This window comes from Streptomyces sp. GQFP, assembly GCF_021545335.1.
Taxonomy (GTDB): Bacteria; Actinomycetota; Actinomycetes; order Streptomycetales; family Streptomycetaceae; genus Streptomyces.
The window spans coordinates 6,745,981-6,802,454 of record NZ_CP089312.1 but is presented as its reverse complement, the minus strand read 5'-3'; the positions used below and the strand labels follow the sequence as shown (position 1 = coordinate 6,802,454).

Annotated in this window: 51 protein-coding genes and 1 pseudogene (2 of these 52 only partly in view); 28 read left to right on the top strand and 24 right to left on the bottom strand. The window is 70.0% G+C overall.

Annotated features, from left to right (window positions below):
- Positions 1-146, top strand: the end of a protein-coding gene (locus LUX31_RS30660) for a hypothetical protein (protein WP_235478549.1). 433 nt of this gene lie to the left of the window's left edge; only the last 146 of its 579 coding nucleotides appear in the window; the start codon falls outside the window, past its left edge; its stop codon occupies positions 144-146.
- Between the two features lie 333 nt (positions 147-479).
- Here the strand turns inward: LUX31_RS30660 and LUX31_RS30655 are convergent, their stop codons facing one another.
- Entirely contained in the window at positions 480-731 is a 252-nt protein-coding gene (locus LUX31_RS30655; protein WP_235478548.1) for a chaplin, read from the bottom strand.
- Between the two features lie 294 nt (positions 732-1,025).
- Positions 1,026-1,439, bottom strand: coding sequence for a rodlin (locus tag LUX31_RS30650; RefSeq protein ID WP_235478547.1), 414 nt, complete (start codon positions 1,437-1,439; stop codon positions 1,026-1,028).
- A 191-nt stretch (positions 1,440-1,630) separates the two neighbouring features.
- Here LUX31_RS30650 and LUX31_RS30645 point away from each other — a divergent pair, with 191 nt between their 5' ends.
- From LUX31_RS30645 to LUX31_RS30635, 3 genes are all read left to right on the top strand, one after another.
- Entirely contained in the window at positions 1,631-2,041 is a 411-nt protein-coding gene (locus LUX31_RS30645; RefSeq protein WP_235478546.1) for a rodlin, read from the top strand.
- A gap of 170 nt (positions 2,042-2,211) precedes the next feature.
- Complete coding sequence (locus tag LUX31_RS30640; protein ID WP_235478545.1) at positions 2,212-3,246, top strand: LCP family protein; 1,035 nt, start codon at positions 2,212-2,214, stop codon at positions 3,244-3,246.
- Between the two features lie 178 nt (positions 3,247-3,424).
- Positions 3,425-3,832 (top strand): rodlin, encoded by a 408-nt coding sequence (locus LUX31_RS30635; RefSeq protein ID WP_235478544.1) that lies wholly within the window; start codon positions 3,425-3,427, stop codon positions 3,830-3,832.
- 79 nt (positions 3,833-3,911) lie between these two features.
- Here LUX31_RS30635 and LUX31_RS30630 read toward each other — a convergent pair whose 3' ends face one another.
- Complete coding sequence (locus LUX31_RS30630) at positions 3,912-5,852, bottom strand: AMP-dependent synthetase/ligase (RefSeq protein ID WP_235478543.1); 1,941 nt, start codon at positions 5,850-5,852, stop codon at positions 3,912-3,914.
- Between the two features lie 289 nt (positions 5,853-6,141).
- Between LUX31_RS30630 and LUX31_RS38000 the strand changes: the two are divergent.
- Positions 6,142-6,222 (top strand): annotated as a pseudogene (locus LUX31_RS38000) (chorismate mutase); the annotation flags it as partial.
- Positions 6,223-6,323: 101 nt separating this feature from the next.
- Here LUX31_RS38000 and LUX31_RS30625 read toward each other — a convergent pair.
- The 3 genes from LUX31_RS30625 to LUX31_RS30615 form a co-directional block, all read right to left on the bottom strand.
- A complete protein-coding gene (locus LUX31_RS30625; protein ID WP_235478542.1) occupies positions 6,324-7,928 on the bottom strand; it encodes a vWA domain-containing protein in 1,605 nt (534 codons plus the stop codon).
- A 157-nt stretch (positions 7,929-8,085) separates the two neighbouring features.
- Positions 8,086-9,000: an ABC transporter permease gene (locus tag LUX31_RS30620; protein WP_235478541.1), complete on the bottom strand. Its 915-nt coding sequence runs from the start codon at positions 8,998-9,000 to the stop codon at positions 8,086-8,088.
- The gene (locus LUX31_RS30615; protein WP_235478540.1) at positions 8,997-11,654 is read right to left on the bottom strand and encodes an alpha/beta fold hydrolase; all 2,658 of its coding nucleotides are present in this window, start codon (positions 11,652-11,654) and stop codon (positions 8,997-8,999) included. Before LUX31_RS30615 ends, LUX31_RS30620 begins: the two co-directional genes overlap by 4 nt.
- A 117-nt stretch (positions 11,655-11,771) precedes the next feature.
- On the opposite strand from LUX31_RS30615, the gene LUX31_RS30610 reads away from it, so the two are divergent.
- On the top strand, positions 11,772-12,206 hold the full coding sequence (locus LUX31_RS30610; RefSeq protein WP_235478539.1) for a GNAT family N-acetyltransferase: 435 nt from the start codon (positions 11,772-11,774) through the stop codon (positions 12,204-12,206).
- 64 nt (positions 12,207-12,270) lie between these two features.
- Here LUX31_RS30610 and mmsA read toward each other — a convergent pair whose 3' ends face one another.
- The 5 genes from mmsA to iolC form a co-directional block, all read right to left on the bottom strand.
- On the bottom strand, positions 12,271-13,773 hold the full coding sequence (gene mmsA / locus LUX31_RS30605; RefSeq protein ID WP_235478538.1) for a CoA-acylating methylmalonate-semialdehyde dehydrogenase: 1,503 nt from the start codon (positions 13,771-13,773) through the stop codon (positions 12,271-12,273).
- Positions 13,774-13,787: 14 nt separating this feature from the next.
- On the bottom strand, positions 13,788-15,680 hold the full coding sequence (gene iolD, locus LUX31_RS30600) for a 3D-(3,5/4)-trihydroxycyclohexane-1,2-dione acylhydrolase (decyclizing) (protein WP_235478537.1): 1,893 nt from the start codon (positions 15,678-15,680) through the stop codon (positions 13,788-13,790).
- A complete protein-coding gene (gene iolB, locus LUX31_RS30595) occupies positions 15,677-16,513 on the bottom strand; it encodes a 5-deoxy-glucuronate isomerase (RefSeq protein WP_235478536.1) in 837 nt (278 codons plus the stop codon). Before iolB ends, iolD begins: the two co-directional genes overlap by 4 nt.
- Before the next feature lie 8 nt (positions 16,514-16,521).
- Positions 16,522-17,391: a Cgl0159 family (beta/alpha)8-fold protein gene (locus tag LUX31_RS30590; RefSeq protein ID WP_235480115.1), complete on the bottom strand. Its 870-nt coding sequence runs from the start codon at positions 17,389-17,391 to the stop codon at positions 16,522-16,524.
- Positions 17,392-17,468: 77 nt separating this feature from the next.
- Positions 17,469-18,419 carry a 5-dehydro-2-deoxygluconokinase gene (gene iolC / locus LUX31_RS30585; RefSeq protein ID WP_235478535.1) on the bottom strand — a complete coding sequence of 317 codons (951 nt, stop codon included), beginning with the start codon at positions 18,417-18,419 and terminating at the stop codon, positions 17,469-17,471.
- A 169-nt stretch (positions 18,420-18,588) separates the two neighbouring features.
- On the opposite strand from iolC, the gene LUX31_RS30580 reads away from it, so the two are divergent.
- A complete protein-coding gene (locus LUX31_RS30580) occupies positions 18,589-19,527 on the top strand; it encodes a sugar phosphate isomerase/epimerase family protein (RefSeq protein ID WP_235478534.1) in 939 nt (312 codons plus the stop codon).
- 343 nt (positions 19,528-19,870) lie between these two features.
- Positions 19,871-20,071 (top strand): helix-turn-helix transcriptional regulator, encoded by a 201-nt coding sequence (locus LUX31_RS30575; RefSeq protein ID WP_019056510.1) that lies wholly within the window; start codon positions 19,871-19,873, stop codon positions 20,069-20,071.
- A 152-nt stretch (positions 20,072-20,223) separates the two neighbouring features.
- On the opposite strand, the gene LUX31_RS30570 is transcribed toward LUX31_RS30575, so the two are convergent.
- Positions 20,224-21,267 (bottom strand): zinc-dependent alcohol dehydrogenase family protein, encoded by a 1,044-nt coding sequence (locus LUX31_RS30570; protein ID WP_235478533.1) that lies wholly within the window; start codon positions 21,265-21,267, stop codon positions 20,224-20,226.
- A 171-nt stretch (positions 21,268-21,438) separates the two neighbouring features.
- Between LUX31_RS30570 and LUX31_RS30565 the strand changes: the two genes are divergently transcribed.
- Together LUX31_RS30565 and LUX31_RS30560 are read left to right on the top strand one after the other, a co-directional pair.
- Entirely contained in the window at positions 21,439-21,678 is a 240-nt protein-coding gene (locus LUX31_RS30565; RefSeq protein ID WP_235478532.1) for a heavy-metal-associated domain-containing protein, read from the top strand.
- Positions 21,679-21,705: 27 nt separating this feature from the next.
- A complete protein-coding gene (locus LUX31_RS30560) occupies positions 21,706-24,000 on the top strand; it encodes a heavy metal translocating P-type ATPase (protein ID WP_235478531.1) in 2,295 nt (764 codons plus the stop codon).
- Positions 24,001-24,695: 695 nt separating this feature from the next.
- Here LUX31_RS30560 and LUX31_RS30555 read toward each other — a convergent pair.
- The 3 genes from LUX31_RS30555 to LUX31_RS30545 form a co-directional block, all read right to left on the bottom strand.
- A complete protein-coding gene (locus LUX31_RS30555; RefSeq protein WP_235478530.1) occupies positions 24,696-25,994 on the bottom strand; it encodes a citrate synthase in 1,299 nt (432 codons plus the stop codon).
- Between the two features lie 242 nt (positions 25,995-26,236).
- The gene (gene recD2, locus LUX31_RS30550; RefSeq protein ID WP_235478529.1) at positions 26,237-28,510 is read right to left on the bottom strand and encodes an SF1B family DNA helicase RecD2; all 2,274 of its coding nucleotides are present in this window, start codon (positions 28,508-28,510) and stop codon (positions 26,237-26,239) included.
- Between the two features lie 67 nt (positions 28,511-28,577).
- On the bottom strand, positions 28,578-28,943 hold the full coding sequence (locus LUX31_RS30545; RefSeq protein ID WP_235478528.1) for a hypothetical protein: 366 nt from the start codon (positions 28,941-28,943) through the stop codon (positions 28,578-28,580).
- Positions 28,944-29,193: 250 nt separating this feature from the next.
- Here LUX31_RS30545 and LUX31_RS30540 point away from each other — a divergent pair, with 250 nt between their 5' ends.
- The 5 genes from LUX31_RS30540 (at position 29,194) to rbsD (ending at position 35,084) form a co-directional block, all read left to right on the top strand.
- Positions 29,194-30,243, top strand: coding sequence for a LacI family DNA-binding transcriptional regulator (locus LUX31_RS30540; protein ID WP_235478527.1), 1,050 nt, complete (start codon positions 29,194-29,196; stop codon positions 30,241-30,243).
- Positions 30,240-31,766, top strand: a complete 1,527-nt coding sequence (locus LUX31_RS30535; RefSeq protein ID WP_235478526.1) for a sugar ABC transporter ATP-binding protein — start codon at positions 30,240-30,242, stop codon at positions 31,764-31,766. The genes LUX31_RS30540 and LUX31_RS30535 overlap by 4 nt, the downstream gene beginning before the upstream one ends.
- Positions 31,756-33,717 (top strand): ABC transporter permease/substrate-binding protein, encoded by a 1,962-nt coding sequence (locus LUX31_RS30530; protein ID WP_235478525.1) that lies wholly within the window; start codon positions 31,756-31,758, stop codon positions 33,715-33,717. Before LUX31_RS30535 ends, LUX31_RS30530 begins: the two co-directional genes overlap by 11 nt.
- A gap of 66 nt (positions 33,718-33,783) precedes the next feature.
- On the top strand, positions 33,784-34,692 hold the full coding sequence (locus LUX31_RS30525) for a ribokinase (RefSeq protein ID WP_235478524.1): 909 nt from the start codon (positions 33,784-33,786) through the stop codon (positions 34,690-34,692).
- Positions 34,689-35,084 carry a D-ribose pyranase gene (rbsD, locus tag LUX31_RS30520; RefSeq protein ID WP_235478523.1) on the top strand — a complete coding sequence of 132 codons (396 nt, stop codon included), beginning with the start codon at positions 34,689-34,691 and terminating at the stop codon, positions 35,082-35,084. Before LUX31_RS30525 ends, rbsD begins: the two co-directional genes overlap by 4 nt.
- Positions 35,085-35,105: 21 nt before the next feature.
- On the opposite strand, the gene LUX31_RS30515 is transcribed toward rbsD, so the two are convergent.
- The 3 genes from LUX31_RS30515 to LUX31_RS30505 form a co-directional block, all read right to left on the bottom strand.
- The gene (locus tag LUX31_RS30515; protein ID WP_235478522.1) at positions 35,106-35,753 is read right to left on the bottom strand and encodes a dihydrofolate reductase family protein; all 648 of its coding nucleotides are present in this window, start codon (positions 35,751-35,753) and stop codon (positions 35,106-35,108) included.
- A gap of 279 nt (positions 35,754-36,032) precedes the next feature.
- Complete coding sequence (locus LUX31_RS30510; RefSeq protein ID WP_235478521.1) at positions 36,033-36,803, bottom strand: HNH endonuclease; 771 nt, start codon at positions 36,801-36,803, stop codon at positions 36,033-36,035.
- A complete protein-coding gene (locus LUX31_RS30505; protein ID WP_235480114.1) occupies positions 36,800-38,203 on the bottom strand; it encodes an AAA family ATPase in 1,404 nt (467 codons plus the stop codon). Before LUX31_RS30505 ends, LUX31_RS30510 begins: the two co-directional genes overlap by 4 nt.
- Positions 38,204-38,336: 133 nt before the next feature.
- Here LUX31_RS30505 and LUX31_RS30500 point away from each other — a divergent pair, with 133 nt between their 5' ends.
- From LUX31_RS30500 to LUX31_RS30465, 8 genes are all read left to right on the top strand, one after another.
- Positions 38,337-38,813, top strand: coding sequence for a hypothetical protein (locus tag LUX31_RS30500; RefSeq protein ID WP_235478520.1), 477 nt, complete (start codon positions 38,337-38,339; stop codon positions 38,811-38,813).
- Positions 38,797-39,768, top strand: coding sequence for a bifunctional lysylphosphatidylglycerol flippase/synthetase MprF (locus tag LUX31_RS30495; RefSeq protein WP_235478519.1), 972 nt, complete (start codon positions 38,797-38,799; stop codon positions 39,766-39,768). Before LUX31_RS30500 ends, LUX31_RS30495 begins: the two co-directional genes overlap by 17 nt.
- A gap of 49 nt (positions 39,769-39,817) precedes the next feature.
- The gene (locus LUX31_RS30490) at positions 39,818-40,297 is read left to right on the top strand and encodes an SRPBCC family protein (protein WP_235478518.1); all 480 of its coding nucleotides are present in this window, start codon (positions 39,818-39,820) and stop codon (positions 40,295-40,297) included.
- Positions 40,290-40,829, top strand: coding sequence for a flavin reductase family protein (locus LUX31_RS30485; protein WP_235478517.1), 540 nt, complete (start codon positions 40,290-40,292; stop codon positions 40,827-40,829). Before LUX31_RS30490 ends, LUX31_RS30485 begins: the two co-directional genes overlap by 8 nt.
- The gene (locus LUX31_RS30480) at positions 40,822-42,180 is read left to right on the top strand and encodes an NAD(P)/FAD-dependent oxidoreductase (protein WP_235478516.1); all 1,359 of its coding nucleotides are present in this window, start codon (positions 40,822-40,824) and stop codon (positions 42,178-42,180) included. Before LUX31_RS30485 ends, LUX31_RS30480 begins: the two co-directional genes overlap by 8 nt.
- Before the next feature lie 97 nt (positions 42,181-42,277).
- Positions 42,278-42,964 (top strand): class I SAM-dependent methyltransferase, encoded by a 687-nt coding sequence (locus LUX31_RS30475; RefSeq protein ID WP_235478515.1) that lies wholly within the window; start codon positions 42,278-42,280, stop codon positions 42,962-42,964.
- Between the two features lie 20 nt (positions 42,965-42,984).
- Complete coding sequence (locus tag LUX31_RS30470; protein WP_235478514.1) at positions 42,985-44,400, top strand: cytochrome P450; 1,416 nt, start codon at positions 42,985-42,987, stop codon at positions 44,398-44,400.
- 46 nt (positions 44,401-44,446) lie between these two features.
- Positions 44,447-45,463, top strand: coding sequence for a hypothetical protein (locus tag LUX31_RS30465; RefSeq protein ID WP_235478513.1), 1,017 nt, complete (start codon positions 44,447-44,449; stop codon positions 45,461-45,463).
- Positions 45,464-45,536: 73 nt separating this feature from the next.
- Here LUX31_RS30465 and LUX31_RS30460 read toward each other — a convergent pair whose 3' ends face one another.
- The 3 genes from LUX31_RS30460 to LUX31_RS30450 are packed head-to-tail and all read right to left on the bottom strand — an operon-like array spanning position 45,537 to position 48,690.
- The gene (locus LUX31_RS30460) at positions 45,537-46,334 is read right to left on the bottom strand and encodes a sugar phosphate isomerase/epimerase family protein (RefSeq protein ID WP_235480113.1); all 798 of its coding nucleotides are present in this window, start codon (positions 46,332-46,334) and stop codon (positions 45,537-45,539) included.
- Between the two features lie 44 nt (positions 46,335-46,378).
- Positions 46,379-47,536 carry a dihydrodipicolinate synthase family protein gene (locus tag LUX31_RS30455; RefSeq protein WP_235478512.1) on the bottom strand — a complete coding sequence of 386 codons (1,158 nt, stop codon included), beginning with the start codon at positions 47,534-47,536 and terminating at the stop codon, positions 46,379-46,381.
- A complete protein-coding gene (locus LUX31_RS30450) occupies positions 47,533-48,690 on the bottom strand; it encodes a Gfo/Idh/MocA family protein (RefSeq protein ID WP_235478511.1) in 1,158 nt (385 codons plus the stop codon). The genes LUX31_RS30455 and LUX31_RS30450 overlap by 4 nt, the downstream gene beginning before the upstream one ends.
- 394 nt (positions 48,691-49,084) lie before the next feature.
- Between LUX31_RS30450 and LUX31_RS30445 the strand changes: the two genes are divergently transcribed.
- Complete coding sequence (locus tag LUX31_RS30445; RefSeq protein ID WP_235478510.1) at positions 49,085-50,131, top strand: LacI family DNA-binding transcriptional regulator; 1,047 nt, start codon at positions 49,085-49,087, stop codon at positions 50,129-50,131.
- Between the two features lie 83 nt (positions 50,132-50,214).
- Here the strand turns inward: LUX31_RS30445 and LUX31_RS30440 are convergent, their stop codons facing one another.
- Positions 50,215-50,865 (bottom strand): hypothetical protein, encoded by a 651-nt coding sequence (locus tag LUX31_RS30440; protein ID WP_235478509.1) that lies wholly within the window; start codon positions 50,863-50,865, stop codon positions 50,215-50,217.
- 199 nt (positions 50,866-51,064) lie between these two features.
- Here LUX31_RS30440 and LUX31_RS30435 point away from each other — a divergent pair, with 199 nt between their 5' ends.
- A complete protein-coding gene (locus LUX31_RS30435; RefSeq protein ID WP_235478508.1) occupies positions 51,065-51,460 on the top strand; it encodes a nuclear transport factor 2 family protein in 396 nt (131 codons plus the stop codon).
- Between the two features lie 93 nt (positions 51,461-51,553).
- Here the strand turns inward: LUX31_RS30435 and LUX31_RS30430 are convergent, their stop codons facing one another.
- A complete protein-coding gene (locus LUX31_RS30430; RefSeq protein ID WP_235478507.1) occupies positions 51,554-52,981 on the bottom strand; it encodes an alkaline phosphatase family protein in 1,428 nt (475 codons plus the stop codon).
- A gap of 273 nt (positions 52,982-53,254) precedes the next feature.
- On the opposite strand from LUX31_RS30430, the gene LUX31_RS30425 reads away from it, so the two are divergent.
- The gene (locus LUX31_RS30425; RefSeq protein WP_235478506.1) at positions 53,255-54,187 is read left to right on the top strand and encodes a bifunctional helix-turn-helix transcriptional regulator/GNAT family N-acetyltransferase; all 933 of its coding nucleotides are present in this window, start codon (positions 53,255-53,257) and stop codon (positions 54,185-54,187) included.
- Between the two features lie 16 nt (positions 54,188-54,203).
- Complete coding sequence (locus LUX31_RS30420) at positions 54,204-55,004, top strand: sugar phosphate isomerase/epimerase family protein (protein ID WP_235478505.1); 801 nt, start codon at positions 54,204-54,206, stop codon at positions 55,002-55,004.
- Between the two features lie 4 nt (positions 55,005-55,008).
- On the opposite strand, the gene LUX31_RS30415 is transcribed toward LUX31_RS30420, so the two are convergent.
- A complete protein-coding gene (locus tag LUX31_RS30415) occupies positions 55,009-55,569 on the bottom strand; it encodes an RBBP9/YdeN family alpha/beta hydrolase (RefSeq protein ID WP_235478504.1) in 561 nt (186 codons plus the stop codon).
- Between the two features lie 51 nt (positions 55,570-55,620).
- On the opposite strand from LUX31_RS30415, the gene LUX31_RS30410 reads away from it, so the two are divergent.
- Positions 55,621-56,474, top strand: the 5' portion of a protein-coding gene (locus LUX31_RS30410; RefSeq protein ID WP_235478503.1) for a LysR family transcriptional regulator. Its footprint extends 94 nt past the window's final position; only the first 854 of its 948 coding nucleotides appear in the window; its start codon is at positions 55,621-55,623; its stop codon lies off the right edge, out of view.

Below are 56,474 nucleotides of genomic sequence, written 5' to 3'. Positions count from 1 at the left end.
GCTTCGTCGGAGGCTTCGTCGGAGGCTTCGTCGGAGGCTTCGTCGGAGGCTTCGTCGGAGGCTTCGTCGGAGGCTTCGTCGGAGGCTTCGTCGGAGGCTTCGTCGGAGGCTTCGTCGGAGGCTTCGTCGGAGGGGTGTCGCCGTAGCCGCCTGGGGTGTTCGGCTCCTCGTGGCCGTTGTCGTCCTCTTGGCCGTAGCCGTTGCTGCTGCCGTTGCCCTTCGCGGGGTCGTCGTACGGGGCTCCGTGCGCTGCCGGGGGGTTGGTGCACGAGGTGCCGCAGGTGTTCACGTCGGCGAGGGCCGGAATGCCGTACAGGGTCAAGAGGCTCGTCGCGGCGGCCGCCACGACCATCCCCCTGCTCAGAGTCGGTCGCATTCTGATTATCTTTCTAATGGGAGAGGTGAGAAAAAGCCGGCCTTGGCACCGAGAGGCAATCCAAGACCGGCCCAGACACCGCCGAACGGCAGGTGCGACGACCTCAGTTGTTGACGCAGGTGTTGCCGAACGCCGGGTTCAGCAGCGCGATGATGTTGATCGAGTTGCCGCACACGTTGATCGGAACGTGGACGGGAACCTGGATCACGTTGCCGGAGAGCACCCCCGGGGAGTGGGCGGCGAAGCCCTCGGCCTCGGCGTCCGCGAACGCCGGGGAGGCCATTCCGAGCGCCATGATCGCGCCGGCGATGACAGCAACGCTCTTCTTCATGAAGTTTCCCTTCTCTGCGGTCATGCCCTTATGTCGGCCGAAACCGAGCGAGCACACATGAACGGCTCGCACCATGACCGGCAGTTGTAAAACGAGAGATAGACAGCCGAAGAAACTACGGAACGTGATCCGGCGGGTAATTCACTCGAACGCCCCGAAGCAGCGGAAAACACGGTCCACACGAAAGGCTGAAGAAATTCGGGACTCGGGGAGACGCGGAAAACGCGGGCAGCCCCCGCACACGGTGCGGGGGCTGCTCGGGTCGCTTCCGCGGCCGACCGGACGACCGTTGACGACCGGTCAGCCGAGGGCGACAGATCAGCTGTTGGCGATGCCGTTGCCGGACAGGACCGGGATGTCGCTGAGGACGTGCGACAGCGGCTCGTCACCCTTGGCCTGCGTCGAGTTCTCGGCGCACTGCTGGTTCTGCGGGGCCGACAGGATCGGGATGTCCTGGACGGCGACCGGGACGAGAATGCCCACGAGGGAGCCCACGTTGCCCTTGACGGGCAGACCGACGCAGAGCTTGTTGAGGGAACCCTGCGCGAGGCTCATCTGGGGGCTCATGTCGCCCTTGGTCAGGGAGTTGCCGAACTTCGAGACCGCCCCGTTCCCGCTGACGGACGTGGTGCCGCCGTCGTCCGCTGTGGCAAGCGCCTGGGGGGCGGTCGCCGCCGAGACTCCGACGACGGATGCGGCTACCGCCGCCGCGGCCATTGCCTTCTTCAGCATTTCGCTTTCCTTTCCTGGCAGAGACACACGTTCCTGCTCCCGCTTCAACCGGATGGGCGGGGATTGGTTTCGCCGCTTCACCCGGTTGGCCGTTATGGGCCATCCGAGTGAATGGCAGCAACCATGCGCGTCGAAGGGCAGTTGATCAGAACGGCTCCGGTGGACGGGGTTTCTTCAGAAGGGACTTGCAAGTGATCAAGAAGGTTATGGCTGCTGCGGCGATCGCCGCTTCCGTCGTCGGTGCCTCCGCTGCGGTGGCGACCCCGGCGATGGCGATCGCGAACGACGGTGGCACGACGTCCACCAGCGGCAACGGCGCCATCCAGAAGTACGGCAACTCCGCCACGTACGGCAACATGAGCCCCCAGATGGCGCTCATCCAGGGCTCCCTCAACAAGCCCTGCATCGGTCTGCCCGCCAAGGTCAACGCCGGTTCCCTCATCGGCCTGGTGCCGATCGCCGTCCAGGACATCAACGTTCTGTCGGCCCCGCAGAACCAGCAGTGTGTCGAGAACTCGACGCAGGCCAAGGGCGACGAGCCCCTGTCGCACATCCTCAGCGACATCCCGGTCCTGTCCGGCAACGGCGTGGGCAACAAGTGACCGGCAACACCAGTACCACCGGCGACAACTGAGCCGGACGTACGTCCGGGCTCTCTTCGAGCCTCCACCAGCGGGCCGCCGAATTCTCGGCGGCCCGCTGGCCTACGTTGCGTCAGGTGACGACGAGACACCCTTTGTTCCGGTTTTCCCGTCCTGCCCAGCCATCCCGGTTGTCCCGGCTGTGCGGTGTCGCGGTGCTGTGCGCGGCGACCGCCATCGGCTGCGGTACGCCCGAGCAGCCGCCGCTGACCCCCGTGGGCGGTGCCGCCCCGGCCAAGGGCACCGACATCCTGCTGCTGGGTACGGACGGCCGCAGCACCATCACCGAGAAGGAGCGCCGCAAGTTCCACGCGGGCGGCGTCCCCTGTAACTGCGCGGACGTGATGATGCTCATCCATGTGTCCGCGGGGCGCGACCGCGTCAGCGTGATCGGTCTGCCGCGCGACTCCTTCGCCACGATTCCCGCGTACCGGGCCACGCCGTCCGGACGGCAGCGCCCCGCGCATCCCGCGAAGCTCAACGGCGCGTACGCGGAGGGTGGTGCGAGCCTCGTCGAGCGTACGGTGGAGGCGGCGACCGGGGTGAGTGTCGAGCAGTATCTGCAGCTCGACTTCCGGCGGTTCATCGACGCCGTCGACCAGGTCGGCGGGGTCGAGGTGTGCACCGCGCGGCGGCTCAAGGACCCCAAGACCAAGCTGAATCTGGCGCCGGGACGGCATCTGCTCAAGGGCGGGCAGTCCTTGCAGTACGTCCGCTCGCGGAAGGTCGACCGGAGTGCCGACCTGGGACGGATCCAGCGCCAGCAGCGGTTCCTGGTCGCGGCGCTGGAGCAGCTGACCGCCCGGAAGGTGCTCACCGACCCCGTCCTCATGGGCCGGGTCGCCCGGACGCTGCTCGGTCCGGCCAAGGTCGAACAGGGCTTCGGGAAGGACGGCGTGAAGGCGCTGGTCACGCTCGCGTCGACGCTGAGCAAGGTGCCTGCCACGCGGACGGAGTTCGCCACCGTGCCGGTCGCCGGGTTCAACCCGCCGAGGGACGGCATCGGTTCGACGCTGCGCTGGCACGACGCGAAGGCGAAGGCGATGTTCACCAAGGTGCGCGAGGACCGGCCGCTGATCGCGGCGGGCACGGATCCCCGGCCCGCCGATCCGCCGGTGTTCGGGAAGGACGTGCCGGTGCGCGGGCACCGGCTGGCGTGCCCCTGAGCAGGTCCGGTCGTTCTCGTTCCCGTCGGGAGGGAGGCGGCCCCCGTTCCCCCGGACGGCCGCTCGTACACCTCGCACGCTGGGCCAATCGGGGCATTCACCGCAACCCCGGCCGGGGTTCGGCCGTTGACGATCACGCAGCTCCTCACCGGAGTCCGCTTTTCGAAAGGGAATGAACATGAAGAAGCTGTGGGCAACCGCGGCCCTCGCCGCCTCCGTCGCCGGTATCTCGGCCACGGCAGCGCCCCAGGCCCTGGCGATCGCCGATGACGGTGGCACCAAGTCCATCAGCGGCAACGGCGCCGAGCAGGAGTTCGGCAACTCGGCCACGTTCGGTGACATGAGCCCGCAGCTCTCGCTGGTCCAGGGTTCGCTGAACAAGCCTTGCATCGGCCTCCCGGCCAAGCTCAACGTCGGTTCCGTCCTCGGCGTGGTTCCGATCGCCGTCCAGGACATCCCGATCCTGTCGGCTCCGCAGAACCAGCAGTGTGTCGAGAACTCGACGCAGGCCAAGGGCGACGAGCCGCTGTCGCACATCCTCAGCGACATCCCCGTGCTGTCCGGCAACGGCGCCGGCAACCACTGAGCCTCCCCGCTCAGTTGCGGCGGCGGGTCACCGGTTCTCCGGTGGCCCGCCGTTCGGCCTTTCTACGGGGCCATGTCAGTCACTTGCTGTACAGGGCCTCGATCTCGGCCGCGTACGCCTCCCGTACCGCATGGCGTTTGACCTTGAGGGACGGGGTGAGCTGGCCGTTGTCCTCGGTGAACTCGCCCTCGACCAGGGTGAAGGCGCGGATCGACTCGGCCCTGGAGACCGCCGCGTTGGCGTGGTCCACGGCCCGCTGAACGTCGGCGCGCATCCGGGGGTCGCCGATCACCTCGGACATGGGGGTGTCGGCGGGCATCCCCCGTACCGCCAGCCAGTGGGCGACGGAGTCGGGGGCGAGGGTGATCAGGGCGGCGACGAAGGGGCGGTTGTCGCCGACGACCATGCACTGGCCGACCGGGGCTCGGCTGCGCAGCCGGTCCTCCAGGACGGACGGGGCGACGTTCTTGCCTCCCGAGGTGACGATGATGTCCTTCTTGCGGCCCGTGATGGTGAGGTAACCGTCGTCGTCGAGGGCGCCGAGGTCGCCGGTCGCGAACCAGTCGTCGCTGCTCAGTACCGCTTCCGTCGCCGCCGGGTTGTTCCAGTAGGCGCCGAAGACGACCCCGCCCTTGACGAGGACCTCTCCGTCGTCGGCGATCCGGACGGCGGTGCCGGGGACGGGGAGGCCGACCGTGCCGGGGCGAGGGGCCAGGGGTGGGACGAGGGTGGCGGCGGAGGTCGTCTCGGTGAGGCCGTAGCCCTCGTAGACGATGATTCCGGCGGCGTAGAAGAAGAGGCTGAGGTCGCGGTCGAGCGGGGAGCCGCCGCTGATGGCGTACCGCATGCGTCCGCCCAGCTCCTTGCGGATACGGCGGTACACGAGCAGGTCGTACAGGGCCCAGGCCGCGTAGAGGGACGGCCCGGGGCCCTTGGCTGCTTTGCCGCCTGCCGCGAGGAACTTCTCCAGGTACGCCTCGGCGAAGCGGACGCCGATGCGATGGGCGCGGTCGAAGGAGGCCGCGCGGCCCATCTTCTCGGCGGTCGCTCGGCCGGTGGCGTGGATGCGCTCGAAGAGGTACGGGACGCCGACCAGGAAGGTCGGCCTGAACTCCCGCAGTACCGGGCGGAGTTCGTCGGGCCTGATGCTCGGGAAGTGGCCGATCTCGATACGGGCCATCAGACAGCCGATCTGAAGGGCCCGGCCCATGATGTGGGCGAGGGGGAGGAAAAGGAGGGTGGAGGCGGTCTGGCCGGTGACCTCCTTGAAGATCGGGTGCAGCAACTCGACTACGTTCGCGGCCTCGTTGTGCAGGTTGGCGTGGGTGAGGACGCAACCCTTCGGCCGGCCGGTGGTGCCGGAGGTGTAGCAGATGGTGGCGGTGGTGTCGGGGGTGAGGGCGGTGCGTCGTTTGGTCACCTCCTCGTCCGGCAAGTCCCGGCCCAGGGCGGCGAGTTGGGCCATCGCGCCCTCGTCCAGGGTGAGGATGCGCGGGGGTTGGGGGTGGGCTGCCGTGCCGGTGGTGACGGTGGCCGTGTTGTCGGGCGTTTCCGTGACGACCAGACGGGCCCCCGAGTCCCTTACGATCCAGTCCACTTGGGCTGCGGACGAGGTGGCGTAGACGGGGACGGTCTGGCCGCCGGCCGCCCAGATCGCGAAGTCCAGGACCGTCCACTCGTAGCGGGTACGGGACATCACCGCGACCCGGCCGCCCTGTTCGAGGCCCGCCGCGATCAACCCCTTTGCGGTGGCGGTGACTTCGGCGGCGAAGGCGGCTGCTGTGATCGGGTGCCAGGTTCCGTCTTCGGCGCGGCGGCGCAGGATCACCTCGTCGGGGGTCTCGGCTGCGTTGGTGTAGGGCAGGTCGGCGGTGCTGCCCGTGGTGGGGGCTGCCACCATCGGGGCGGCACTCGCCTCGCGGACGGTGCCGGTCCGCTCGTCGCGGACCAAGTCGATCCGGTGGCGGGCCGCCAGATCGGTGCGGCGCTTCGCCTGCTTCAGGTCCTTGCGTACGCCCATGTCGCCGGCTCCCGGTGGTGGTCTTGGTCCTCCTGAGTTCGAGTCAAGTTACTTGGGCGTAGCGGAAGTTCAATGGGTTGTGCAGGAACAGACAGGGAGTACGTACGAGGTCGAATTAGCTAACGTGGTCGTGCGACCTGGGACACCGGGTACGGCATCAGGCTGGCCTCCCGGGCCCGGACCACGCACACGATGCGTGTCGCCGCCCCGGGGTCGAGAACGCCGGGGACCAGCTCGCCCAAGACCGTTCGGGGCGCGCGGCTGAACGGACGCACTTCCGCCCAGTCCACAGGAACGGTTGTATGCGCGTTGGGACGCGCATCCTGAGCTGCGGCCTGTCGAGCGGCCTGATCTGGTCACGGAGGTTCGGTCGGGGGGTGGTTGTTTGGCTGCGGGCCGGTGGGGGCTGGTCGCGCAGTTCCCCGCGCCCCTGAAGGGGCGCCGGTCGCACCCGGAGTTCACCAGCACCGTTCAGTCCTTGTATCGCCTCGCCTGGTCTATGGCCTCTGCCAGTTGGTGTACCGCCTTGTCCTCTGTTGTGTCCGCCACATCGTGGGCCCTCTCGGACAGTTCGCCCAGGGTTGGGGCTGCTGGGAGGGTGGGCCAGCGGTCGTCGCCCCTGCGTAGGGCGTCGGCGAAGTATGCGGCCAGCGCTGTTACCTGGAAGCGGGGCGGGGCGTCCCAGAGGGTGTCGTTCAGGGTGTTGGACTCCAACTGGCCTGATTCCTCGTGGGGTTCGCGGGTTTCGGGGTCCTGCCAGCGGACCGTTGCTGTGGCGAGGTGGCCCGAGGCGGACTGCTTGGTGCGGACGGCGTACAGGGCGGTGACCGTGTGGCCGGGGCCCACCTCTCCGCCGTCCACGCTGTCGTCGCGGAAGTCGTCGTCGGCGACGCGGCGGTTGTCGTAGCCGATCAGGCGGAACTCGGCGACCGTCTCCGGGTCGAAGGCGACCTGGGCCTTGGCGTCGCGGGCCGTGAGGTCGATGTTGCGCGGGAGTTGCTCGCAGAACACCTTGCGGGCGTCGGTCTCGTTCGAGACGTAGGTGGTGTGGCCGTCGCCCTTGTCGGCGAGCTGTTCCATCAGGGCGTCGCCGTAGTCGCTGCCGACGCCCACGCCGAAGAGGGTGATGCCGTGTTCGCGGCGGGCGTCGGAGATGCGGTCGAGGATGCTGTCCGCGTCTGTGTCGCCTGTGTTGGCCAGTGCGTCCGAGACCAGTACTACGCGGTTGGTGGCGTTCTCTCGGAGGCCCTCCACCGCTGTGGCGTAACCCGTGCGGACTCCTGCGCCGAGGTTGGTCGACTCGGTGGGCTCCAAGTCGTCGATCGCGTCGTGGACTTGGTCCCGGTTCTCGTCGAGGCGGGTCATCGGCAGGACCGTCTCGGCCTCGTCGCTGAAGGTGACGATCGCGACGGAGTCGTCGTCGCGCAGTTGGTCCGTCATCACGCCGAGGGAGTCCTTGGCGAGGTCGAGGCGGCCGGGCTCGGCCATGGAACCGGAGATGTCGATGACGAACGTGAGCGCTGCGGGCGGGCGTTCGCCCTCGCGGCCGGAGGTGCGGGTGGCCAGGCCCACGCGGACCAGGGACCAGTCCTCGCGCTCGGTGCGGGCGCCGTCGACGGTGACCGAGAAGCCGTTGCCGTCGGGGCGTTCGTAGTCCTGGCGGAAGCTGTTGACGAACTCCTCCGGCCGGACCGTCGACGGGTCGGGGAGGCGGCCGTCGGCGAGGGTGCGGCGCGCGTAGCCGTACGAGGCGGTGTCGACGTCGAGGGCGAAGGTGGAGAGGTAGTCGGGGGACGGGGCGAACTCGCCTTCTGTCTCGCCCTCCGTCTCCCCTTCCGTGGCGCCTTCGCGTGCGCTCCCGTCGCCGTCCTGCTGCTCGCCGGAGCCGTCGGGGACGGAGGGCGCGTAGCCTCCCGAGCCGCCGCCGGAGTCCTGCTTTCCGCTCTGGCCGTAGCCCTGGCCGCTGTCGCCGCTGCTCTCGCCGACACCCCCGCTGCATCCGGTGAGCAGCAGGCCGCTCGCGGCTGTCAGCGCGATCAGCGCACTGTGCAGTTTCCGTATTCGGTTCCGCTCCATCTGCCGTGCCCCCTCCGTCGGTTGACGTCGGCCGACGTCAACTTCTGTGACTGTGACGGCGAAGGGGGCCGGAATGTGCGGTACGGGGTGTTGCGGATGGATCTCGAAGTGGCCACGAGGGGCGGCCTCCGAGACCGGTGGGTGATCCTCCGGTGACCTAGGAGACGACGTCCTTGCGGGCGAAACCCCGGAAGGCCAGGGCGAACAGGACCAGGGCGTACGTTACCGAGATGGAGACGCCCTGGATCATGTCGGTGTAGTCGGGGTTCGGGTTGACGACGTCCAGCCAGGCGTACTGCCAGTGCGTGGGCAGGAAGTGGCGCCAGTCGCCGAGGGCGGTGACCTCGTCGAGGACGCTGCCGACGATGGTGAGGCCGACGGCGCCGCCGACCGCGCCGAGCGGGGCGTCGGTCTTCGTGGAGAGCCAGAACGCCAGGGCGGCGGTGACCAGTTGGGACACGAAGATGTACGCCACGGTGATCAGCAGGGCCTGCGCGGCGGTGCCCGGGGCGATCTCACCGCCGGTGGGCAGCTCCAGCGGTCCCCAGCCGTACGCCGCCGAGCCGACGGCGAGCGCGACGACCGGCAGCAGCACGAGCGCCGCCAGGCTGAGGCTGAGTCCGACGGCGAGCTTGGACCACAGCAGCCGGGCGCGTGGCACGGGAGCGGCGAGGAGGTAGCGCAGGGAGGACCAGCTGGCCTCCGAGGCGACCGTGTCGCCGCAGAACAGCGCGACGGGGATGACGAGCAGGAAGCCCGCCGCGGCGAACAGGTTCACCGCGGCGAAGTTCGCGCCGGACGCGGTGGCCGTGTCCATCAGGTTCACCCGGTTGCCGCCCTCGCCGGGCGTGCCGCCGACCTGGAAGGCGATCAGCAGCACGAACGGCAGGGCGAACAGGATGCCGCCCATGACCATGGTGCGGCGGCGCTTCAGCTGCCGGACCAGCTCGACCCGGAAGGGCAGGGTACGGCCCGCGCGGTAGCCGTCGGCGACCTCTACGGGTCCAGGTCCCGCGGGGTCTGCGGGCTGTGCGGGTTCTGCGTGCTCGGCACGCTCGGCCAGCGTGCTCATGCGGACTCTCCGATCAGGGTGAGGAAGGCGTCTTCGAGGCGGCGGTGCGGGCCGACCGACTCCACGGGGACCTCCAGCCGGACGAGTTCGGCGACCAGCCGGCGGGCGTTGCCGTCGGTGTCGAGGCGGACCACCAGGCCGCCGTCGGCGCGGACGGCCGAGTCGACGCCGGGCAGGGCGGCGATCTTCTCGACGAGGGGTTCGTCCACGGGCTCGGACGTGCCGACCAGCAGCGTGTCGCCGGAGCCGACGATCTCGCTGACGGGGCCCGCCTGGACGAGCTTGCCGTGGTCCATGACGACCAGGTGCGTGCAGGTCTGCTCGACCTCCGCGAGGAGGTGGCTGGAGACGATGACCGTACGGCCGGCCTCCGCGTACCGGATCATCACCTCGCGCATCTCGCGGATCTGCGGCGGGTCGAGGCCGTTGGTCGGTTCGTCGAGGATGAGGAGGTCGGGCAGGCCGAGCATGGCCTGGGCGATGGCGAGGCGCTGGCGCATGCCCTGGGAGTAGGTGCGGACCGCGCGGGCCAGGGCGTCGCCGAGGCCGGCGATCTCCAGGGCCTCGTCCAGGTGGGCGTCCTCGGTCGGGCGGCCGGTGGCCGCCCAGTACAGCTCCAGGTTCTCCCGGCCGGACAGGTGCGGGAGGAAGCCCGCGCCCTCGACGAAGGCGCCGACGCGGGAGAGTACCGGGGCGCCCGGCACGATCGTGTGGCCGAAGACGCGGATCTGGCCGGCGTCCGGCTGGATCAGGCCCATCAGCATGCGCAGGGTCGTGGTCTTGCCCGCGCCGTTCGGCCCGAGCAGGCCCAGGACCTGGCCCTTCTCCACGGTGAAGGTGAGATCGCGGACGCTGTAGCGGTCGCCGTTCTTGTACCTCTTGCTCAGGTCGGTGATCTGGAGCGGGACCTCGGCGAGCGCGGGGTCGGGGGCCGGGGTGACGATCCGGCGGCGGCCGGTGATGAGCAGGAGAGCCGCGATCAGGGCGCCGGCGATCGGCAGGTACCAGACCCAGGCGGGCAGGACGTCCGTGCGGTCGGCGCGGCCGAGCGGCGTGGGCACCTCCAGGTCGCCCTTGAGGGAGACGGTGTACGTCGCCGGGGTCAGCGGGGAGGCGTAGCCGAGGTCGGTGGAGGCGAGGACCAGGCGGAGGCGGTGGCCGTCGTCGAGTTCGTAGTCGATGGCCGGGAGGGTGAGCTTCACGTCCTTGCCGGCCTTGGCGCCCTCGACCCGGATGGGCTCGACGAGCTGGGAGGGCAGGACCTGGGAGCGACCGTCCGCGCCGACGTCGTACACCTTGGCGAACAGGACGGCGTCCTCGCTGGTCGACTTCACATGGACCGTGGCCGTGGGCGAGCCGGTGATCTGCAGGTCGTCCGCGACGGGCTTCGACTCGAACGCGGCGTACTGGCCGGGGAAGTCGAGGGAGATGCTGACGCCGAGCGAGGACAGCTGGGAGAGGCCGCCGCCGGCGCCGAGGCCGGGCAGGGCCGACACGGCGGGCGGGCTGGCGCCGGCCGGGTTCTCGAAGGTCTGCTCGCGTCCGGTGAGGGCGATCGACCGCGGGTCGCTCTCCAGGCCCGGGTAGGTGTCGTCGGTCGTACCGGCGAGGCGGGTCTCGCCGTCGCCCGAGCCGGAGCCGAGGGTACGGGTGACGCGGAACGCGGAGCCGGTGTCGGCGCCCTTGTCGTCCTTGAGGTAGCGGTCGAACCAGGACTCGACCCGGGACTGGACGCGGGAGGACTCCATGTCGCCGCCGTCGTGGCCGCCGGAGATCCAGTCGACGTCCACGGGTGCGCCGTTGGCCTTGATCGCCTTGGCGGCGGCGTCGGCCTGGCCGAGCGGGAAGAGGGAGTCGGTCTGGCCCTGGATCAGCAGGGTGGGCACCTTGATGCGGTCGCCGACGGCTTCGGGGCTGCGCTCGTCGAGGAGCTTCACCGCTGCGGCGTCGGGCTGCCCTGACTCGGCGACCCGCTGGTACATCTCGCAGAGCTGCGTCTCGAACTTGGCGCAGCCGCCGCCGGTGTTGAAGAAGATGCCGGCCCACAGCTTCTTGAAGACGCCGTTCGGGAAGAGGGCGTCCGAGAGGTTCCAGTAGGTGATGGCCGGGGCGATGGCGTCGACCCGTTGGTCGTACCCGGCGGCGAGCAGCGAGATGGCGCCGCCGTAGGACCCGCCGGCCATGCCGACGCGCGGGTCGCCCTTCTTGTCGAGCTGGACCTCCGGCCGCGCGGCCAGCCAGTCGATGAGCTTCGACACGTCGGCGACCTCGGCCTTCGGGTCGTTCAGCCCGATCTTGCCGGTGCTTCTGCCGAAGCCGCGCGCGGACCAGGTCAGTACCGCGTACCCGTCACGGGCGAGGTCCTGGGCCTGGTCGCGCAGGTCGTCCTTGCTGCCGCCGAAGCCGTGCGCGAGCAGGACGGCGGGGCGGCGGTCCTTGCTCGACCCCGCCGTGAAGTACGACGTGTCGATGCGCACCCCGCCGCTGACGTCCATGACCCGGTCGGCGCGGTGCACCGCGGGCGCGTCGTCGGAGGCGACGGCCGTCCACGTACCGGCACCGGCGAGCAGGACGACGGCGGCGGCCGCGACGGCGATCAGCCGTCGCGGCCGCCGGGGCCGCGCTCCTCGCAGTCCGGGCATTCGAAGATCCATGCGTCAACGGTACGGGCCTCCACTGACATCCGGGGCAACCACCGGTCGGAACCTCCGGCCATCCTGGAGGCGTACGACACATGCCTCGCGTACACCAGCCGTGGTACGAACGGGCACATGCAGAATCGGTCTGCGGAGATTCGCCGCGCTATGACGGTCGCCGAGGTGGCCGCCGCCGAACACCTCTTCGACCACCCGGTCCGCACGGAGTGGGCGGAACGCTTCCTGATGTCCGCCGGCCATCACCTGTATCTGGCCTACGAGATGGCCGAATCCGCCCCCGTCGGCTTTGTGAGCGGCATCGAGACGATCCACCCGGACAAGGGGGCGGAGATGCTCCTGTACGAGCTGGGCGTGGCCGAGCCGTACCGGCGCAGGGGGATCGGGCGGGCCCTGGTCCGGCGGCTGGCGGGGCAGAGCCGCGAACTCGGCTGCTATGGGATGTGGGTGCTCGTCGACACCGACAACGACGTCGCCCTCGCGACCTATCGGAGTGCGGGTGGGAAGGACGACGGGGTGTGTGCGGTGGTGAGCTGGGAGTTCGGACGGTGACGCGTGTACGCCGGTGCCCCGCCTCCGGAAGGGAGACGGGGCACCGGCGTACAGCGGGTCGGGCTCAGTGGTTCCGCGGGAAGCCCAGGTCCACGCCCGACGGACCGTCCGCCGGGTCCGGCCAGCGGGTCGTGACTACCTTGCCCCGGGTGTAGAAGTGGGTGCCGTCGTTGCCGTAGATGTGGTGGTCGCCGAACAACGAGTCCTTCCATCCGCCGAAGGAGTGGTAGCCCACCGGGACCGGGATCGGGACGTTGACGCCGACCATGCCGGCCTCGACCTCCAGCTGGAAGCGGCGGGCGGCGCCGCCGTCCCGGGTGAAGATCGCGGTGCCGTTGCCGAAGGGGGAGGCGTTGATGAGGGCCAGGCCCTCCTCGTACGTGTCCACCCGCAGGACCGTCAGGACCGGGCCGAAGATCTCGTCCTGGTAGGCCTTCGCCGTCGTCGGGACCTTGTCCAGGAGCGAGATGCCGATCCAGTGGCCGTCCTCGAAGCCCTCGACCGTGAAGCCGCTGCCGTCCAGGACGACCTCGGAGCCTTCCGCCGCCGCGCCCGTGACGTATGACGCCACCTTGTCCCGGTGGACCTTGGTGATCAGGGGGCCCATCTCGGACGTCGGGTCGTTGCCGGGGCCGATCTTGATCTTCTCGGCGCGCTCGCGGATCTTCTGCACGAGGTCGTCGCCGATCGCGCCCACCGCCACCACCGCCGAGATCGCCATGCAGCGCTCGCCCGCCGAGCCGTAGGCCGCCGACACCGCGGCGTCGGCCGCCGCGTCGAGGTCGGCGTCGGGCAGGACCAGCATGTGGTTCTTGGCGCCGCCCAGGGCCTGGACCCGCTTGCCGTTCGCCGAGGCCGTGGTGTGGATGTAGCGGGCGATGGGAGTTGAGCCTACGAAGGAGACCGCCTTGACGTCCGGGTGCTCCAGCAAGCGGTCCACCGCCACCTTGTCGCCGTGGACCACGTTGAAGACGCCGTCCGGCAGGCCTGCCTCGGCCAGCAGTTCGGCCAGCTTCATCGCCGCCGACGGGTCCTTCTCGGACGGCTTCAGGACGAAGGTGTTGCCGCACGCGATGGCGATGGGGAACATCCACATCGGCACCATGGCCGGGAAGTTGAACGGCGTGATGCCCGCGACGACGCCGAGGGGCTGGCGGATGGACGAGACGTCGACACGGCTCGCCACCTCCGTCGACAGCTCGCCCTTCAGCTGCACGGTGATGCCGCAGGCCAACTCGACGATCTCCAGGCCTCGGGCGACCTCGCCGAGGGCGTCGGAGTGGACCTTGCCGTGCTCCGCCGTGATCAGCTCGGCGATCGCGTCGCGGTTGGCGTCCAGCAGCGCGCGGAACTTGAAGAGGATGGTGCTCCGCTTGGCCAGGGACGACTTGCCCCACGTCGCGTACGCGTCCTTGGCCGCCGCTACCGCCGCGTCGACCTCGTCGACGGTCGCGAAGGCCACGTTCGTGGTGACCGCGCCGGTCGCGGGGTCGGTGACCGGCCCGTACGTGCCCGACGCGCCCTCGACGGTCTTGCCGCCGATCCAGTGGTTGACGATCTTCGTCATGCCCAGGTTCTCCTTCACAGATGGCGGCGTCGGTTGGAGACGTGCCGTTCGTACAGCTCACGTGCCTTGACCGCCGACGGGCGGGTCGCGGTCTCGGCCACAGGAACATCCCACCAGGCCTGCGCCGGAGGCGGGCCCGACACTGTGTCTGCCGTTTCCGTCTCGACGTAGACACAAGTGGGAGTGTCGGCGGCACGGGCCTCGGCGAGCGCCGCCCGCAGCCCCCGTACCGTCTTCGCGCGCAGGACGCGCATGCCCAGGCTCGCCACGTTGGCGGCCAGGTCCACGGGCAGCGGAGCACCCGTGTACGTACCGTCGTCCGACTGGTAGCGGTAGGCGGTGCCGAAGCGCTCGCCGCCCACCGACTCCGACAGTCCGCCGATGGACGCGTAGCCGTGGTTCTGGACCAGGAGGAGCTTGATCGCGATCCCCTCCTGTACGGCCGTCACGATCTCCGTCGGCATCATCAGGTACGTGCCGTCGCCCACCAGCGCCCATACGGGACGCTCGGGCGCCGCCAGCTTCACACCGATCGCGGCCGGAATCTCGTACCCCATGCAGGAGTAGCCGTATTCCAGGTGGTACTGGTCCCTCGATCGGGCGCGCCAGAGTTTGTGCAGGTCACCGGGGAGCGAGCCGGCCGCGTTGATGATCACGTCCGACTCGTCGGCGATCTCGTCCAGCGCGCCCAGGACCTGCGACTGCGTCGGTCGTACGTCCGGCTCGTCGGCCTCGTAGGCGGCGTCGACGCGCTGTTCCCAGCGGTCCTTGTCCTCGGTGTACTCGCTCACGTACCCGTCCGCGACGCGGTGCTCGTGCAGCGCCAGCGCCTCCGTCAGCTGCTGCAGGCCGCTGCGGGCGTCCGCGATCAGCGTGGTGGCGGACAGCTTGTGGCCGTCGTACGGGGCGATGTTGAGGTTCAGGAAGCGGACGTCCGGCGACGCGAACAGGGTGTTGGACGCCGTGGTGAAGTCCGTGTAGCGGGTGCCCACGCCTATCACCAGGTCTGCCAGGCGCGCGAGTTCGTCCGCCGTCGCCGTTCCCGTGTGGCCGATGCCGCCCACGTCCTGGGGGTGGAGGTAGTGGAGGGAGCCCTTGCCGGCCTGGGTGGAGGCGACGGGGATGCGGGTCGCGGCGGCGAACTCCGCCAGCACGTCCTCGGCGCGGCTGTGGTGGACTCCGCCGCCCGCGACGATCAGGGGGCGGCGGGCGGCGCGGATCGCCCGTACCGCCTCCGTCAGTTCGTCGGGGTCGGCGGCCGGACGGCGTACGTGCCACACGCGGTCGGCGAAGAACTCGTCCGGCCAGTCGTACGCCTCGGCCTGAACGTCCTGCGGGAGAGCGAGAGTTACGGCACCCGTTTCGACGGGGTCCGACAGCACGCGCATTGCTTGCAGCGCGGCCGGGATCAGCGCCTCGGGGCGCGTCACGCGGTCGAAGTACCTCGACACCGGGCGCAGGCAGTCGTTGACCGACACATCGCCGGCGTACGGGACTTCGAGCTGCTGGAGGACCGGGTCCGCCGGGCGGGTCGCGAAGGCGTCGCCGGGGAGGAGCAGGACCGGGAGGTGGTTGATCGTGGCGAGCGCGGCGCCGGTGACCAGGTTGGTCGCGCCGGGGCCGATCGACGTCGTCACGGCTTGCGTGGAGAGGCGGTTGGACTGACGCGCGTAGCCAACTGCCGCGTGCACCATGGACTGTTCGTTGCGGCCCTGGTGGAACGGCATCTCGGCGCCGTACTCGATGAGCGCCTGGCCGAGGCCGGCGACGTTCCCGTGGCCGAAGATGCCCCAGGTGGACTCGATCAACCGGCGGCGGACGCCGTCCCGTTCGGTGTACTGGGCGGCCAGGAAGCGTACGAGCGCCTGCGCGACCGTGAGCCTCGTCGTCGAGGTCTGCACCGTCATCGGTATCCCTCCGTATGGTCCGGGTGGAAGCAGATCCGCCATTCCCTCGTCTCACCCGGCCCCGCCATGACGTTGAGGTAGTACATGTCGTGACCGGGCTGGGCGATGGACGGACCGTGCCATCCGTCGGGTACGAGGACGGCGTCGCCGGAGCGGACCTCCGCGAGGACGTCGGATCCGCCCTCACGGGAAGGGGATACGCGCTGATAGCCGAAACCGTTCGGGCCGTCGATCTCGAAGTAGTAGATCTCCTCCAACTCCGCTTCCACGCCCGGCACTTGCTCGTCGTGCTTGTGCGGCGGGTACGAGGACCAGTTGCCGCCGGGAGTGATGACCTCGACCGCGATCAGCTTGTCGCAGTCGAAGGCGTCGGCCGAGGCGAAGTTGCGGACGTGCCTCAACTGGCTGCCGCTGCCGCGCTCTTCGACGGGGACCTCCGGCGCGGGGCCGTAGCGAGCGGGGAGTCGTCGCCCGCACTTCGCTCCTGCCAGGGCGAAGCGGCCTCCCGCGCCGGAGGCGATCTGTGCCCGGGCGTCGCGGGGTACGTACGCGAAGTCGGAGACCGACGCGAACACGCTTTCCCTGCCCAGGAGTTGGAACTCGTCGTGCGCCGTGCCGTCCTCTACTTGCACCGTACAGCCGCCATTGAGCGGCAGTACGATCCACTCGCTGTCACCGGTGGTGAACATATGCGTACCGCCGGGCGCCAACTCGACGACGCGCAGACTGCTGTGGGTCCAGCCGGCCCGCTTGGGGTCGATGTCGACGGCGTACTGCGCGTTCGCGGAGGTGCCGCGTCCGACGTAAAGGCTGTTGTCGCTGCCGCCGGTCATCGCGCGCCTCACAGAAGTCCGACGGCGGTGTCCACGGCTGCGGTGACATCGCCGTCCGCCGGGTACAGCAGCGAGCGGCCGACCACCAGGCCCTGGACGGTGGGGAGTTGGAGCGCGCCGCGCCACTTCTCGTACGCGCCCTCCTGGTCGTCCCCGACCTCGCCGCCGAGGAGCACGGCGGGCAGAGCGGAGGTCTGCATGACCTCGGCCATGTCGTCCGGGTTCTCCGTGACGGGCACCTTCAGCCAGGTGTACGCCGAACTGCCGCCCAGGCCCGAGGCGATGGCGATGGACTTGGTGACGGCCTCGGCGGAGAGGTCGTTGCGGACCTTGCCGTCGGGGCCGCGCCTGCTGATGAACGGCTCGACGAAGAGCGGGAGTTGGCGTTCCGCCATCGCGTCGATCGCGTGGGCCGTGGACTCCAGGGTGGTGAGGGAGCCCGGGTCGTCGTAGTCGATGCGTACGAGGAGCTTGCCGGCGTCGAAGCCGAGGCGGGCCATGTCCTCGGGGCGGTGGCCGGTGAAGCGGTCGTCGAGCTCGAAGGTGGCGCCGGAGAGGCCGCCGCGGTTCATCGACCCCATGACGACCTTGCCGTCGAGCGCGCCGAGGAGCAGCAGGTCGTCCAGGATGTCGGCGGTCGCGAGGACACCGTCGACACCGGGGCGGGACAGGGCGAGGCACAGGCGTTCGAGCAGGTCGGCCCGGTTGGCCATGGCCAGCTTGCGGTTGCCGACCCCGAGGGCGCCACGGGCCGGGTGGTCGGCGGCGACGATCATCAGCCGGCCGGAGTCGCCGAGGAGGGGGCGCCGGGTCCGGCGGGCGGCGGCTTCCGCGATGGCCTCGGGGTGACGGGCGCGGGTGGTGGCGAGGGCGGAGATGTCGACGGGGGCGAGCGGGGTGAGGGGGGCAGGAGTGGCAAGGGGGTTGGTGCCGTTGCCGGCCGGTGCGGTGGCGCTCACAGAACCGCCCCCGCCGCCAGTGCCGCCTCGACCTCGGTCGGGGTGGGCATCGCCGACGAGCACTCCAGGCGGGAGGCGACGATCGCGCCGGCCGCGTTGGCGTGGCGCATGATGCGTTCCAGCTCCCAGCCTTCGAGGAGGCCGTGACAGAGGGAGCCGCCGAAGGCGTCGCCGGCGCCGAGGCCGTTGAGGACGGTCACCGGGAGCGGGGGCACCTCGGCGCTCTCACCCTTGCTGTTGACCGCGAGAACACCCTTCGGGCCCTGCTTGACGACCGCCAGTTCGACCCCGGCGTCGAGGAGGGCGCGGGCGGCGGCGTGCGGCTCGCGTACACCGGTCGCCACCTCGACCTCGTCCAGGTTGCCGACGGCGACGGTGGTGTGGCGGAGGGCCTCGACGTAGAACGGTCGGGCTTCTTCCGGGTTCTTCCAAAACATGGGGCGCCAGTCGAGGTCGAAGACCGTCGTACCGGACTTGGCGCGGTGGCTGAGGGCGGCCAGGGTCGCCGTGCGGCTGGGCTCCTCGCTCAGGCCGGTGCCCGTCACCCAGAAGATCTTCGCCTCGCGGACCGCGTCCAGGTCCAGCTCGTGGGCGTCGATCTCGAGGTCCGGCGCCTTGGGCTGGCGGTAGAAGTACAGCGGGAAGTCGTCCGGCGGGAACACCTCGCAGAACGTGACCGGGGTGTTGAGCCCGGGGACCGACGTGACCCAGCGGTCGTCGACGCCGAAGTCGCGCAGGGCGTCGTGCAGATACCGGCCGAAGGCGTCGTCGCCGGTCCGCGTGATCACCGCGGTGCTCCGCCCGAGGCGGGACGCGGCGACCGCGACGTTCGTCGCCGATCCGCCGAGGAACTTTCCGAAGGACGTCACCTGGGCGAGCGGCACACCGGTCTGCAGTGGATACAGGTCCACTCCGATCCGCCCCATGGTGATCAGGTCGTACGCCATCGACTTCCCCTCGGTTCTCTTCGCGTCTCTTCGTGTCTCTTCGCATCACTTCGCGACACAGCGGCTCGCAGTCAGGTCTAGCCCGCCTCCCGGAGCCCTGTCAATACTTTGTCCGGACATTCGGACCAGACCTTGACACGCGTCCCGGCATCGGCTGAAGCTGGCGCCCATGACTACGTTGTCGCCTCAGTCCCCTTCCTCCCCGTCGGGATCCCCGCTGTCGCGCATCAGGATCGGCTCGGCGCCCGACTCCTGGGGCGTGTGGTTCCCGGACGACCCCAAGCAGGTTCCCTGGCAGCGCTTCCTCGACGAGGTCTCGCAGTCCGGGTACGAGTGGATCGAGCTGGGCCCGTACGGGTACCTGCCGACCGACCCCGCCGTCCTCACCGAGGAGACGGCCAAGCGCGGCCTGAAGGTGTCCGCCGGCACGGTCTTCACCGGGCTGCACCACGGCGAGTCCGTCTGGGAGAAGACCTGGGCGCACGTCGCGGACAACGCGGTGCTCGCGCAGGCCATGGAGGCGTCCCACCTGGTGGTCATCCCGTCCTTCTGGCGGGACGACAAGACCGGCGAGGTGCTGGAGCCGGACACGCTGACGCCCGAGCAGTGGCGAAACCTCACCTCGCTGACCGAGCGGCTGGGCCACGAGGTGCGGGAGCGGTACGGCCTGCAGATCGTCGTCCACCCGCACGCCGACACCCACATCGACAGCGAGGCGAACGTCACACGCTTCCTCGACGGCACCGACTCGTCGCTCGTCTCGCTGTGCCTGGACACGGGCCACTACGCCTACTGCGGCGGCGACAGCGTCAAGCTGATCGAGACCTACGGCGAGCGGATCGGGTACCTCCACCTCAAGCAGGTCGACCCTGAGATCCTCGCGGACGTACGGGCGAACGAGGTCCCGTTCGGTCCGGCGGTCGCCCGCGGCGTGATGTGCGAGCCGCCGGCCGGCGTACCGGAGTTGGGTCCGGTGCTGGCTGCCGCGCAGAAGCTGGACGTGGAGCTGTTCGCGATCGTCGAGCAGGACATGTATCCGTGCGAGCCGGACGCTCCGCTGCCTATCGCGCAGCGGACTCGGGCGTTTCTTCGATCTTGCGGGGCGTAACGCTCCACGGGCGGGACGGTAAGGGGTAGTCGGGCGGCTGCGGGGCCCGTCGTGGCTGGTCGCGCAGTTCCCCGCTCCTCCTACTGGGCGTACACCCGCAGGTCAACTCACCACTCCGGTCTGCGGGCGTGCGCCTTTGTGGCACTCGCGTCACAAACAACCCCCTCTCGTCACACATGTCGCGCGTACGCGGGTTCTTCGCTACGCCACGTCAACAGTCGATTACCCAGGGTCACCGCAGGGTGTTCACCGGGCAAAGGCCTTGTGATCGCCAAGCGCCGCGTCCGGCTCCCCCGACGGCCGACCCTGGCCGACCCCGTGACGCGCGCAGGGAGGTGCACCGATGACCGACCGACGGCTCTGGTCGTACAAAGAGATCGCCGCACACATCCGCGTCCAGCCGGACACCGTCCGCTCGTACCGCAAGCACGGCCTGCTGCCCCCGCCCGACCATGTGGAGAGCGGGAAGCCCTTCTGGTACGCGGATACTGTGCGGGCGTGGGTCGCGGCGCGGCCGGGGAACCGGGGCCGAAGAGACGACTGAGCAGGGTTTCTTTCGCCCCCGCCGCCCCTACCCGTTCCCATCCCTGGGGGCTGCGCCCCCAGACCCCCCTTGTCGCGCTGAACGCGCTCGTCCTCAAACGCCGGACGGGCTGAAATACCCAGCCCGTCCGGCGGGGGCGAGGTGAATCTGGTTCAGCGCCACGGCTCGATCACCGTCGCCCCCGCCCCCGACGCCGTGCCCATCTCCGCCAGGGCCGTCGGGGATTCCGTCAGGGGGATCGTGGACGTGACCAGGAGGTCCGGGCGTAGTACACCCGCCCGGACCAGTTCCAGCATCGGCGGGTAGGTGTGGGCCGCCATGCCGTGGCTGCCCAGGAGTTCGAGTTCCAGGGCGATCGCGCGGGCCATCGGGACCGGGGTCGTGCCCTCGGAAGACGGCAGCAGGCCCACCTGGACGTGGCGGCCTCTGCGGCGCAGGCTGTTCACCGAGGACGCGCAGGTTACCGGTGAGCCGAGTGCGTCCAGGGACACGTGGGCGCCGCCGCCCGTCAGGTCGCGTACCGCCGCTGCCGTGTCGCCCGTCGTCGCCGCGTTCACGCACTCCACCGCGCCGAACTTCCGCGCCAACTCCAGGGCCCCGGGTGACACGTCCACCGCGACCACCCTCGCCCCGGCCGCCGCCGCGATCATCACCGCCGACAGGCCAACCCCGCCGCACCCGTGCACCGCGACCCACTCCCCCGCCGCCACCCGGCCCTGCTGGACGACCGCGCGGTACGCCGTCGCGAACCGGCAGCCCAGTGAGGCCGCCGTGGCGTAGGACATGCCCTCCGGTACGGCGACCAGGTTCACGTCGGCGTGGTCCAGCGCCACGAACTCCGCGAACGAACCCCAGTGCGTGAACCCCGGCTGGGTCTGCCGCTCGCACACCTGCTGGTCCCCGGCCGCGCACGACGGGCAGCTTCCGCAGGCGCAGACGAAGGGGACCGTCACCCGGTCGCCGGAACGCCAGCCGGTCACTCCGGCGCCGACCGCCTCGACGACACCCGCGAGTTCATGGCCCGGCACGTGCGGCAGCGCGATGTCGGAGTCGTGGCCCATCCAGCCGTGCCAGTCGCTGCGGCACAGCCCGGTGGCCTCGACGCGCACCACGACGCCGTGCGGCGCGGGCACCGGGTCCGGCACCTCCCGTACCTCGGCCGACTCCCCGTACCGCTCGAACACCACCGCACGCATGGGCCCCTCGCCTTCGCAGTCGCCGTCTCTCGTACCGGAGATCTTGCCACTGTCACGAGTGAAGTACCCCCCAGGGGTATAGTAGGGTGAGACTCACAAGGGGCCAGTGGGGTCACAGGGCTTGTGCGCCACGATGACGCCCCCGACGACACTTCGCAGAGGAGCAACGACATGACCGCTCAGACCGACACCCAGGGTTCCGTCACCGCCGTCTACCAGGTGACCGGAATGAGCTGCGGGCACTGCGAGGGCTCGGTGTCGAGCGAGATCTCGGAGCTGGCCGGGGTGACCTCCGTGCAGGCCGTCGCCGCCACCGGTGAGGTCACCGTCGTGTCCGAGGCCCCGCTCGACGAGGCCGCCGTCCGCGCCGCGGTGGACGAGGCGGGCTTCGAGCTGGCCGGCCGGGTCTGACCGTACGGACGGACGGGCGCGGCCACCATGATCAGCACCGGCACCGGCACCCCTATAGCCACTCCCTACGAGGTCGAGCTGGCCATCGGCGGGATGACCTGCGCCTCGTGCGCGGCCCGCGTCGAGAAGAAGCTCAACCGTATGGAGGGCGTCTCCGCGACGGTCAACTACGCGACGGAGAAGGCCAAGGTCTCGTACGCCGACGGGGTCGGGGTCGGCGATCTGATCGCCACCGTCGTGAAGACGGGGTACACCGCCGAGGAGCCGCCGCCACCGGTACCGGTGGCGGCGGCTCCTGCCGAGCGTGACGACGACCCCGAGTTGGGCGCGCTCCGGCAGCGGCTCCTCGTCTCCGCCCTGCTCGCCGCGCCCGTCGTCCTGATGTCCATGATTCCCGCGCTCCAGTTCGACAACTGGCGATGGCTCGCGCTGACGCTCGCCTCGCCGGTCGTCGTCTGGGGCGGACTGCCGTTCCACCGGGCCGCGTTCACCAACGCGCGGCACGGCGCGGCCACGATGGACACCCTGGTGTCGGTCGGTACGCTCGCCGCTTTCGGCTGGTCCCTGTGGGCACTGTTCTGGGGCGACGCGGGCAGAGCCGCGATGCCCGGGATGGACGGCATGGACGGGATGGGGGTGCGGGAGAGTTTTTCGTTCACCGCCTCCCGGGCCGGCGCCGGTGGTGCCTCCGAGATCTATCTCGAAGTCGCCGCCGGAGTCGTCGCGTTCATCCTTCTCGGGCGTTATCTGGAAGCCCGCGCCAAGCGGCGTTCGGGTGCTGCATTGCGTGCGCTGATGCAACTCGGTGCCAAGGACGTCTCCGTGCTGCGCGGTGGGCGTGAAGTGCGCGTTCCCGTGGGTGAGTTGGCGATCGGGGACCGGTTCGTCGTACGGCCCGGCGAGAAGGTCGCCACCGACGGCACCGTCGTCGAGGGTGTCTCTGCGGTCGACGCCTCGATGCTGACCGGCGAGTCCGTGCCGGTCGATGTCGGTGCCGGGGACGCCGTCACCGGTGCGACCGTGAACGTCGGGGGCCGGCTGGTCGTCGAGGCCACCCGGGTCGGCGCGGACACCCAACTCGCGCGGATGGCCCGGCTGGTGGAGGACGCGCAGAACGGCAAGGCCGAGGTGCAGCGGCTCACCGACCGGATCTCCGGGATCTTCGTCCCGGTGGTGCTGCTGATCGCCGTCGGTACGTTCGGGGTCTGGCTCGGGGTCACGGGCGAGACCGTCTCCGCCTTCACCGCCGCCGTCGCCGTGCTGATCATCGCCTGCCCCTGTGCGCTGGGGCTCGCCACGCCGACCGCGCTCATGGTCGGCACCGGGCGCGGGGCGCAGCTCGGCATCCTCATCAGGGGCCCCGAGGTCCTGGAGTCCACGCGCCGCGTCGACACGATCGTCCTGGACAAGACGGGCACGGTGACGACGGGACGTATGACTCTCCAGGAGGTGTACGTCGCCGAGGGCGCCGACGAGAAGCAGGTACTGCGACTCGCGGGCGCCCTCGAACACGCCTCCGAGCATCCGGTCGCGCGGGCGATCGCGGCGGGGGCGGAGGAACGGGTCGGGGCGCTGCCGGAGGTCGCGTCCTTCGAGAACGTGCCGGGGCGGGGCGTACGAGGGCGGGTGGACGGCCACGAGGTGGCCGTGGGGCGGCTCGTGGACGGGCTGTCGGAGCCGCTCCCGGAGGAATTGGCCCGCGCGAAGGCCGAGGCCGAGAGCGGCGGACGTACGGCCGTCGTGGTGGCCTGGGACGGGGTGGCACGCGGTGTCCTCACCGTCGCCGACGCGGTCAAGGAGACCAGCGCCGAGGCCGTGCGCGAGCTGCGCGCTCTGGGGCTCACGCCGGTGCTGCTGACCGGGGACAACCGGGCGGTCGCGGAGGCGGTCGCGAAGGCCGTCGGGATCGACTCCGCGGATGTCATCGCCGAGGTGCTGCCCGAGGAGAAGGTCGACGTCGTACGGCGGCTGCAGGACGAGGGGCGCGCCGTCGCGATGGTCGGCGACGGGGTCAACGACGCGGCGGCGCTGGCGACCGCAGATCTGGGCCTGGCGATGGGTACGGGCACGGACGCGGCGATCGAGGCGAGCGATCTGACACTCGTGCGCGGGGATCTGCGGGTGGCCGCCGACGCCATCCGGCTGTCCCGGAAGACGCTCACGACCATCAAGGGCAACCTGCTGTGGGCCTTCGGCTACAACGTGGCCGCGCTGCCGCTGGCCGCCGCCGGACTGCTCAATCCGATGATCGCGGGGGCCGCGATGGCGTTCTCGTCGGTGTTCGTGGTGACGAACAGCCTCCGACTGCGTACGTTCCGCTGAGGGCAGCCGGGATCTGCCCGAAGTTACCGTGAGTATGCCCAAGTCGTTGTCAAAGAGCCTATGGAGTCCAACGCGAGCCTCACATAAGCTCTTCACAAGGCTCCCGCATCATCCTTACGCTGGGGTCCCGGTCGCGACAACCGGGATCTGGCGTATCCGAAGGACAAATGCGAGAGACGCAGATCACAGTGCTGTGAAGGTAACCATCGAAGGGCTTCGAAGGTCTAAGTTGGCGATGTCAGACAGCGTCTTGGGGGGCGTTGGCTGACGTCTGAGGATGTCTTGGGGGACGTCCTCGGAAATGCGTTGCCGGGACACGTACACCGGGAAGCTTGAGCGGCCCACCCCAGCGTGCGCGTCCCGGCAGACCGCACACAGCAGGAGTGCGACGAGTTTTGCTCGTTCTGCTCAACACAACGGCAGCTTCGGCAGCCTGCATACCAGTGATAGCGAATTCAGGCGCTGTCCTCTCGAACGCCCGGCCGGATCCCGTGGGGGGAATCCGCACCGGGACATGGGAAGGCGCCCTGTACGCCGGCCCGTGGGGGGACCGTCGGCAGGGCGCCTTCCGCTTTGGCAAAACAGGGTCCGCGCGAAGTCAGGCGCGGTTCACCCGCGCCCCAAAGGGGCGCGGGGAACTGCGCGACCAGCCACGACGGACCCGCGGCTTCAGTACCGCACTTCCTGCGGAGCTCTCAGCGCTGCTCTACCGGGACGAAGTCCCGCTCCACCACACCCGTGTAGATCTGGCGCGGGCGCCCGATGCGTGAGCCGGGCTCCTTGATCATCTCGTGCCACTGGGCGATCCAGCCCGGGAGGCGGCCCAGGGCGAACAGGACCGTGAACATCTCCGTCGGGAAGCCCATCGCGCGGTAGATGAGGCCCGTGTAGAAGTCGACGTTCGGGTAGAGGTTGCGCGAGACGAAGTAGTCGTCGGAGAGCGCGTGCTCCTCCAGCTTCAGCGCGATGTCCAGCAGCTCGTCGGACTTGCCGAGGGCCGAGAGGACGTCGTGCGCGGCAGCCTTGATGATCTTCGCGCGCGGGTCGAAGGACTTGTACACCCGGTGGCCGAAGCCCATCAGGCGGACGCCGTCCTCCTTGTTCTTCACCTTGCGGATGAAGGAGTCGACATCGCCGCCGTTGGCCTGGATGCCCTCCAGCATCTCCAGGACGGACTGGTTGGCGCCGCCGTGCAGCGGGCCCCAGAGCGCGGAGATGCCGGCCGAGATCGACGCGAACATGTTCGCCTGGGAGGAGCCGACCAGGCGGACCGTCGACGTCGAACAGTTCTGCTCGTGGTCGGCGTGCAGGATGAGCAGCTTGTCGAGGGCGGAGACGACGACCGGGTCGAGGTCGTACTCCTGCGCCGGCACCGAGAACGTCATGCGGAGGAAGTTCTCGACGTAACCGAGGTCGTTGCGCGGGTAGACGAAGGGGTGACCGATCGACTTCTTGTACGCGTACGCGGCGATCGTCGGAAGCTTGGCGAGCAGCCGGATCGTCGAGAGGTTGCGCTGCTTCTCGTCGAACGGGTTGTGGCTGTCCTGGTAGAAGGTCGACAGCGCCGAGACGACCGACGACAGCATCGCCATCGGGTGCGCGTCACGCGGGAAGCCGCGGTAGAAGTTCTTGACGTCCTCGTGCAGCAGGGTGTGCTGCGTGATCTCGTTCTTGAACACGGCGAGCTCGTCCACGGTCGGCAGCTCGCCGTTGATGAGCAGGAACGCCACCTCGAGGAAGGTGGAGCGCTCGGCCAACTGCTCGATCGGGTAGCCGCGGTACCGCAGGATGCCCTGCTCACCGTCGAGGTAGGTGACGGCGGATTTATAGGCGGCGGTGTTGCCGTAGCCGCTGTCCAGGGTCACCAGACCGGTCTGAGCGCGGAGCTTCCCGATGTCGAAGCCCTTGTCGCCGACGGTGCTGTCGATCACCGGGTAGGTGTACTCGCCGTCGCCGAACCGCAGTACTACAGCGTTATTGGTGTGCTCGCTCACGTCATCCCTCACCGACGTAGTGCCTCTTCTTCGAGGTGCCCTGACTGTCTCTACCATCCCCCATTTGGCGCAGGAGAGTGCACTCGGGGTCGACCATTGGGCCTATTGGCGGCACTCAGTGCCGCCAACCTACTCATCCTGCCCCCCTTCGCCCTGGTTCCGGAAGTCCCCTGTGACCTTTGTGACTCATTTGATCGATCATTTTTCGCGATCGCTCCGACACCGGTCCCGTACCGGTCCCGTTACCCCTGCGACCGCAGTCTGAAATCCAGTGCCGTACAACGCCGTCCCGCCGAAACCGTGCGCACCGCCTGGCCGATCGCCTTGCGCGATCCGACCAGGACGACCAGCTTCTTCGCCCGGGTGACGGCCGTATACAGAAGGTTGCGCTGGAGCATCATCCACGCGCCCGTGGTGACCGGGATGACCACCGCCGGGTACTCGCTGCCCTGGGAGCGGTGGATGGTCACGGCGTAGGCGTGGGCGAGTTCGTCCAGTTCGTCGAAGTCGTACGGCACCTCCTCGTCCTCGTCCGTCAGCACCGTGAGGCGCTGTTCCACCTCGTCCAACGAAGTCACGACGCCGACCGTGCCGTTGAAGACACCGTTCTCGCCCTTGTCGTAGTTGTTGCGGATCTGCGTGACCTTGTCGCCGATCCGGAAGACCCGGCCGCCGAACCGCTTCTCCGGGAGGTCCGGGCGGCCCGGTGTGATCGCCTGCTGGAGCAGCCCGTTGAGGTTGCCGGCGCCCGCCGGGCCCCGGTGCATCGGCGCGAGCACCTGGACGTCCCGTCGGGGATCGAGGCCGAACTTCGCCGGAATTCGCCGTGCGGCCACATCCACGGTGAGGCGGCCGGCCTCCTCCGTGTCGTCCTCGACGAAGAGGAAGAAGTCCTTCATGCCGTCGGTGACCGGATGCTGCCCGGAGTTGATCCGGTGCGCGTTGGTCACGACGCCCGACTGCTGGGCCTGCCGGAAGACCTTGGTGAGCCGGACGGCGGGGACCGGGCTGCCGTCGGCCAGCAGGTCGCGGAGCACCTCGCCCGCGCCGACGCTGGGGAGTTGGTCCACGTCTCCGACGAACAGCAGGTGTGCTCCCGGCGGGACCGCCTTCACCAGCTTGTTGGCGAGGAGCAGGTCGAGCATCGAGGCCTCGTCCACGACCACCAGGTCGGCGTCGAGCGGGCGGTCCTTGTCGTAGGCCGCGTCGCCGCCGGGTTTCAGTTCCAGGAGGCGGTGGACGGTGGAGGCCTCGGCGCCGGTGAGTTCGGCGAGGCGCTTGGCGGCACGCCCTGTCGGGGCGGCGAGGACGACCTTGGCCTTCTTGGCCTTCGCCAGCTCCACGATCGAGCGGACCGTGAAGGACTTGCCGCAGCCGGGGCCGCCGGTGAGGACGGCGACCTTCTCGGTCAGCGCGAGCCGGACGGCCGCCTCCTGCTCGGGGGCGAGATCGGCCCCCGTACGCCCCTGGAGCCAGGACAGGGCCTTGTCCCAGGCCACGTCGTGGAAGGCGGGCATCCGGTCCTCCCGGGTGCGCAGGAGGCGCAACAGCTGGGCGGAGAGGGAGAGTTCGGCGCGGTGGAAGGGGACCAGGTAGACGGCCGTCACGGGCTCCGAGTCGCCGTCGGGGCCGGGCACCTTCTCCCGTACGACGCCCGGGTCCTCGCCCTCCTCCGGGGGTGCCGCGAGTTCGGCGAGGCACTCGATGACGAGGCCCGTGTCGACCTGGAGGAGCTTCACCGCGTCCGCGATCAGGCGTTCCTCGGGGAGATAGCAGTTGCCCTGGTCGGTGGCCTGCGAAAGGGCGTACTGCAGGCCCGCCTTGACTCGCTCGGGGCTGTCGTGCGGGATGCCGACGGACTGGGCGATCTTGTCGGCGGTGAGGAAGCCGATGCCCCAGACGTCGGAGGCGAGGCGGTAGGGCTGGTTCTTGACGACGGAGATCGAGGCGTCGCCGTACTTCTTGTAGATGCGCACGGCGATGGACGTGGACACCTCGACGCTCTGGAGGAAGAGCATGACCTCCTTGATCGCCTTCTGTTCCTCCCAGGCGTCGGCGATCTTCTTCGTGCGCTTGGGGCCGAGCCCCGGCACCTCGACGAGCCGCTTGGGCTCCTCCTCGATGATCCGGAGGGTGTCCAGGCCGAAGTGCTGGGTGATCCGGTCGGCGAAGACCGGGCCGATGCCCTTGACCAGGCCCGAGCCCAGATAGCGGCGGATGCCCTGGATGGTGGCGGGCAGGACGGTCGTGTAGTTCTCGACGGTGAACTGCTTGCCGTACTGCGGATGGGAGCCCCAACGGCCCTCCATGCGCAGGGACTCGCCGGCCTGGGCGCCGAGCAGCGCGCCCACGACGGTGAGGAGGTCGCCCGCGCCCCGGCCTGTGTCGACACGGGCGACCGTGTAGCCGTTCTCCTCGTTGGCGTACGTGATGCGTTCGAGCACACCTTCGAGGACGGCCAGGCGCCGTTCCCCCTGCGCCGTCTGCTTCGGACCGCCGCCCGCCTGATTCGACATGATCCGACGCTACCGCCAGGCACCGACAGTCGGCCGGGGGCTGTAGACGACGCCCACCCGAAGGCCGTCACCCCATGGCGGACTTGACGTGGTCGATCACCCTCCCGAAATCCTCCGTCGGCGAGAACTCCACCAGCTCGCTGTCCTCCAGGGCCTCCGGGACATGGCCGGGCGCCCAGTAGTACGCCTGCCCCGCCTCGTACGTCTCGTCGCCCTCGTCCGTGTGCATCAGGATCCTGCCCTTGAGCAGATATCCCCAGTGCGGGCACTGGCAGGCGTCGCCGGGCAGGCCCTTGAACGCCGGGCCCATGTCCGTGCCCTGCGGCAGGGTCACGTAGCCGACCGAGAAGCCCCCTCCGATCACCTGCGTACGCAACTCCACGCCACCGCCTTCGAGCGCGACGGGGACGTCGCTTCGGGTCGCCGCTGTCATGACTCCTCCACTCCGGTCCGCTCACGGGCCTAGAGGGAACTACTCCGTACGTCCAGCCTGAATCGCCCCGCCCGAGCCCGCGACCGCACACCCAAGACGCCCGGAGGCCGCGCTCACCTGAGCGTCGCGTATCACGATCCGGTATCGGGAATCGGCCAGGGGCTTGATTTACCCGCGTGTAATCGATTCCAATCGGTCTCCAGCGAGTCGTGTAAACGATTCCACGGAACCACAAGGAGGTGGTCCGGCGATGGCGAGCATCAAGGACGTCGCTGCCGAGGCGGGGGTGTCCGTCGCCACGGTGTCGCGGGTCCTGAACGACCATCCGTCGGTCAGCGTCGACGCACGCACGCGCGTGCTGGCCGCCGTCGAGGCGCTGGGCTACCGCCCGAACGCCGTCGCCCGGTCGCTGCGCACCGACCAGACCCGCACCCTCGGCCTGGTCATCAGCGACGTGATGAACCCCTACTTCACCGAACTGGCCCGCTCCGTCGAGGAGGAGGCCCGCGCGCTGGGCTACAGCGTCATCATCGGCAACGCCGACGAGCGGCCCGACCTCCAGGACCACCACGTACGCAACCTCCTGGACCGCCGTATCGACGGCCTCCTGGTCTCCCCCACCGACGGCGGCTCCCCGCTGATGCTGGACGCCGCGCGCGGGGGGACGCCGATGGTGTTCGTCGACCGGTGGATCCCGGGGGTGGACGTACCGGTCGTACGGGCGGACGGGCGCCCCGCGGTGCGGGATCTCGTCTCGCACCTGCACGGGCTCGGTCACCGGCGGCTCGCGATCGTCGCGGGCCCTGCGGCCACCACGACCGGCAGTGAGCGCGTCGAGGCCTTCAGGGAGGCCCTGGCGGAGTACGGACTGCCACTCCCCGACGCCTACATCGGGCAGGGCGACTTCCAGGCCGAGAGCGGCCGCCGGGTGACCGACGCCTTCCTCGATCTGGCCGAGCCGCCCGAGGTCGTGTTCGCGGCCGACAACCTGATGGCGCTGGGCGCGCTGGACGCCGTACGCGCGCGCGGGATGCGTGTTCCGCGGGACATCGCGCTCGCGGCCTTCGACGACATCCCGTGGTTCGTGCACACCGATCCGCCGGTCACGGCCGTCGCGCAGCCCACCGGTGAGCTGGGGCGGGCCGCCGTCCGGGCGCTGGTCGACGTGATCGAGGGGCGGCCCCCGCAGTCCGTGACGCTGGCCGCGCGGCTCGTCGTGCGGCGGTCGTGCGGTGAGCCGCCGCCTCTGGAACCCACTCCCCTGGAAGCGCCCCCCGTAACGAACAGGAGCCAGTCGTGAGCAACCCGGACGAGTTGCTGCGCATCGAGGGCATACGGAAGGCCTTCCCCGGCGTGGTGGCGCTCGACGGCGTCGACTTCGGTCTGCGCCGCGGTGAGGTGCACGTGCTGCTCGGCGAGAACGGTGCCGGCAAGAGCACGCTCATCAAGATGCTCTCGGGCGCCTACACCCCCGACTCCGGCCGGATCCTGGTCGGCGGCGAGGAGGTGCGCATCCATGGCGCGCAGGACTCCGAGCGCCTCGGGATCGCCACCATCTACCAGGAGTTCAACCTCGTTCCCGATCTGACGGTCGCCGAGAACATCTTCCTGGGGCGGCAGCCGCGCCGCTACGGGATGATCGACCGCAAGCGGATGGAGGCCGAGGCCGCCGTCCTGCTGGAGCGGGTCGGCGTAAACGTGTCCCCACGCGCGCGGGTGCGTGAACTCGGGATCGCGCGGCTCCAGATGGTCGAGATCGCGAAGGCGCTGAGTCTGAACGCCCGCGTGCTGATCATGGACGAGCCGACCGCCGTGCTCACCTCCGAGGAGGTCGAGAAACTGTTCGCGATCGTGCGCACCCTGCGCGAGGACAGCGTCGGAATCGTCTTCATCACCCATCACCTGGAGGAGATCGCCGCTCTGGGGGATCGGGTGACCGTCATCCGCGACGGCAAGAGTGTCGGGCAGGTTGCTGCCGATACACCCGAGGACGAACTCGTACGGCTGATGGTCGGGCGGTCCATCGAACAGCAGTACCCGCGTGAGGCCACCGACGCCGGCGCCGCCCTTCTCAAGGTGGAGGGGCTCACCAGGGACGGTGTCTTCCACGACATCGGCTTCGAGGTGCGGGCCGGTGAGGTCGTCGGCATCGCGGGGCTGGTCGGGGCCGGGCGTACGGAGGTCGCGCGTGCCGTGTTCGGCGCCGATCCGTACGACAAGGGGTCCGTGTCCGTCGCGGGTGCCGCCGTGCGCGGGAGCGATGTCGGGGCCGCCATGGCCGCCGGGATCGGGCTCGTACCGGAGGACCGCAAGGGGCAGGGGCTGGTGCTCGACGCCTCCGTCGAGGAGAACCTCGGCCTGGTCACCCTGCGGTCCTCGTCCAAGGGCGGTCTTGTCGACCTCAAGGGGCAGCGCGCCGCCGCCGCGAAGGTCGCCGGGCAGCTGGGCGTGCGGATGGCCGGACTCGGCCAGCATGTGCGGACGTTGTCCGGCGGCAACCAGCAGAAGGTCGTCATCGGCAAGTGGCTGCTCGCGAACACCAAGGTGCTGATCCTCGACGAGCCGACGCGCGGGATCGACGTCGGCGCCAAGGTCGAGATCTACCAGCTGATCAACGAGCTGACGGCCGCCGGTGCCGCCGTACTGATGATCTCCAGCGATCTGCCCGAGGTGCTCGGGATGAGCGACCGGGTGCTGGTGATGGCGCAGGGCCGGATCGCCGGTGAACTCACGGCCGCCGAGGCCACCCAGGACTCCGTGATGGCTCTCGCCGTCAGTACTGACAATGGAACTACTGCTGTGGAGGGCTCCCGTGGCCACTGACACGCTCAAGAGCACGACGGGCGCGAGTGGCGCCACGAGCGGCCTGCGCCGCGTCCTGCTCGACAACGGCGCGCTGACCGCGCTCATCGTCCTGGTCATCGCGATGTCGGCGCTGTCCGGCGACTTCCTGACGACGGACAACCTGCTCAACGTGGGCGTCCAGGCGGCCGTGACCGCCGTTCTCGCCTTCGGCGTGACCTTCGTGATCGTCTCGGCGGGCATCGACCTCTCGGTCGGTTCGGTCGCCGCGCTTTCGGCCACCGTCCTTGCCTGGGCGGCGACTTCGGAGGGCGTACCGGTCGCGATAGCCGTGCTCCTGGCCGTCGTCACCGGCATCGTGTGCGGTCTGGTCAACGGCTTCCTGATCTCGTACGGCAAACTGCCGCCGTTCATCGCGACGCTCGCCATGCTGTCCGTGGGGCGCGGGCTGTCGCTGGTGATCTCGCAGGGTTCGCCGATCGCGTTCCCCGGGTCGGTCTCGCACCTCGGTGACACGCTGGGCGGCTGGCTGCCGGTGCCCGTGCTGGTGATGGTGGCCATGGGGCTCATCACTGCGTTCGTCCTCGCCCGTACGTACCTGGGGCGCTCCATGTACGCGATCGGCGGCAACGAGGAAGCCGCGCGGCTGTCCGGGCTGCGGGTGAAGAAGCAGAAGCTCGCCATCTACGCCCTGTCGGGTCTGTTCGCGGCGGTCGCGGGCATCGTGCTGGCGTCCCGGCTCTCCTCCGCGCAGCCGCAGGCCGCCAGCGGCTACGAGCTGGACGCGATCGCCGCGGTCGTCATCGGCGGTGCCTCGCTCGCGGGCGGCACCGGCAAGGCGTCCGGCACGCTCATCGGCGCGCTGATCCTGGCGGTGCTGCGCAACGGACTCAACCTGCTGAACGTGTCCGCCTTCTGGCAGCAGGTCGTGATCGGTGTCGTCATCGCGCTGGCGGTGCTGCTGGACACGGTGCGCCGCAAGGCGGGCGCGACGACCCCGGTGGCCTCGGGCATCGGCGGTGCCGGGGGCGGCCGGGGCAGGCAGGCGGCGACGTACGGGCTGGCGGCCGTGGTGACCGTGGCCGTCATCGGCGCGACCTCGCTGCTGCACAACGGCGGCTCGGCCTCGGCGACCCCGAAGGTGGGCCTGGCCATCTCCACCCTGAACAACCCCTTCTACGTGTCGCTGCGGGCGGGCGCCCAGGCCGAGGCGGAGAAGCTCGGCGTGGACCTCACCGTCACCGACGCTCAGAACGACGCCTCGCAGCAGGCCAACCAACTCCAGAACTTCACCAGTTCGGGGCTCGACGTGATCGTCGTCAACGCCGTCGACTCGGACGCCGTCACTCCGGCGGCGAAGGCCGTGAACAGGACAGGCATCCCGCTGATCGCCGTCGACCGCTCGGTGAACAACGCCGACAGCGCGTCGTTCGTCGCCTCCGACAACGTCACCGGCGGCAAGCTCGCCGCGAAGGAACTCGCCGAGAAGCTGGGCGGCCGGGGCAAGATCGTGATCCTGCAGGGCATGGCGGGCACCTCCGCGAGCCGGGAGCGCGGCGCCGGTTTCGCGGAGGGGCTGAAGGCCTACCCGGGCATCCAGGTCGTCGCCAGGCAGACCGCCGACTGGGACCGCACCAAGGGCCTGGACGTCATGACCAACCTCCTCCAGGCCAACCCCGACATCGGCGGTGTCTTCGCCGAGAACGACGAGATGGCGCTCGGCGCGATCAAGGCGCTCGGCAGCAAGGCGGGCAAGTCGGTGTCGGTGATCGGCTTCGACGGTACGACGGACGGGCTGAAGGCGGTCGCGAACGGCTCGCTGTACGCGTCGGTCGCCCAGCAGCCCGAGGAGTTGGGGAAGATCGCGGTGGAGAACGCGCTGCGGGTCGCCGAGGACGAGAGTGTCGAGAAGACGGTGATGGTGCCGGTGAAGGTCGTCACGAAGGAGAACGTGGCGGAGTTCGGCGGCTGAGTTCGGCGGCTGGGCGCCGAAGGCAGTGGTCGGCCGGTACAACTGATGTGTATGGGGAGAATGTTCATGTACGACTACGACCTGCTGGTCGTGGGGTCGGCCAACGCCGATCTGGTGACCGTGGTGGAGCGGCGGCCCGCGGCCGGTGAGACGGTGCTCGGTTCCGACCTGGTGGTCCACCCGGGCGGCAAGGGCGCCAACCAGGCAGTCGCAGCGGCCCGGTTGGGGGCCCGTACGGCGCTCCTGGCGCGGGTCGGCAACGACGGTCACGGCCGGCTGCTGCTGGACTCGATGCGGGGTGCCGGTGTCGACACGGTGGGCGTGCTGGTCGGCGGGGCGCCGACGGGGGTCGCGCTGATCACGGTGGATCCGTCCGGCGACAACAGCATCGTGGTGTCGCCGGGGGCCAACGGGCGGCTGGCGGCCGAGGACATCCGGGCCGCGGGGAGCCTGTTCCAGGCCTCGCGGGTGGTGTCGGCGCAGCTGGAGATTCCGCTGGAGTCGGTGGTGGAGGTCGTACGGAACCTGGCTCCCGAGGGCCGGTTCGTACTGAATCCCTCCCCGCCGCGCCCGCTGCCGCGTGAAGTCCTGGCCGCCTGCGACCCGTTGATCGTGAACGAGCACGAGGCCCGGGTGATCGCCGGTGCGGACGCCGAGTTGGGCGACTCGCCGGAGGACTGGGCGAAGACGCTGCTCGCGCTCGGGCCGCGCTCGGTCGTCATCACCCTGGGCGCGGAGGGCGCGTTGGTCGCCGTACGGGCCGGGGAGCGGGTGCGGGTGCCGTCGGTGCCGGTGGAGGCCGTGGACACGACGGGGGCGGGTGACGCGTTCACGGCGGCGCTGGCCTGGCGGCTGGGCGCGGGCGAGTCGTTGACGGAGGCGGCGGCGTACGCGGCCCGGGTGGGCGCGGTCGCGGTGACGCGGGCCGGGGCTCAGGACTCCTTTCCCACGGCTGAGGAGGTCGAGGCTCTATGAAGCGCGGCGGAATCCTGAACCGTCATCTCGCGGGCGCGCTCGCCGAGTTGGGGCACGGGGACGGGGTGCTGGTGTGCGACGCCGGTATGCCGATCCCGGCCGGGCCGCGCGTCGTCGACCTGGCCTTCCGGGCCGGGGTGCCGTCCTTCGCGGAGGTGCTCGACGGGTTGCTGACAGAGCTGGTGGTGGAGGGCGCGACGGCTGCGGCGGAGGTACGGGGAGCGAATCCGGGGGCCGCGAAGCTGCTGGACGGGCACTTTCCCGACGGCGACCTCACGCTCGTCTCGCACGAGCGGCTCAAGGAGCTGTCGGCGGGGGCGCGGCTGGTCGTACGGACGGGGGAGGCTCGGCCGTACGCGAATGTGCTGCTGCGGTGCGGGGTCTTCTTCTGAGGTGAGCTGGATCCGTTGTGTTCAGTTGCTCGCGCGGGTGAACGTCACATGCGTGACCCCGGTGGGCGAGGACGTGGCCTCGACCTCGTAGTCCTTCTCGACGCCCTCCAGGCCGTCCCAGAGGCGTACGCCCCGGCCCAGCAGCACCGGGGCCACCACGACGTGCAGGTGGTCGACGAGTCCGGCGGCGAGGAAGTCGCGGACGACGGTGGGCCCGCCGCCGATGCGTACGTCCTGGCCGTCCGCGGCCTTGCGGGCCGTTTCGAGCGCCTCGGCGGGTGACGTGTCGAGGAAGTGGAAGGTCGTACCGCCCTCCATCTCGATCGGCGGGCGTGTGTGATGGGTGAGGACGAAGGTCGGTGTGTGGAAGGGCGGGTTGGGCCCCCACCACCCCTTCCAGTCCGGGTCCTCGTGCCAGCCGGGCGGGCCGAACTTCCCGGCGCCCATGATCTCGGCACCGATCCCGGGTGCGAACTGCTGTGCGAAGGCGTCGTCGGTGCCGCCGGTCCCGCCGGACTGACCGGTCATCTCGTGCCAGAACCTGGTGGTGAACATCCACTGGTGGAGCCTCTCGCCGGCGTGGCCGAACGGCGCGTCACGGCTGAGCCCCTCACCGGTACCGAAGCCGTCGAGCGAGATCGTGAAGTTGTGGACGCGGGCGAGTGACATGGCTGACGCCTCCCTGGCTGGCCGCTGCCGCTCCAGTCTCCTCGGACCGCCGGGTCATGCGCCACCGGAACGGGATAGGGCCGGGAGGCCGGAAACAGCTTCGAGGGGGCCCGGTCCGTCGACCGGGCCCCCTCGGCTTCCCCTCCCGTATCAGAACCCCAGCGATCCCCCCAGATCCCCCTCCAGAAGTCCTGATGCCATGTACGACCGGCGAGGTGGGGGGAGGGTTGTACGGCGGACCAAGATTTTTTCGGCGGTCTTTGTGAGCGATCTTTTCGGCTACCGCGCGAGCCGCGCTCCCCTCAGGAATCCGGCGCGCAGTCCGGGGTCCCGGAGGAGGGCCAGGACGTCCTCCTCCCCCACGAACAGCGCGTCGGCCGCCGGGTGTTCGGACTGGTGGAACATCGCCACGAGCACATCGGCGAGCGGACGGTTCCAGGCGACCTTGACGATCTCCCGCGCCTTGTCGCCCTGCCCCCGGTCCATCGCTATCCGCCACAGCTCGATCGAGTGCCTGGCGGTCGCGTACGCGTCCCTGCGCCCCTTGACCAGGACCGGTCGGCGATTCAGGCCGAAGATCTCGATACAGGCGCGGCCCCGGTCGGTCAGCCCCCTGTACGTGCCGAGCGGGAGCACCAGACGGAGGTGGTCCAGGGGGTCCTCGGCCGTCGGGTCGACGAGGAGCGGGGTGCCGTCGGGGGCGGTCGGGAAGAGGTCGCGCTTCTGGTTGCTGTTGCAGTACGAGCAGGCGAGGAGGTGGTTGAGCCAGTCGAAGGTGCGGAGCGGAGTACGGCTCTTCGGCTCGAAGTGGTCAACGTCCGTGCCCTGGCTGTCACCGCAGTACATGCACCGCTCATGGCCCGGCGCCATCTCCGCCAGTCCGGCGACGAGCGCCGGGCGGACCTGGCGACGGGCCGAGCTGCTCGCCCAGAGGTTCTTCGCTCTGGCCCGACGGTCCGGGCCCGCGGCCTGCTGCCGGATGTCCTCGGTGTACTCCCCCAGCCGGACCACCGTGGCCGGCGGCAGGGGCACGCGCCGCAGCCGGATCACCCGGCCTCGCCCTCCTCGACCGCGTCCCCGTCCTCGATCTCCTCCGCGAGCCGCTGCAGATGGGCGGTCATCTCGTCGAGGCGGGCCGTCGGGGAGCTGGTGAGCAGGCTCTTGAGTTCCTGGTAGCGGGCCAACGACTCGGGCTCGGTCTCGCCCTCGTAGATCTGCGCCTCCAACTCCACGAACTCGGAGCGGACTTGCTCGGCCCGTTCCGAGTACGGCGTGTCCAGGCCGAACAGTTCGGAGAGCACGGCGTCGTCGCCACTGCCGTACACCACACGCTCGTACAGCTCCTGGTCGACGACCTCGGGCGGCACGTCCTCGCCGACCCCGGGCAGCCGGATCAGCCCGCCGGGGTCGGCGGCCTGGCAGATGTACGGGCTGTGCGTGGTGACGATGAACTGGATGCGGGGGAAGTGGGCGGTCAGCCAGGGGCCGATACGGCGCTGCCAGGTGACGTGGAGATGCGCGTCGATCTCGTCGATGATCACGACACCCGGGACCGGAAGGACGCCCGGACTGCCGCCCCCTCGGCTGAACGCCGCGTCGCCGAACGTGTCGTGGATCTGCTTCAGCAGGTCGACGACGAGGGCCGCGACCGTACGGAAGCCGTCGCTCATCTCGCGCAGGGGGAAGCGCTGTCCGTCGCGGCTGACCCACAGGCCCTCGGAGTCGACCTCCTCCACCCGGTAGCCGTCGGGCAGCAGTCCGTCGCCGAGGACGGCCAGTGCCGCCTCCTTGAGCGCCACCGCGCCCTCCCTGCCCTCCAGCGCGCGCAGGTGCTGTTCGATCAGCCAGGCGACGCCTTCGGCCAGGGAGGCGTCCTCGTGGAACAGGCTGGCCTGCCGGGCGACCGGGCCGGAGGCCAGCATCAGCCGCTGCACCTCGCCGGAGCCGCCCGCCATACGACGGAACGGGCCGTACGCGGCACAGAACCAGCCGACCGGGTTGTCCGCCCACGGTCCCCGCCTCGCCAGGCTGGCGCTCGTCGACTTGGGCCTGGTCCTGATCTCCTCCAGCGCGGGCCGCGCGCTCCTGCGGCCACCGGACCCCTCGGCGGGCGCCGTCCACCGCAGTCCCGCCCAGAACTTGTTCCGCGTGCTCCCCGAGCCGGTGAACCTGTCGAAGCCCCTGTCCTTGACGATCTCCGCCCAGGCGGTGCCGGAGTCCGAGCCCCGCGCGAGCCAGTTCTCGAACCCCTGGACGAGACCGCGCGCCGCGACCGGTCCGCTCAGCGCGAGGGCCAGCGCCCGCAGCAGGGTCGTCTTGCCCGAGCCGTTGCGGCCCGCCAGAACCGTCCAGCCTGCGTGGCTTCCGTCGGGGCGGGTCAGGGTCAGCTCGACCTGGCGCGAGCCGTGGAACGACTTGATGTCCTGTACGGAGATCCGGCTGACGTACATGGGCACGATGTCCGTTCGTTCGGCTCTGCGAGGGTTGGCCCGATCCTACGGGTGAGATATTCCCGCGAGGGACGCCCCGTACCCGGCCGTAAGACAGGTGAGAATGTCTCACTCCGGGTGCACGGGGGCCTTTGTGGATGCCAGGAATCTCTTCTACACCAGAACCACGTCTCGGCTCGCCCGACTTGAGTGGTCGGTCGCTCTCGCCGTTTCCTCCGTCGCCGCTCTGACGCATCTTTCCGAGATCCGCTGGTGGCTTTTCGTCTCCCTGTTTCTCGTCATCGATCTCATCGGGTACATCCCGGGCGCCATCGCCTATCGAAGAAGTCCGGACGGGCGGGTCGGGCGCGGATACTACGTCGCCTACAACCTGATGCACTCACTGGTCACCTGGGCCGTGTTCGCGGGGCTGTGGAGCTGGTTGGTGGGTGCGGAATGGGCGTTGCTCGCGCTGCCGATCCATCTCATGGGTGACCGGGCCCTGTTCGGGAACTCCCTCAAACCCTTCGGGGTGCCTTTCGAGCCGTCCATCCATCCGGATTTCGCAGCATTCCAGCAGGCCTACGCGCGGGCCTACGACGGGAAGGGGAGCGATGCCGTCCGCGTTTGACCTGGTGTCGGCCCATGCCGACAATCCCAGTGCTTTTCTCGCCCTCAACAGCGGGAACGAGTTCTTTGTCGACGATCGGTACGACGGAGTCTGCGCCTTCCGTCCGGCGGGACGGCATCTGCTGCAGCTCGGCGGGCCCTTCGCCGCCCCCGGTGATCGCGCCGGGCTGCTGGACGCCTTCCTCGACCGGGCCGCGGGCGGGCGGCGGCGCGTCATCGCCGTACAACTCCAGGCCGAGGACGCCCGGTTGTACGCGGCCCACGGGTTCACCGTGAACCAGATGGGGGCCTCGTACGCCGTCGATCTGGCGCGGTTCACCCTGCGCGGGTCGCCGTTCGTACGGCTGCGGAACAAGATCTCCCGGGCCCGGCGGGCGGGGGTGGAGGTCACCGAGGTCGGCCTCTCGGAAGTTTCAGGTGAACTCGATCTCATCGACCGTGAATGGCTGCTCGGGAAAGGGAAGCACGCGAAAGAACTCCGGTTTCTCGTCGGGGAGCGCGGTGGGCCCGAGCAGAAACATCAGCGGGTCTTCACCGGCACCGTCGACGGGCGCGTCGTGGGATACATCAGCTACTCCCCCGCTTTCGGCAGCCGTCCGGGCTGGCTGCACGATCTCAGCCGTCGTCGCGTCGACGCCCCGCCCGGCACCATGGAACTCCTCAACTCGACCGCCATCGAGCGGTTCGTCGGGGAGGGTGGCGAGTGGCTGCATTTCGGATTCACTCCCTTCGTCGGGCTCGATCCGGCGCTCGAAGTGCCGGGCGCCAGCGGCATGGTGGCGCGCGTCGTGCGTTTTCTCGGTGAGCGTGGTGAGCGTGTTTATCCCGCCGCCGCCCAGCTCGAATACAAGGAGAAATGGGCGCCGCATGTCGTGCTGCCCGAGTACATCGCTTTCCAGGGGCGAGTCCGGCCGGGCGCGTTGTGGCGGCTCGGGCGGGAGACCAACGCCCTCTGATCATCCCGGCAGTCAGCCACGTACTCAACGAACAAGGAGTGCATCCCGTATGCGCGAAGTAATCGTCCAGGTGGTCGTCGAGGAGCGCACGGCCCGGCAGGCGTACGAGCTGATCTGCGACTTCCGCCGCTATCCCGAGCTGACCGACAAGGTGAACGAGGTCGTGGTGCATCCGCCGGAGGCCGACGGGTCGCTCCGGTCGGACTGGAGTGTCATCTTCCGCAACGGGCTGATGCGGTGGAGCGAACGCGACCGGTTCGTCCCGGAGACGCTGACCGTCGAGTTCGAGCAGATCAAGGGCGACTTCGAGGTCTTCCAGGGCTCCTGGGTGTGCGAGGAGCGGGAGGAGGAGGGCACGGTGGTCACCTTCCGGTCCGACTTCGACCTCGGCATCCCCTCCCTCGCGGAGATCCTCGATCCCGTCGCCGAGAGCACACTGCGGGACAACATCCTGCGCATTCTCGAAGGGCTCATGGGCCGGGTGACCCCGATGAGCCCCCTGGACCTCGCCGCGTCCCGGCATGGCTGACCCGGTGTCGTCCCTGTCCTCCTTGCCGTCCCTGGCGACGCGGCCCGGTGTCGCGCAATGCCTCGACATGTACGCCAAGTTGGCGTCCGGCGTGTGCGTCGTGACCACCCGGGGTGCCGACGGGCGGCCGGCCTGCGCGACGGTCTCCTCGGCGGCGGCCGTCTCGGCGGCACCGCCCCTGATGTCCCTCTGCCTGGCCAACGCCTCCCGCACCCTCGCCGCCCTCCGCGACCACGGCTCCTTCGCCCTGCACGTCCTCGACGAACGGCACCGCCCCTGGGCCGAGCGCTGCGCCGACCCCCTCGCCACGGCCGCCGAGCGTTTCGGTGAGGAACAGGCGGAGTACGTCCATGGCGTGCCCGTCCGCACCGACGCCCTCGCCTGGTCCGTGTGCGCGGTGACGGACGTACGGGCGTACGGCGACCACCACTTGGTCGTCGGCGAGGTCCTCGCCGCCCACACCGGCACCGGGCATCCGCTGCTCTGGTACGACCGCGGCTTCCATGGGCGGAGCGGGGCACGGCATGGGTGAGCGGCAGTCGTACCCGGGGGTGCCCGTGGTGGCGGCTCCGCCGTGGCGGGGCGGGCGTCCCGAGGATCATCAACTCCCTTCTGTACGGGGCCTGGTGAGCGCCGACTTCACTGTCGTCGGCGCCGGTCTGGCCGGCCTCTCCACCGCGTACCACCTGCTGCGGTACGCACCCGGCGCCGATGTCGCCGTCGTCGACGCGGGCCATCCGGCTGCCGGTGCCAGCGGCCACGGCACCGGTCTCCTCGGGCCCCGGGCAGGCCCGCCCGTCGACCGCGCGATCCGCCGCTTCGGCCCGGACACGGCCCGTCGTATGCACCGGGCCAGCGAGGACGCGGTGGCCGACGCCCTGGAGCTGTGCCGCACCCTGGACGTGCCCGTGCGCACCGGCGAGCAACTGGTCGTCGCCCGCTCACCGGAGGGACTGGCCCGGCTGTCCGGACAGTCGGCGGCCTGTCGCGCCCTCGGCCTGGACGTACCGCCCCTGTCGGCGGCCGGGGTGCGCGAGCGCATCGACGTGCCCTGCCAGGCCGGGCTGCTCCACCGGCAGGCGGCCACCCTTGACCCCGCGCTTCTCACCGCCGCCCTCGCGCGGGCCTGCTTGGCCAAGGGCGCCCGGCTGTACGGGCGTTCACCGGTCGTCGGCCGGTCCGGTAGCAGTAACGGCGGCACGCGGCTGGTCTTTCCGCGCGGTGAACTCCGTACGGGCGCCGGGGTGTTCGCGGTCAACGGCGGGGCTGGGGCCCTCGGGCTCCCGGTGGGCACGGTCGCCCCGCTTGAGGTGCACGCCATCGCCACCGAGTCGTTGAAGCCGGCGGTGCGGGAGGCGCTCGGGGAGGGGTCGGGGGCAGCGCTGGTCGACGCGGCGCGGCTGGCGCCCTACTTCCGGCTGACGCCTGACGGGCGGCTGGTGGTGGGGGGCGGGCGGGCCTCGCTGCCGGGGCGGCCTCCTGGCACTGGCGGGGCGGGGAAGGACGACAGGGCCCGCCTTGCAACCTGGGAGTGGCTCGCGGAGCGCATGCGCGGTCTGCATCCGCTCCTCACCGACACCGCCATCACGCACCGGTGGACCGGCCGGATCGGCGTCACTCTTGACGATCTGCCTGTCGTGGGGCCGCTCGTCGGGACGCCGGGGATGTGGTTCATCGGGGGGTGCGGTGGTCATGGGCTGGCGCTGTCCATCGCCCACGGGGCTTATGTGGCACGGCAGTTGGTGGGGGGTGGGGAGGGCGGGGGGCCGGCTCTGCCCTGGCATCGGTCGGCCGCTCCGACGCTGCCGTTCGGTGGAGCGGGGTGGGTGGTGCTGCGCCGGTACCTCGACCGGCTGGACCGGAACGTACGGCGCGAGCACTGACACTCGCCCTCAATTCCCCGCAAATCCACGCGAGGGACGTCGCGGCGAGAGATCGTAAAACCTGGTGGAGACCGAGAGAGAAATGAGGGGGAGCCCCATGCCTGGTGCGAACACACTGACCAGAGGTCCCTACCGTCTGCTGCAGGAGAACTTCCGGCGCCCGGCAGGTGCGCCGGGTGCCCTGGTCGGACATCTGATGACCGTGCAGCATCGCGGGCTCACCCGGTGGTCGGCCGAGCATCTGGACGTCCGCCGTACCCATCATGTGCTCGATCTCGGCTGCGGCAGCGGGATGGCCGTCGAACTGCTCGCCCGGCGGGCCGAGTTGGGGTTCGTCGCGGGGCTCGACTACTCGGCCACCATGGTCCGGCAGGCCGTACGGCGCAACGCCGCCGCCGTCGGGCAGGGGCGGGTAGCGATCCGGCAGGGGGATGTGGGTCAACTGCCCTACGAGGACGGTGTGTTCGACCGGGTCAGCGCGATCGAGACCTTCTACTTCTGGCCCGACCCGCTGCGTGGACTCGCCGAGGCGTACCGAGTCCTCAAGCCCGGTGGGCAGTTGGCGATCACCCTGGAGATGAGCCGGGAGGCGGCGACCGTACCGACGCTCACCCAGCGGCTGTTCGGGCGGCGCTTCACCGAGCGGTCCGAGCAGGACGGGCTGCGTATCCTGTCCGGCGCCGAGCTCGTGGCGCTGCTCGATGTCGCCGGTTTCAAGGACACCCGGTTCGTCGCCGAGCCACGCCGTTCGCTGGGCTGGGTCTGCGCCCTGGGCAGGAAATGAGCAGCCAGGTGAGCGGTCGGGTGAGCAATCAAGCGAACGGCCAAACGGGCCTCCGCATGGCTCCCGAGATGCGCGGACTGCCCCTGCTCGGCAGCGTGCCGGCCTTCCGGCGGGACATCCTCGCCGCGATGCGCGACGGCTGGCGCGAGGGCGGTGACCTCGTGCGGTACCGGCTCGGGCCCGTGTCCGTGCACGGTGTGTCCAGCCCGGAGCTGGCCGGGGAGGTGCTGACCGACAGCGCCGCCTACGGCAAGCTCGGCCCCGACAACCCGCTGCGCCTGGTGCTCGGCGAGGGCCTGCTGACCAGCAGCGACCACGAGAGCTGGATGACCAACCGGCGCATGATGCAGCCGATCTACGGCAAACAGGCCCTCTCCTCGATGTTCCGTACGATGTCCGCCTCGGTCGAGGACCAGCTGACCCACATGGCGGCCACCTACCGCACCGGTGACGCCGTCGATCTGCACACCGAGCTGATGCGGGTGACGCTCGACATCGTGAGCCGGTGCATGTTCAGCACCGACATCACCGAGGGGCTCGGCGAACTCGGGCCGGACGCCGTGGACGTGGCGATCAACTTCGCCTTCGACCGGCTCCAGAACCCCTTCAGCCCGCCCACGCACTGGCCGACCCCCCGCAACCGCCGGTTCCGGGAGGTCATGGACGGCATCGACGCGCTGATCCGCCGCATCATCCGCGAACGCCGGGCCGAGGCGGAGGCGGAGAGCGCGGACGTCCGGTCCGACGACCTGCTGGACATGCTTCTCGCCGCCCGGGACGAGGACACCGGCCAGGGCATGGACGACCGCCAGCTGCGCGACGAGGTGATCACCACCTTCGCCGCCGGTCACGAGACGACCGCGGTCACCCTCAGCTGGACCTTCTACCTCCTCTCCCGGCACCGTGACGTCCTGGCGGCCGTACAGCGCGAGGTCGACGAGGCCCTCGGCGGACGCCTGCCCACCGTCGAGGACCTGCGCGCCATGCCGTACACGCTCCAGGTCTTCGAGGAGTCGCTGCGGATGTACCCGTCGGCGCCGATCGTGCCCCGACTGACCCTGAAGGACACGGAGTTGGGCGGCCACCGGATGCCGGCGGGCTCGCGCGTCCTGGTCAACCTGCACAACATCCACCGCCATTCGGCGCACTGGCCCGACGCGGAACGCTTCGACCCCGACCGCTTCCGCACCGTGGAGCGCAAGGCGCCAGGAAAACGGCACCGGTTCGCCTACATGCCCTTCGGCGCGGGCCCGCACCTGTGCATCGGCAAGCACTTCGCGCTCATGGAGGCGCACCTCCTGCTCGCCGCGCTGCTGCAGCGCTACGAGTTCCGGCACGTCCCGTCCCACCGGGTCGTCGACCACGCGACGATCACCCTGCGCCCCCGCTACGGCATGGTGATGACCCTGCACGACCGACGCCCCCGCCATCCCTGACCTCTCTCCCCAACCCCCGTCCACGACAACGCATTTGGAGCCTCTGATGGTGACGCGCCAGGACGATCCGCACACCCTGCCGCTCAACACGGTCCAGTACGACCCGGCCCGGCCGCAGGGCCACTACGAGAGCTTCTACCAGCGCGGAAACCATCCCACGGAGCCGCGCGCCTTCTGGATCCGCTACACCGTCTTCAGCCCGGCCGGGATGCCGGAGGCGGCCATCGGTGAGCTGTGGGCGGTGTACTTCGACGGGGTGACGGGCCGGCACGTGGTCGCCAAGGAGGAGCACCCGATCGCCGAATGCGAGTTCCGGCGTGGGACGTTCGGCGCGCGCGTCGCCGACCGGGTGCTGGAACCGGGCCGGCTCAAGGGCGAGGCGACGGGCCCGAACGGCGGCATCGGCTGGGACCTGACGTACGAGGGCACCGAGCCGCCGCTGTTCCTGCTGCCGCAGAAGATGTACGCGGGCGGCTTCCCCAAGGCCAAGAGCCTGGTCGGGATGCCGCTGGCGCGCTTCGACGGTTCGCTGACGGTCGACGGCGAGACGGTCGACGTGGACGGCTGGACGGGCAGCCAGAACCACAACTGGGGCAGCCAGCACACCGATTACTACGCCTTCGGGCAGGTCGCCGGGTTCGACGACGCCCCGGACAGCTTCCTGGAGATCGTCACCGCGCGGGCGAAGATCGGCCCGGTACGGACCCCGCTGGCGACGTTCCTGGTCCTGCGCCACGACGACCGCGAGCACCAACTCGTCTCGATGCGGCGGGCGTTGACGGCGAAGGCCCAATTCGGCTACTTCCACTGGGACTTCAGCACGGGCGACGACACCGTGACGGTCAACGGGCGGTTCCTGGCAGCCAAGGAACAGTTCGTCGGGCTCAACTACTACAACCCGCCCGGGGGCATCAAGCACTGCCTCAACACCAAGATCACCAGCTGTGAGCTGGAGGTCCGCAACAAGGTCACCGGCAAGGTCGACCGGCTGCGCACCGAACACCGCGCCCTGATGGAGATCCTCACCGACGACCGTTCGCACGGCATCGAGATCCGCGCCTGAAGTCGTTGCCAGGGGAGGGAACCGTCCGTGCCCGGTGATCCGCCTGTTTCACCAGGCACGGACGGTCGTACCGTTACGCCGCGTGCTCGACGAACCGCGCCGCGGTCTCCGTGAGCACCTCGCGCCCGTCCCGGGCCCACAGCGCGTCGTTGAACAGCTCGACCTCGATGGCACCGGTGTAACCGGCGGCCTCGACGTACGTCCTCCACTCCCGCATGTCGATCGAGCCGTCGCCGATCTGACCCCGGCCGTTGAGGACGCCCTCAGGCAACGGGGTGGTCCAGTCGGCGAGTTGGAAGGTGTGGATACGGCCACCGGCACCGGCGCGGGCGATCTGCGCGGGCGCGTTGTCGTCCCACCAGATGTGGTACGTGTCCACCGTGACGCCGACCTGGTGGGCGGGGAAGCGCTCCGCGAGGTCGAGGGCCTGGGTGAGCGTCGAGACGACGCAGCGGTCCGAGGCGTACATGGGGTGGAGCGGCTCGATGGCCAGCTTCACGCCATGGCTCTCGGCGTACGGGCCCAGGACCGCCAGGGCGTCCGCGATGCGCTCGCGGGCGCCGTACAGGTCCTTGGAGCCGGCCGGGAGGCCGCCCGAGACCAGGACCAGGGTGTCCGTGCCGAGCGTCGCCGCCTCGTCGACGGCGCGGCGGTTGTCGTCCAGCGCCCTGGCCCGCTCCTCAGGGTCGATGGCCGTGAAGAAGCCGCCCCGGCACAGGGTGGTGACGGTCAGGCCCGCGTCGCGGACCAGCTTGGCCGTCGCCTCCAGGCCGTACGACTGGACGGGCTCGCGCCACAGGCCAACGTTGCCGATGCCCAACTGGCCGCAGGCGTCGACCAGTTCGGGCATCGACAGCTGCTTGACCGTCATCTGGTTGATGCTGAAGCGGGCGAGATCGTCGGTGCTGGTGCTGGTCACTGGGCCACTCCGTACAGGGACAGCAGGTTCTTCATCCGCTCCTCCGCCAGCTTCGGGTCGGGGAACAGGCCCAGTCCGTCGGCGAGTTGATAGGCGCGGGCGAAGTGCGGGAGGGAGCGGGCCGACTGCAGTCCGCCGACCATCGTGAAGTGCGACTGGTGGCCGGCCAGCCAGGCCAGGAAGACCACGCCCGTCTTGTAGAAGCGGGTGGGGGTCTGGAAGAGGTGGCGGGACAACTCGACGGTGGGGTCGAGGAGTTCACGGAAGCCGGCCGTGTTCCCGGTGTCGAGAACGTGCACCGCCTCCGCCGCCAGCGGCCCCAACGGGTCGAAGATCCCCAGCAGGGCGTGACTGAAGCCCTTCTCGTCGCCCGCGATCAGCTCGGGGTAGTTGAAGTCGTCGCCCGTGTAGCAGCGCACGCCCTGCGGGAGGCGGCGCCGGATGTCGATCTCGCGCTGGGCGTCGAGCAGCGACACCTTGATGCCGTCGACCTTGTCGGGGTGGGCGGCGATGACGTCGAGGAACGTGTCGGTGGCCGCGTCGAGGTCGCTCGACCCCCAGTAGCCCTCCAGCGCCGGGTCGAACATCGGGCCGAGCCAGTGCAGGATCACGGGCTCGGCGGACTGCCTGAGCAGGTGGCCGTAGATGTCGAGGTAGTCCTCGGGCCCCTTCGCGGCGGCGGCGAGAGCCCGGGACGCCATCAGGATCGTCTTGGCGCCCGCCTCCTCGACGAGGGCGAGCTGCTCCTCGTACGCCTTGCGGATGTCCGCCAAGGAGGCGCCGGGGGTGGTGAGTTGGTCGGTGCCGACGCCACAGGCGATGAGACCGCCGACGGCCTTCGCCTCGGCCGCCGAACGGCGGATCAGCTCGGCCGCACCGGCCCAGTCCAGGCCCATGCCGCGCTGGGCGGTGTCCATGGCCTCCGCGACACCGAGGCCGTGGGACCAGAGGTGGCGGCGGAAGGCGAGGGTCGCGTCCCAGTCGACGGCGGCCGGGGAGTCCGGGGACACGTCGGCGTACGGGTCGGCGACGACGTGGGCCGCCGAGTAGACCGTACGGGAGGTGAAGGGGGTGCCGGGGCTGAGGGTGAGCGGGGTGGAGCGCGGCTCGTACGCGCTCAACGCTCCGCTTGCGTCCGGGAGTTGGATGGTCACAGCGCGATCTCCGGTACGTCGAGACGGACGCCCTCCGCCGAGGACTTCAGGCCCAGTTCGGCGAGCTGTACACCACGGGCACCGGCCAGCAGGTCCCACTGGTAGGGCGCGTCGGCGTAGACGTGCTTGAGGAACAGCTCCCACTGGGCCTTGAAGCCGTTGTCGAACTCGGCGTTGTCCGGGATCTCCTGCCACTGGTCGCGGAAGGAGTAGGTCGCCGGGATGTCAGGGTTCCAGACCGGCTTGGGCGTGGAACTGCGGTGCTGGACACGGCAGTTGCGGAGGCCCGCGACGGCCGAGCCTTCGGTCCCGTCGACCTGGAACTCGACGAGTTCGTCGCGGTTGACCCGTACGGTCCAGGAGGAGTTGATCTGGGCGATCGCGCCGCCCTCCAGCTCGAAGATGCCGTAGGCGGCGTCGTCGGCGGTGGCGTCGTACGGCTTGTCGTTCTCGTCCCAGCGCTGCGGGATGTGGGTGGCGGTGAGCGCCTGGACGGACTTGACGCGGCCGAACAGTTCGTGGAGGACGTACTCCCAGTGCGGGAACATGTCGACGACGATGCCGCCGCCGTCCTCGGAACGGTAGTTCCAGCTGGGGCGCTGGGCGCTCTGCCAGTCGCCCTCGAAGACCCAGTAGCCGAACTCGCCCCGGATGGAGAGGATGCGGCCGAAGAAGCCGCCGTCGATCAGGCGCTTGAGCTTCAGCAGGCCCGGGAGGAACAGCTTGTCCTGGACGACGCCGTGGCGGACACCGGCGGCGTTGGCCAGCCGGGCCAGTTCGAGGGCGCCGTCGAGGCCGGTGGCCGTGGGCTTCTCCGTGTAGATGTGCTTGCCCGCGGCGATCGCCTTCTTGATCGACTCCTCGCGGGCGGAGGTGACCTGGGCGTCGAAGTAGATCTCGACGGTCGGGTCGGCGAGGACCGCGTCGACGTCCGTGGAGACGTTCGCGGGGTCCAGGCCGTGCTGCTCGGCAAGCGCCTTCAGGGCGTGCTCGCGGCGGCCGACCAGGATCGGTTCCGGCCACAGCACGGTGCCGTCGCCGAGGTCGAGACCGCCCTGTTCGCGCAGGGCGAGGATGGAGCGGACCAGGTGCTGGCGGTAGCCCATGCGCCCGGTCACGCCGTTCATGGCGATACGCACCGTCTTGCGTGTCACGTCTTTCCCTTCGTAGGTGCCACAGGGGGCGGGGTACGCGGTGTACGCGCCGCGTACGCCCGGTGGGAGAGCAGCCCTCGGCGGCCCTACTGGCAAGCGTTACAGCAAGCGCTTTCTATCTAGGGAGAAGCTAGCCTCTGTGCAGCGGTCTGGACAAGAGCACAGAGAGGCCGAATTGTTCGGGGGTGCGAACAATCGGGGTTGCGGTGTTCCTCGACGGCCGGTCGAGGCTCCGCCGAAGGTCCGTCGGCGATCCCTCGAAGGTCATGCCGAAGGTCCGTCGGCGATCCTTCGAAGGTCATAGGGTCTGCATCGGTATGGACGCGAAGACGCAAAATACGACAACTCACAGCGACGCGATGGACGACAAGTTGCGCGACCGGAGGACGACGACATGACGGTGACCCTGGCGGACGTGGCGGCCCGCGCGCAGGTCTCGCCCGCGACGGTGTCGCGCGTACTGAACGGGAACTATCCCGTGGCCGCAACCACCCGTGAGCGGGTGCTGCGAGCTGTGGACGAGCTGGACTACGTGCTCAACGGGCCCGCGAGCGCGCTCGCCGCGGCCACGTCCGACCTAGTCGGGATTCTGGTCAACGACATCGCCGACCCCTTCTTCGGGATCATGGCGAGTGCGATCCAGTCGGAGGTGTCGGGCCCCGGTGGGCGGGCGGGCGGCGAGCGGCTGGCTGTGGTGTGCAACACAGGCGGCTCGCCGGAGCGCGAGCTGACGTATCTGACCCTGCTGCAGCGGCAGCGCGCGGCGGCGGTCGTCCTGACCGGCGGCGCGGTGGAGAACCAGCCGCACCTCGCGGCGGTCTCGGCGAAGCTGCGGCGGCTGGAGGAGGCGGGCACGAAGGTGGTGCTGTGCGGGCGTCCGCCGGCGCCGGACACCTCCGCGATCGCGCTGACGTTCGACAACCGAGGTGGCGGTCAGGAGCTGACCGAGCATCTGATCGGGCTGGGGCATCGACGGCTGGGGTACATCGCGGGGCCGGAGGAACGGACGACGACCCGGCATCGGCTGGAGGGGCACCGGGCGGCGCTGGCCGGCCATGGGATTGCCGAAGATCCCCGGTGGACCGTGCACGGGCGGTACGACCGGCGGTCGGGGTACGAGGCCACGCTGGAGCTGCTCCGCCGGGACCCGTCGCTCACGGCTGTCGTCGCCGCGAACGACTCCGTCGCGATCGGGGCGTGCGCGGCGCTGCGGGAGTCGGGGCGGCGGATTCCGGACGACGTTTCCGTCGCCGGGTTCGATGATCTGCCGTTCAGCGTGGATGCGGTGCCTTCGTTGACGACGGTGCGGTTGCCGTTGTCGGAGGCGGGGGCTCGGGCGGGGCGGATCGCGATGGGGCGGGAGGAGCCGCCGCCCGGGGGGATCGCCACGGTTCGGGGGGAGTTGATGGTTCGGGGGTCTTCGGGGGTGCCTCGGGGGTAGGGGGCGGGGCAGGGGTTCGGCGTGGTCGCGTGACGTCCGTTTCGTGATCGTGTGAGTCCGAGGAGGGCGAGCTGTCGTGGGGGCTAGTAGGAGTCGTAGTCGATGAAGGCGAGGCAGACAACGGTTTCGTCCGGCTCCACCGCTTCGTAGCCGCCCCTCTCCTCCCCCAATACGGGAAAGAACAGGGCGTTGCCTCCGCGGTCCGGATCGGTGACGATTTCGGCGTAGTTGGCTTGGCGACCTTCACGGTCGCCGGCCGCGATGATGGACTTCGCGTTGCGGAGATGGGCCTCGGCGCCTTCCTCACCGGCCCGCTTCGGGTCGAACGGGTTGCTGCACAAGACGGCATATCCTTCCAGCGGGGCCGGTTCGTAGCCGTCATATCCGTCGCCCCAGTCGGCCGCCCTGATACGGGCGGCGTCCGCCAGCGGCACGACAACGATGCTGGCCCGGGCCACCGGAGGCTTGCCGTCCTCCCGGCACCAGTAGAAGCCCGCGTATACCGGAGCCTTGCTCAGTCCTGTGGGCAGATCCTCGTGAGAATAGCCACCGCTACCCATCCCGAACCAGGTGACCGTCTCCTCCAGCGCCAACTCACCTACGTAGGCGAACCATTCCGGCCTGGGCGTGCACCCTTCGCGAGAGCGGTTGATGTGATCCACCCATTGCCGTAACAAGGCTTCAACGGTGTCCGCGGTGCCCACGAGGTCGTCTGGATCCTTAGCTGAGATCATGCTGTGGACTATGACACAGGGGTCTGACAGTCACGCCGAGCAAGATCCTGGACGCCGCCTGTGACACCCCGCCCTGGTTCCCCCTCCAGGGCGGGGCCCCGGCCCTGACCTGCGTCTGACCTGCACACGACCCCGAACCCGAGGACAATGGGCCCCGTCAGTCGAACATCGCCCACACACCCGAAAGGTGGCGATCACCATGGCTGAGCACCCGCACGCAGCCCTCGTACGCAAGGGCTACGACGCCTTCTCGCGCGGTGACATGGACACCATGCGCACCCTGATCGCGTCGGACGCCACGCACCACGTACCCGGAAGCCATCCTCTCTCCGGGGACTTCAAGGGGCAGGACGCGATCATCGACATGTTCCGTCGGCTCGCCGAAGAGACCGCCGGGAGCATGCGTGTCGTGCTGATGAACCTTCTCGTCGACGGCCGGGGGCACGTGGTCGCTGTGCACCGTTTCACCGCCGAGCGCCAGGGCAGGCGGATCGACGAGCCGGGCGCCCTCGTCTTCCGGATCGTCGGGGACAAGGTCGTCGATGTCGACGAATGCGTCGAGGACATCGACCGCAGCAACGAGTTCTGGGCCTGAGACCCGCCCCCCTTACGGCTTCCGGACTGTCCGGGTGGGGCGCCCGAGCCATGCCTCCGGGCCCCACCCGTCCGGCGTCCAGCCGGCCCCACCTCACACGTGCGGTCGATGCCCCTTCTCCTGCCTCGGGAACGACTGCGCGGCCCCCGGCAGCGTCGGCTTCGGCAGCGTTGCCACCTCCTCCTTCGCCCGTTCCAGTTGCTCCGCCGTGTCGTGCGGCAGGCGCGGCGGGCGGGGGCGGGAGTCGCGGAAGCGGAACGCGGAGGTGAGGTCGCCGAAGGCCTCTCGGCGCCAGTCGGTGATGTTCGGTTCCTCGACTCCCGTGAAGCGCTCCAGGAACTGGAGTGCCGAGGTGTGGTCGAAGGCTTCCGAGGCCACCCAACCGCCCACCGTCCAGGGCGAGATGATGATCGCCGGGACGCGGAAACCGCCGCCGATCGGCAGGCCGCCGATGAACTCGTTCGCCGTGCCGTCCGGCGGGGTCGGCGGGGCCACATGGTCGAACAGGCCGTCGTTCTCGTCGTAGTTGAGGATGAAGGCCGTTTTGCGCCACACCTTGGGGTTCGACGCTATCGCCTCGATCTTCGACGCCACGAAGTCCGCGCCCGCCGCCGGGAGATAGTCGGGATGCTCCGACTGGAAGCTCGTCGGCATGATCCAACTCACCGCCGGGAGACGGTCGTTGCGGGCGTCGTCCTCGAACGTGCCCTCCGGCTGCGGACGTACGCCCCGCTCGTACAGTTCCGACCCGGGCGCCGCCTGCTTGAACGTGGCGAACTGCTCCAGCATGTTGCAGCCGTAGTCGTCGTCCTGCTGGTACACCTTCCAGCTGACGCCCGCCGCCTGGAGGCGCTCGGCGTACGTCGTCCAGCGGTACGGGGTCGGTGCCACGTTGCTGGTGATCGGGCCGCCCTGGGTGCCGCCGGGATCGATCGTCCCCGTCATCCACATCAGGCGGTTCGGCCAGGTCGGGCCGAACACCGAGCAGTAGTAGTTGTCGCAGATCGTGAACGTCTCGGCGAGCGCGAACTGGAACGGGATGTCCTCGCGCGTGTAATAGCCCATCACGTAGGGGCCGTTGACGCCGTCCGCCTTGCGGTGGGCCGGCAGCCACTGATCCATCTTGCCGCCGTTCCACGCCTCGTGCTGCACCGACCAGGCGTGGCTCGTGGACGGGATCGCCTGTGCGCTGGACGTGTGGGTGTCGAGGTGGAAGGGGAGGAGGTACCCCTTCGGGTTCACGGCGTCCGGCTGGTAGAAGACCGGGCGGCCGTCGGGCAGCTTCAGCGCGTGCGGGTCCGCGAAGCCCCGTACGCCCGACAGCGTGCCGAAGTAGTGGTCGAAGGACCTGTTCTCCTGCATGAGCATCACTACGTGCTCGATGTCGTCGAGCGAGCCGTGCCGCGGCGGTCCGGCCGCGACGGCCTGCTGGACGCTGGGCGGGAGGAGGGAGAGTGCCGCGGCGCCGCCGAGGGTGCCTGCGGCGGAGCCAAGGAGTCTACGACGGGTCAACTCGGCCATGATTGCCCCTTCTTGAGCCTGTTGGGCCTGCCTTTCGGCTTCACTCTTCGCCTCGGGCGGCGAGGGGCGTCAGGGGCGGCGGATGAACAAGTGAGCAACGAGTGGCATGGGGTTGGCCAAGCCGTGGGATGCCGGAGACGGGCATTGCCGCTCCGTTGCCGGGCCTTGAGGAACACATCGCCCGCGCTCTACCCTCGAAGCGCCAACATCTCTGACTGAGTCAGATATCGACTACCAGGTTCGCGTCCAATATCCCGTCGGCGAGGTGGCCCCATGACCGTCCAGGACATCCGTTCCTTCAACCGCTTCTACACGAACGTGATCGGCGCACTCGACTACAGCAGCAGCCTCTACGCCCCCTACACCCTCACCGAGGCCCGCGTCCTCTACGAACTCGCGCACTCCACCCGTACCGACGCCGCCGATCTCCGTGCCGAACTCACCCTGGACGCCGGGTACTTGAGCCGGATCCTCAACAAGTTCGAGGAGAACGGGCTGATCGAGCGGGCGCCCTCCGACCGTGATCCCCGGCGGCGGCGCGTCACGCTCACCAGCCGGGGCCGCGAGACCGCCGACCTGCTGAACGAGCGTTCCACGGAGGCCATCGGCTCGCTGCTCGCCACCGTGCCCGCCGCCGACCGGCCCCGGCTCGCGGAGGCGCTGCGCACGGTCCGCTCGCTCCTCTCCGAGGGCCGGCCGCCGCGCCGCGAGGACGTCGTGCTGCGCGATCCCGCCCCCGGCGACCTCGGCTGGATCGTGCAGCGCAACGCGGCGCTGTACGCGTCCGAGTACGGCTTCAACACCGACTACGAGGGGCTGGTCGCCCGGATCGTCGCCGACTTCGCCGAGGACCACGACCCGCATCTGGAGCGGGTGTGGATCGCCGAGCTGGACGGGCGGCCGGTCGGGTGCGTGATGTGCGTACGGGACGAGGCGCCCGGGACCGCCCGGCTGCGGCTGCTGCTCGTCGAGCCGGACGCGCGCGGGCTCCGTATCGGCGACCGGCTCGTCGCGGCCGTCGTCGGCTTCGCCCGCGAGGTCGGCTACCGCGACCTCGTCCTGTGGACCAACGACGTACTCACCGCCGCCCGCCACGTCTACCAGCGCCACGGCTTCGTCCTCACCACCGAGAAGCCCCACCGCTCCTTCGGCAAGGATCTGCTGGGGCAGGACTGGCGGCTGGATCTCCACGGCACCGCGGAGTGACAGATATGGTCCCTGCATGAAACTGGCGTTCTCCACCCTCGGCGTCCCCGGTCTCCCCCTACCCGATGTCCTGCATCTCGCGACCACCCACGGCTACCACGGCGTCGAGCTGCGCACGCACCCCGAAGAGCCCGTCCACCTCGGTCTCACCCTGGCCGAACGGGCCGATGTGGCCGCCGAGTTCAAGGCGTCCGGCGTCGAGATCCTCGGCCTCGCCGGGTACGTCCGGGTCGCGGCCCCCGGCGACGACGAGCCCGTGCTCACCGACCTCCGCGCGCTCCTCGAACTCGCCCGTGACCTGGGCGCCCCCTTCGTCCGCGTCTTCCCCGGCGGCGGCACCGAGCAGACCCCCGAGGAGGCCGACGCGGCGGCGGCCCGCAGACTCGGCACGGCCGCCGAGTACGCGGCCGACCTCGGCGTACGCATCCTCCTGGAGACCCACGACTCGCATCGCACGGGCGCCGCCGCGATCCGCGTCCTGGGCCCGGTCGGCCACCGGCAGGTGGGCTCGCTCTGGGACGTCATGCACACCTGGCTCGGCGGCGAGCAGCCGTCGGAGAGCTACGCGGCCCTCGCCCCGCACCTCGGATACGTCCAGGTCAAGGACATCGCCTCGGCCGAGGACACCACCCCGCTGACCCTGGGCGCCGGTGTCCTGCCGCTCTCCGAGTGCGTCGAGGTCCTCTCCCGGCACGGGTGGGACGGGTGGCTGTGCTGGGAGTACGAGAAGCGGTGGTACGAGGCCGCCGCACCCCTGGAGGGCCTGCTGGGCGCCGGCCACGACCACCTCGCCCGGCTGCTCAACGAGTCGGCCTGACCTCTCACCTCTGGGCCAGGCACCAGTCCAGTACGGCGGGCCACGGCCCGTACCCGGCGTCCGGGTCGAGGTGCGCGCCGCCCGGGACGATCTCCGTGGGGATGTTCAGCGGGTCGCCGTAGACAGTACGGGCGCCCTCCGGGCAGTACGGGTCGTCGTCGCCCGCGATCAGTTCCGTACGGCCGGGCAGGGTGAAGTCCAGGGCGGGCGGGGCGAACCGGGCGACCTCCGGGTGCCGCAGCAGGACGGAGGCGGACGGCGGGGCGACCAGCAGGACCCGGTCGACGCCGAGGCCGGGCATCCCCCGGGCGGCGGCGTGCAGCCACAGCACGGCGGCGGCACTGTGGGCCAGCACCACGCGTTCCGCGCCGGCCGGCAGGTCGTCGAGGTGGCGGGCAAGCTCCGTCAGCCACAGCTCCAGGTCGGGGTCGTCGGGGTCGGGCAGCTGCGGGTAGGTGACATGGTGGCTGAGCCCGGTGAGACGGTCGGCCAGCCAGTGCTGCCAGTGGTTCTTCGGACGGTGGTTCTGCCAGCCGTGAAGAATCAGGTAGGAGTACGTGGTCATGCACGCGATGGTTTCCGATCAGCAGGAATTCGGTCCAGTTAATCTTTTACGGTGGAACAGGTAAGCGAGACCTTCAATGTCGACCTGCGCCGTCTGACCGTCCTGCGCGAACTCCAGCGCCGGGGCAGCCTGGCGAGGACGGCCGAGGCACTGCATCTGACGCCTTCGGCGGTCTCCCAGCAGCTCGCGGCCCTGGCCCGCGAGATGGGTGTGCCGCTGACGGAGCGGGAGGGACGGGGCGTACGACTGACCGCTCAGGCACGGGTCCTGCTCGCCCACGCCGATGTGATCGCGGCCCAACTGGAGCGGGCACGGGCCGACCTGGCCGCGTACGGGGAGGGCGGACGGGGCTCGGTCACCGTCGGGTGCTTCTCCAGCGGCATCCTCGGACTGCTGCCGGGGGCGATGAACGCGCTGGCCGACCGGCTGCCCCAGGTCCGTATCGACGTCGTCGAGGCCGAGCCGCCGGACGTCTTCACGGCGTTGGACTCGGGACAGGTCGACCTCGCCGTGGCCGTGGACTTCGCCGCCGCGCCACCGCACACCGACCGCCGCTACCACCGCCTCGACCTGTTCACCGACGTCCTGGACCTCGCGGTACCGGCCGGCCATCGCCTGGCCGGCCGCGACCGGGTCGGCCTGCGTGAGTTCGCCGCCGACCCATGGATCATCGGCGCCGCGTCGAGTTGCTGTGGTGCGGTGGCCCGTTCCGTCTGCGCGGCGGCCGGCTTCACGCCGGACATCCGGCACGCCGTGAACGACTGGGGTGCGCTGGCGGCCCTCGTCGAGGCGGGGCAGGGGGTGGCGCTGATCCCCCGCCTGGTCCAGCCGCTGTACGCCCATCGGCGTCTCGTCCTGCTGACGACAGAGGGTGCGCCGCCGTCGCGGAACGTCTTCGCGGCCGT

Bases quoted from the DNA above. Each gene is read 5' to 3' on its own strand.
- LUX31_RS30655 (WP_235478548.1), bottom strand. From the start codon at position 731: ATGACCGCAGAGAAGGGAAACTTCATGAAGAAGAGCGTTGCTGTCATC.
- LUX31_RS30440 (WP_235478509.1), bottom strand. From the start codon at position 50,865: ATGATCTCAGCTAAGGATCCAGACGACCTCGTGGGCACCGCGGACACC.
- LUX31_RS30515 (WP_235478522.1), bottom strand. From the start codon at position 35,753: ATGTCACTCGCCCGCGTCCACAACTTCACGATCTCGCTCGACGGCTTC.
- LUX31_RS30540 (WP_235478527.1), top strand. From the start codon at position 29,194: ATGGCGAGCATCAAGGACGTCGCTGCCGAGGCGGGGGTGTCCGTCGCC.
- LUX31_RS30630 (WP_235478543.1), bottom strand. From the start codon at position 5,852: ATGGGCGTACGCAAGGACCTGAAGCAGGCGAAGCGCCGCACCGATCTG.
- LUX31_RS30415 (WP_235478504.1), bottom strand. From the start codon at position 55,569: ATGACCACGTACTCCTACCTGATTCTTCACGGCTGGCAGAACCACCGT.
- recD2 (WP_235478529.1), bottom strand. From the start codon at position 28,510: ATGTCGAATCAGGCGGGCGGCGGTCCGAAGCAGACGGCGCAGGGGGAA.
- LUX31_RS30460 (WP_235480113.1), bottom strand. From the start codon at position 46,334: ATGACGGTCAAGCAGCTGTCGATGCCCGAACTGGTCGACGCCTGCGGC.
- LUX31_RS30575 (WP_019056510.1), top strand. From the start codon at position 19,871: ATGACCGACCGACGGCTCTGGTCGTACAAAGAGATCGCCGCACACATC.
- LUX31_RS30435 (WP_235478508.1), top strand. From the start codon at position 51,065: ATGGCTGAGCACCCGCACGCAGCCCTCGTACGCAAGGGCTACGACGCC.
- rbsD (WP_235478523.1), top strand. From the start codon at position 34,689: ATGAAGCGCGGCGGAATCCTGAACCGTCATCTCGCGGGCGCGCTCGCC.
- iolB (WP_235478536.1), bottom strand. From the start codon at position 16,513: ATGACCGGCGGCAGCGACAACAGCCTTTACGTCGGACGCGGCACCTCC.
- LUX31_RS30625 (WP_235478542.1), bottom strand. From the start codon at position 7,928: ATGGAGCGGAACCGAATACGGAAACTGCACAGTGCGCTGATCGCGCTG.
- LUX31_RS30635 (WP_235478544.1), top strand. From the start codon at position 3,425: ATGAAGAAGCTGTGGGCAACCGCGGCCCTCGCCGCCTCCGTCGCCGGT.
- LUX31_RS30465 (WP_235478513.1), top strand. From the start codon at position 44,447: ATGGTGACGCGCCAGGACGATCCGCACACCCTGCCGCTCAACACGGTC.
- LUX31_RS30505 (WP_235480114.1), bottom strand. From the start codon at position 38,203: ATGTACGTCAGCCGGATCTCCGTACAGGACATCAAGTCGTTCCACGGC.
- LUX31_RS30475 (WP_235478515.1), top strand. From the start codon at position 42,278: ATGCCTGGTGCGAACACACTGACCAGAGGTCCCTACCGTCTGCTGCAG.
- LUX31_RS30480 (WP_235478516.1), top strand. From the start codon at position 40,822: ATGGGTGAGCGGCAGTCGTACCCGGGGGTGCCCGTGGTGGCGGCTCCG.
- LUX31_RS30565 (WP_235478532.1), top strand. From the start codon at position 21,439: ATGACCGCTCAGACCGACACCCAGGGTTCCGTCACCGCCGTCTACCAG.
- iolC (WP_235478535.1), bottom strand. From the start codon at position 18,419: ATGGCGTACGACCTGATCACCATGGGGCGGATCGGAGTGGACCTGTAT.
- LUX31_RS30650 (WP_235478547.1), bottom strand. From the start codon at position 1,439: ATGCTGAAGAAGGCAATGGCCGCGGCGGCGGTAGCCGCATCCGTCGTC.
- LUX31_RS30620 (WP_235478541.1), bottom strand. From the start codon at position 9,000: ATGAGCACGCTGGCCGAGCGTGCCGAGCACGCAGAACCCGCACAGCCC.
- LUX31_RS30615 (WP_235478540.1), bottom strand. From the start codon at position 11,654: ATGGATCTTCGAATGCCCGGACTGCGAGGAGCGCGGCCCCGGCGGCCG.
- LUX31_RS30560 (WP_235478531.1), top strand. From the start codon at position 21,706: ATGATCAGCACCGGCACCGGCACCCCTATAGCCACTCCCTACGAGGTC.
- LUX31_RS30495 (WP_235478519.1), top strand. From the start codon at position 38,797: ATGCCGTCCGCGTTTGACCTGGTGTCGGCCCATGCCGACAATCCCAGT.
- LUX31_RS30610 (WP_235478539.1), top strand. From the start codon at position 11,772: ATGCAGAATCGGTCTGCGGAGATTCGCCGCGCTATGACGGTCGCCGAG.
- LUX31_RS30425 (WP_235478506.1), top strand. From the start codon at position 53,255: ATGACCGTCCAGGACATCCGTTCCTTCAACCGCTTCTACACGAACGTG.
- LUX31_RS30525 (WP_235478524.1), top strand. From the start codon at position 33,784: ATGTACGACTACGACCTGCTGGTCGTGGGGTCGGCCAACGCCGATCTG.
- LUX31_RS30430 (WP_235478507.1), bottom strand. From the start codon at position 52,981: ATGGCCGAGTTGACCCGTCGTAGACTCCTTGGCTCCGCCGCAGGCACC.
- iolD (WP_235478537.1), bottom strand. From the start codon at position 15,680: ATGACGGTGCAGACCTCGACGACGAGGCTCACGGTCGCGCAGGCGCTC.
- LUX31_RS30545 (WP_235478528.1), bottom strand. From the start codon at position 28,943: ATGACAGCGGCGACCCGAAGCGACGTCCCCGTCGCGCTCGAAGGCGGT.
- LUX31_RS30570 (WP_235478533.1), bottom strand. From the start codon at position 21,267: ATGCGTGCGGTGGTGTTCGAGCGGTACGGGGAGTCGGCCGAGGTACGG.
- LUX31_RS30490 (WP_235478518.1), top strand. From the start codon at position 39,818: ATGCGCGAAGTAATCGTCCAGGTGGTCGTCGAGGAGCGCACGGCCCGG.
- LUX31_RS30420 (WP_235478505.1), top strand. From the start codon at position 54,204: ATGAAACTGGCGTTCTCCACCCTCGGCGTCCCCGGTCTCCCCCTACCC.
- LUX31_RS30445 (WP_235478510.1), top strand. From the start codon at position 49,085: ATGACGGTGACCCTGGCGGACGTGGCGGCCCGCGCGCAGGTCTCGCCC.
- LUX31_RS30580 (WP_235478534.1), top strand. From the start codon at position 18,589: ATGACTACGTTGTCGCCTCAGTCCCCTTCCTCCCCGTCGGGATCCCCG.
- mmsA (WP_235478538.1), bottom strand. From the start codon at position 13,773: ATGACGAAGATCGTCAACCACTGGATCGGCGGCAAGACCGTCGAGGGC.
- LUX31_RS30485 (WP_235478517.1), top strand. From the start codon at position 40,290: ATGGCTGACCCGGTGTCGTCCCTGTCCTCCTTGCCGTCCCTGGCGACG.